General features: G+C 60.1%; 52 protein-coding genes and 2 tRNA genes (2 of these 54 cut by a window edge). 16 read left to right on the forward strand and 38 right to left on the reverse strand.

Annotation, left to right across the window (positions count from 1 at the left end):
• Positions 1–174: the 5' end (the start) of a DnaJ domain-containing protein gene (locus tag ACZ5IL_RS15020; protein ID WP_464592668.1), read on the reverse strand. 549 nt of this gene lie to the left of the window's left edge; the window shows 174 of its 723 coding nt (coding positions 1–174); the start codon lies at positions 172–174; its stop codon lies off the left edge, out of view.
• A gap of 85 nt (positions 175–259) precedes the next feature.
• On the reverse strand, positions 260–955 hold the full coding sequence (locus ACZ5IL_RS15025) for a VWA domain-containing protein (protein WP_464596914.1): 696 nt from the start codon (positions 953–955) through the stop codon (positions 260–262).
• On the opposite strand from ACZ5IL_RS15025, the gene ACZ5IL_RS15030 reads away from it, so the two are divergent.
• Both ACZ5IL_RS15030 and panC read left to right on the forward strand, forming a co-directional pair.
• Entirely contained in the window at positions 903–1,031 is a 129-nt protein-coding gene (locus ACZ5IL_RS15030; protein ID WP_464596982.1) for a hypothetical protein, read from the forward strand. The two genes, ACZ5IL_RS15025 and ACZ5IL_RS15030, sit on opposite strands and share 53 nt — an antisense overlap.
• A 384-nt stretch (positions 1,032–1,415) precedes the next feature.
• Complete coding sequence (gene panC / locus ACZ5IL_RS15035) at positions 1,416–2,267, forward strand: pantoate--beta-alanine ligase (RefSeq protein ID WP_464592670.1); 852 nt, start codon at positions 1,416–1,418, stop codon at positions 2,265–2,267.
• Positions 2,268–2,289: 22 nt separating this feature from the next.
• Here the strand turns inward: panC and ACZ5IL_RS15040 are convergent, their stop codons facing one another.
• The 5 genes from ACZ5IL_RS15040 to ACZ5IL_RS15060 all read right to left on the reverse strand — a co-directional run bounded on the left by ACZ5IL_RS15040 (position 2,290) and on the right by ACZ5IL_RS15060 (position 5,807).
• Positions 2,290–2,727 carry a DUF1489 family protein gene (locus ACZ5IL_RS15040; RefSeq protein WP_464592672.1) on the reverse strand — a complete coding sequence of 146 codons (438 nt, stop codon included), beginning with the start codon at positions 2,725–2,727 and terminating at the stop codon, positions 2,290–2,292.
• A 26-nt stretch (positions 2,728–2,753) separates the two neighbouring features.
• Positions 2,754–3,704, reverse strand: coding sequence for a hypothetical protein (locus ACZ5IL_RS15045; protein ID WP_464592674.1), 951 nt, complete (start codon positions 3,702–3,704; stop codon positions 2,754–2,756).
• 157 nt (positions 3,705–3,861) lie between these two features.
• The gene (locus ACZ5IL_RS15050) at positions 3,862–4,065 is read right to left on the reverse strand and encodes a hypothetical protein (protein ID WP_464592676.1); all 204 of its coding nucleotides are present in this window, start codon (positions 4,063–4,065) and stop codon (positions 3,862–3,864) included.
• A gap of 253 nt (positions 4,066–4,318) precedes the next feature.
• Positions 4,319–4,975, reverse strand: coding sequence for a glutathione S-transferase family protein (locus ACZ5IL_RS15055; RefSeq protein WP_464592678.1), 657 nt, complete (start codon positions 4,973–4,975; stop codon positions 4,319–4,321).
• A 67-nt stretch (positions 4,976–5,042) separates the two neighbouring features.
• Positions 5,043–5,807, reverse strand: a complete 765-nt coding sequence (locus ACZ5IL_RS15060; RefSeq protein WP_464592680.1) for a hypothetical protein — start codon at positions 5,805–5,807, stop codon at positions 5,043–5,045.
• A gap of 145 nt (positions 5,808–5,952) precedes the next feature.
• Between ACZ5IL_RS15060 and ACZ5IL_RS15065 the strand changes: the two genes are divergently transcribed.
• Positions 5,953–6,222: a DUF3253 domain-containing protein gene (locus ACZ5IL_RS15065; RefSeq protein ID WP_425909532.1), complete on the forward strand. Its 270-nt coding sequence runs from the start codon at positions 5,953–5,955 to the stop codon at positions 6,220–6,222.
• 8 nt (positions 6,223–6,230) lie between these two features.
• Here the strand turns inward: ACZ5IL_RS15065 and ACZ5IL_RS15070 are convergent, their stop codons facing one another.
• From ACZ5IL_RS15070 to ACZ5IL_RS15080, 3 genes are all read right to left on the reverse strand, one after another.
• Positions 6,231–7,034 (reverse strand): YdcF family protein, encoded by an 804-nt coding sequence (locus ACZ5IL_RS15070; protein WP_464592682.1) that lies wholly within the window; start codon positions 7,032–7,034, stop codon positions 6,231–6,233.
• 87 nt (positions 7,035–7,121) lie between these two features.
• Positions 7,122–7,940, reverse strand: a complete 819-nt coding sequence (locus ACZ5IL_RS15075) for an aldo/keto reductase (RefSeq protein ID WP_464592684.1) — start codon at positions 7,938–7,940, stop codon at positions 7,122–7,124.
• A 91-nt stretch (positions 7,941–8,031) separates the two neighbouring features.
• On the reverse strand, positions 8,032–8,379 hold the full coding sequence (locus ACZ5IL_RS15080) for a helix-turn-helix domain-containing protein (RefSeq protein WP_464592686.1): 348 nt from the start codon (positions 8,377–8,379) through the stop codon (positions 8,032–8,034).
• Positions 8,380–8,523: 144 nt separating this feature from the next.
• Here ACZ5IL_RS15080 and ACZ5IL_RS15085 point away from each other — a divergent pair, with 144 nt between their 5' ends.
• Positions 8,524–9,288, forward strand: coding sequence for a polysaccharide deacetylase family protein (locus ACZ5IL_RS15085; protein ID WP_464592688.1), 765 nt, complete (start codon positions 8,524–8,526; stop codon positions 9,286–9,288).
• 193 nt (positions 9,289–9,481) lie between these two features.
• A complete protein-coding gene (locus ACZ5IL_RS15090; protein ID WP_464592690.1) occupies positions 9,482–10,771 on the forward strand; it encodes a polysaccharide deacetylase family protein in 1,290 nt (429 codons plus the stop codon).
• A gap of 119 nt (positions 10,772–10,890) precedes the next feature.
• Here ACZ5IL_RS15090 and ACZ5IL_RS15095 read toward each other — a convergent pair whose 3' ends face one another.
• Positions 10,891–11,073: a hypothetical protein gene (locus ACZ5IL_RS15095; RefSeq protein ID WP_464592692.1), complete on the reverse strand. Its 183-nt coding sequence runs from the start codon at positions 11,071–11,073 to the stop codon at positions 10,891–10,893.
• Between the two features lie 293 nt (positions 11,074–11,366).
• Here ACZ5IL_RS15095 and topA point away from each other — a divergent pair, with 293 nt between their 5' ends.
• From topA to ACZ5IL_RS15110, 3 genes are read left to right on the forward strand one after another with little or no spacing between them, the layout of a single operon-like run.
• Positions 11,367–14,102, forward strand: coding sequence for a type I DNA topoisomerase (gene topA, locus ACZ5IL_RS15100; protein ID WP_464592694.1), 2,736 nt, complete (start codon positions 11,367–11,369; stop codon positions 14,100–14,102).
• Between the two features lies 1 nt (position 14,103).
• Positions 14,104–16,452, forward strand: a complete 2,349-nt coding sequence (gene rnr / locus ACZ5IL_RS15105; protein ID WP_464592696.1) for a ribonuclease R — start codon at positions 14,104–14,106, stop codon at positions 16,450–16,452.
• On the forward strand, positions 16,449–16,892 hold the full coding sequence (locus ACZ5IL_RS15110) for a DUF983 domain-containing protein (protein ID WP_464592698.1): 444 nt from the start codon (positions 16,449–16,451) through the stop codon (positions 16,890–16,892). Before rnr ends, ACZ5IL_RS15110 begins: the two co-directional genes overlap by 4 nt.
• Positions 16,893–17,024: 132 nt before the next feature.
• Here ACZ5IL_RS15110 and prfB read toward each other — a convergent pair.
• The 3 genes from prfB to ACZ5IL_RS15125 all read right to left on the reverse strand — a co-directional run bounded on the left by prfB (position 17,025) and on the right by ACZ5IL_RS15125 (position 22,398).
• A protein-coding gene (gene prfB / locus ACZ5IL_RS15115) for a peptide chain release factor 2 (protein WP_464592700.1) occupies positions 17,025–18,156 on the reverse strand; the annotation gives its coding sequence in 2 pieces (ribosomal slippage) (positions 17,025–18,086 and positions 18,088–18,156; 1,131 coding nt in all).
• A 278-nt stretch (positions 18,157–18,434) separates the two neighbouring features.
• Positions 18,435–20,927, reverse strand: a complete 2,493-nt coding sequence (locus ACZ5IL_RS15120) for a penicillin-binding protein 1A (RefSeq protein ID WP_464592702.1) — start codon at positions 20,925–20,927, stop codon at positions 18,435–18,437.
• A 202-nt stretch (positions 20,928–21,129) separates the two neighbouring features.
• Entirely contained in the window at positions 21,130–22,398 is a 1,269-nt protein-coding gene (locus ACZ5IL_RS15125) for an N-acetylmuramoyl-L-alanine amidase (protein ID WP_464596915.1), read from the reverse strand.
• A gap of 705 nt (positions 22,399–23,103) precedes the next feature.
• Between ACZ5IL_RS15125 and ACZ5IL_RS15130 the strand changes: the two genes are divergently transcribed.
• Complete coding sequence (locus tag ACZ5IL_RS15130) at positions 23,104–26,199, forward strand: Rne/Rng family ribonuclease (RefSeq protein ID WP_464592704.1); 3,096 nt, start codon at positions 23,104–23,106, stop codon at positions 26,197–26,199.
• 81 nt (positions 26,200–26,280) lie between these two features.
• Here ACZ5IL_RS15130 and thiL read toward each other — a convergent pair whose 3' ends face one another.
• The 8 genes from thiL to ACZ5IL_RS15170 all read right to left on the reverse strand — a co-directional run bounded on the left by thiL (position 26,281) and on the right by ACZ5IL_RS15170 (position 32,589).
• Positions 26,281–27,249 carry a thiamine-phosphate kinase gene (thiL, locus tag ACZ5IL_RS15135; protein WP_464592706.1) on the reverse strand — a complete coding sequence of 323 codons (969 nt, stop codon included), beginning with the start codon at positions 27,247–27,249 and terminating at the stop codon, positions 26,281–26,283.
• A 45-nt stretch (positions 27,250–27,294) separates the two neighbouring features.
• Positions 27,295–27,777: a transcription antitermination factor NusB gene (nusB, locus tag ACZ5IL_RS15140; RefSeq protein ID WP_464592708.1), complete on the reverse strand. Its 483-nt coding sequence runs from the start codon at positions 27,775–27,777 to the stop codon at positions 27,295–27,297.
• 7 nt (positions 27,778–27,784) lie between these two features.
• A complete protein-coding gene (gene ribH, locus ACZ5IL_RS15145; protein WP_464592710.1) occupies positions 27,785–28,270 on the reverse strand; it encodes a 6,7-dimethyl-8-ribityllumazine synthase in 486 nt (161 codons plus the stop codon).
• A gap of 69 nt (positions 28,271–28,339) precedes the next feature.
• A complete protein-coding gene (locus tag ACZ5IL_RS15150; protein WP_464592712.1) occupies positions 28,340–28,969 on the reverse strand; it encodes a riboflavin synthase in 630 nt (209 codons plus the stop codon).
• A gap of 159 nt (positions 28,970–29,128) precedes the next feature.
• Positions 29,129–30,280, reverse strand: coding sequence for a bifunctional diaminohydroxyphosphoribosylaminopyrimidine deaminase/5-amino-6-(5-phosphoribosylamino)uracil reductase RibD (gene ribD / locus ACZ5IL_RS15155; protein WP_464592714.1), 1,152 nt, complete (start codon positions 30,278–30,280; stop codon positions 29,129–29,131).
• The gene (gene nrdR / locus ACZ5IL_RS15160; protein WP_464592716.1) at positions 30,277–30,759 is read right to left on the reverse strand and encodes a transcriptional regulator NrdR; all 483 of its coding nucleotides are present in this window, start codon (positions 30,757–30,759) and stop codon (positions 30,277–30,279) included. Before nrdR ends, ribD begins: the two co-directional genes overlap by 4 nt.
• A gap of 154 nt (positions 30,760–30,913) precedes the next feature.
• Complete coding sequence (gene glyA / locus ACZ5IL_RS15165) at positions 30,914–32,221, reverse strand: serine hydroxymethyltransferase (RefSeq protein WP_464592718.1); 1,308 nt, start codon at positions 32,219–32,221, stop codon at positions 30,914–30,916.
• A gap of 176 nt (positions 32,222–32,397) precedes the next feature.
• A complete protein-coding gene (locus tag ACZ5IL_RS15170; protein WP_464592720.1) occupies positions 32,398–32,589 on the reverse strand; it encodes a DUF3606 domain-containing protein in 192 nt (63 codons plus the stop codon).
• A gap of 257 nt (positions 32,590–32,846) precedes the next feature.
• Here ACZ5IL_RS15170 and ACZ5IL_RS15175 point away from each other — a divergent pair, with 257 nt between their 5' ends.
• The gene (locus ACZ5IL_RS15175; RefSeq protein WP_464592722.1) at positions 32,847–33,842 is read left to right on the forward strand and encodes a DUF4062 domain-containing protein; all 996 of its coding nucleotides are present in this window, start codon (positions 32,847–32,849) and stop codon (positions 33,840–33,842) included.
• A gap of 359 nt (positions 33,843–34,201) precedes the next feature.
• On the opposite strand, the gene ACZ5IL_RS15180 is transcribed toward ACZ5IL_RS15175, so the two are convergent.
• The 3 genes from ACZ5IL_RS15180 to ACZ5IL_RS15190 all read right to left on the reverse strand — a co-directional run bounded on the left by ACZ5IL_RS15180 (position 34,202) and on the right by ACZ5IL_RS15190 (position 36,607).
• Entirely contained in the window at positions 34,202–35,224 is a 1,023-nt protein-coding gene (locus ACZ5IL_RS15180) for an IS110 family RNA-guided transposase (RefSeq protein WP_464592724.1), read from the reverse strand.
• A gap of 757 nt (positions 35,225–35,981) precedes the next feature.
• Positions 35,982–36,284 carry a HigA family addiction module antitoxin gene (locus ACZ5IL_RS15185; RefSeq protein ID WP_464592726.1) on the reverse strand — a complete coding sequence of 101 codons (303 nt, stop codon included), beginning with the start codon at positions 36,282–36,284 and terminating at the stop codon, positions 35,982–35,984.
• A 41-nt stretch (positions 36,285–36,325) separates the two neighbouring features.
• Positions 36,326–36,607 carry a type II toxin-antitoxin system RelE/ParE family toxin gene (locus ACZ5IL_RS15190; protein ID WP_464592728.1) on the reverse strand — a complete coding sequence of 94 codons (282 nt, stop codon included), beginning with the start codon at positions 36,605–36,607 and terminating at the stop codon, positions 36,326–36,328.
• Positions 36,608–36,784: 177 nt separating this feature from the next.
• On the opposite strand from ACZ5IL_RS15190, the gene ACZ5IL_RS15195 reads away from it, so the two are divergent.
• Together ACZ5IL_RS15195 and ACZ5IL_RS15200 are read left to right on the forward strand one after the other, a co-directional pair.
• On the forward strand, positions 36,785–37,090 hold the full coding sequence (locus ACZ5IL_RS15195; RefSeq protein WP_464592730.1) for a hypothetical protein: 306 nt from the start codon (positions 36,785–36,787) through the stop codon (positions 37,088–37,090).
• 201 nt (positions 37,091–37,291) lie between these two features.
• Positions 37,292–37,780, forward strand: coding sequence for a hypothetical protein (locus tag ACZ5IL_RS15200; protein WP_464592732.1), 489 nt, complete (start codon positions 37,292–37,294; stop codon positions 37,778–37,780).
• A 200-nt stretch (positions 37,781–37,980) separates the two neighbouring features.
• Here ACZ5IL_RS15200 and ACZ5IL_RS15205 read toward each other — a convergent pair whose 3' ends face one another.
• Both ACZ5IL_RS15205 and ACZ5IL_RS15210 read right to left on the reverse strand, forming a co-directional pair.
• On the reverse strand, positions 37,981–38,664 hold the full coding sequence (locus tag ACZ5IL_RS15205) for an outer membrane protein (RefSeq protein WP_464592734.1): 684 nt from the start codon (positions 38,662–38,664) through the stop codon (positions 37,981–37,983).
• 344 nt (positions 38,665–39,008) lie between these two features.
• Positions 39,009–39,081: transfer RNA gene (locus ACZ5IL_RS15210), tRNA-OTHER, on the reverse strand.
• 114 nt (positions 39,082–39,195) lie between these two features.
• Here ACZ5IL_RS15210 and ACZ5IL_RS15215 point away from each other — a divergent pair.
• Positions 39,196–39,271, forward strand: a tRNA-Ala gene (locus ACZ5IL_RS15215).
• Positions 39,272–39,286: 15 nt separating this feature from the next.
• Here ACZ5IL_RS15215 and ACZ5IL_RS15220 read toward each other — a convergent pair.
• Both ACZ5IL_RS15220 and ACZ5IL_RS15225 read right to left on the reverse strand, forming a co-directional pair.
• On the reverse strand, positions 39,287–39,940 hold the full coding sequence (locus ACZ5IL_RS15220) for a hypothetical protein (protein ID WP_464592736.1): 654 nt from the start codon (positions 39,938–39,940) through the stop codon (positions 39,287–39,289).
• 195 nt (positions 39,941–40,135) lie between these two features.
• Complete coding sequence (locus tag ACZ5IL_RS15225; protein ID WP_464592738.1) at positions 40,136–41,206, reverse strand: terminase large subunit domain-containing protein; 1,071 nt, start codon at positions 41,204–41,206, stop codon at positions 40,136–40,138.
• A 42-nt stretch (positions 41,207–41,248) separates the two neighbouring features.
• Between ACZ5IL_RS15225 and ACZ5IL_RS15230 the strand changes: the two genes are divergently transcribed.
• Both ACZ5IL_RS15230 and ACZ5IL_RS15235 read left to right on the forward strand, forming a co-directional pair.
• The gene (locus ACZ5IL_RS15230; RefSeq protein ID WP_464592740.1) at positions 41,249–41,701 is read left to right on the forward strand and encodes a site-specific integrase; all 453 of its coding nucleotides are present in this window, start codon (positions 41,249–41,251) and stop codon (positions 41,699–41,701) included.
• 403 nt (positions 41,702–42,104) lie between these two features.
• Positions 42,105–42,449 (forward strand): hypothetical protein, encoded by a 345-nt coding sequence (locus ACZ5IL_RS15235; RefSeq protein WP_464592742.1) that lies wholly within the window; start codon positions 42,105–42,107, stop codon positions 42,447–42,449.
• Here the strand turns inward: ACZ5IL_RS15235 and ACZ5IL_RS15240 are convergent.
• The 8 genes from ACZ5IL_RS15240 to ACZ5IL_RS15275 form a co-directional block, all read right to left on the reverse strand.
• Entirely contained in the window at positions 42,446–43,207 is a 762-nt protein-coding gene (locus ACZ5IL_RS15240) for a hypothetical protein (RefSeq protein ID WP_464592744.1), read from the reverse strand. The genes ACZ5IL_RS15235 and ACZ5IL_RS15240 overlap by 4 nt on opposite strands.
• A gap of 13 nt (positions 43,208–43,220) precedes the next feature.
• A complete protein-coding gene (locus ACZ5IL_RS15245) occupies positions 43,221–44,474 on the reverse strand; it encodes a hypothetical protein (protein WP_464592746.1) in 1,254 nt (417 codons plus the stop codon).
• Positions 44,475–44,476: 2 nt separating this feature from the next.
• The gene (locus tag ACZ5IL_RS15250; protein WP_464592748.1) at positions 44,477–44,779 is read right to left on the reverse strand and encodes a hypothetical protein; all 303 of its coding nucleotides are present in this window, start codon (positions 44,777–44,779) and stop codon (positions 44,477–44,479) included.
• A 213-nt stretch (positions 44,780–44,992) separates the two neighbouring features.
• A complete protein-coding gene (locus ACZ5IL_RS15255; protein ID WP_464592750.1) occupies positions 44,993–45,556 on the reverse strand; it encodes a hypothetical protein in 564 nt (187 codons plus the stop codon).
• Entirely contained in the window at positions 45,553–45,792 is a 240-nt protein-coding gene (locus ACZ5IL_RS15260) for a hypothetical protein (protein WP_464592752.1), read from the reverse strand. The genes ACZ5IL_RS15255 and ACZ5IL_RS15260 overlap by 4 nt, the downstream gene beginning before the upstream one ends.
• Positions 45,789–46,088, reverse strand: a complete 300-nt coding sequence (locus tag ACZ5IL_RS15265) for a hypothetical protein (RefSeq protein WP_464592754.1) — start codon at positions 46,086–46,088, stop codon at positions 45,789–45,791. Before ACZ5IL_RS15265 ends, ACZ5IL_RS15260 begins: the two co-directional genes overlap by 4 nt.
• On the reverse strand, positions 46,085–46,513 hold the full coding sequence (locus ACZ5IL_RS15270; RefSeq protein WP_464592756.1) for a hypothetical protein: 429 nt from the start codon (positions 46,511–46,513) through the stop codon (positions 46,085–46,087). The genes ACZ5IL_RS15265 and ACZ5IL_RS15270 overlap by 4 nt, the downstream gene beginning before the upstream one ends.
• Positions 46,513–47,262, reverse strand: a complete 750-nt coding sequence (locus ACZ5IL_RS15275; RefSeq protein ID WP_464592758.1) for a M15 family metallopeptidase — start codon at positions 47,260–47,262, stop codon at positions 46,513–46,515. Before ACZ5IL_RS15275 ends, ACZ5IL_RS15270 begins: the two co-directional genes overlap by 1 nt.
• A 206-nt stretch (positions 47,263–47,468) precedes the next feature.
• Between ACZ5IL_RS15275 and ACZ5IL_RS15280 the strand changes: the two genes are divergently transcribed.
• Positions 47,469–47,681 (forward strand): hypothetical protein, encoded by a 213-nt coding sequence (locus tag ACZ5IL_RS15280; protein WP_464592760.1) that lies wholly within the window; start codon positions 47,469–47,471, stop codon positions 47,679–47,681.
• Here ACZ5IL_RS15280 and ACZ5IL_RS15285 read toward each other — a convergent pair whose 3' ends face one another.
• Positions 47,682–57,495 carry the 3' portion of a PLxRFG domain-containing protein gene (locus ACZ5IL_RS15285; RefSeq protein WP_464592762.1) on the reverse strand. 2,969 nt of this gene lie beyond the right edge of the window, so only the last 9,814 of its 12,783 coding nucleotides appear in the window; its start codon lies off the right edge, out of view; the stop codon is at positions 47,682–47,684.

A 57,495-nucleotide genomic window follows, 5' to 3' on the forward strand; every position in this document is an offset into this window, starting at 1 on the left:
CAGCGCAAGCGCCAATTCTCCCTTGATGCCGATGAAAGCCGCCATCGCGAACGCTATGATGCCGCCGGCGAGCCTGATAGCTCGCGCCAATACGGCCGGATTTGCTGCCCGCAACAATTGAAGCAGCAAATACAGAAATAGGAAGGTGAAGAGGCCTGCTATCAGGGTCGGCATGGTGGATAAATAGTAGTTCGGCGCAGTCAAAGAAAGCGATTGTAGGCAGCGGTTACAGAGGCATAGAGACGCTACGAAATCCAGGCTATGGAGCTAATTTCATCTGTCCCAATAGCCGGGTCGCACTTGTTACCGTCGTCGACAGCCGTTGCAAGGCTTCCCGGCCGCCTGCTGCATAAGCCGCTGCTGCACGAAGCAGTTCGCGCAACTGGCTCGCCGCACCGGGATCGAAACGACACCAGGCGCCGCCGGTCAGCCGCGCGATTTCGCGAAAGGCCTGCTCGGCAATCGCATCATGTCCTTCCTGGAACATGAACACAGGGACTTTCAATAATCCCAATTCCCCAGCCTTCGTACAAAGATCGTCGACCGGTTCTTCCATCGCGTCGCCGACAAATACAACGGCCTTGATACCGGAAGCGACCGCTTCGCTGCGGGCGTGCGAGAGAACTTTGCCGATCTGGCTGTTGCCGCCGCGGCAATCGATGGTGCTCATCAACCTTGCGAGCTTTGCACTGTCGGATATCCAGCCGCTGGAGCGACATTCGTTGAGCCCGCGATAGTAGACAAGGCGAATGTCGAGGCTACCGATGCCGACCGCTTCGCGAAACATGTCGGCCTGAAGGGCGCAGGCCATGTCCCACGTCGGCTGCCGGCTCATGGTAGCGTCGAGCGCGAACATCAGCCTGCCATGGCCGCCTGCCGAATGAGGTGACATGGAGCGCGCCTTGGCGACGAATGCGGCGATATCGGACGACGACGAGGACTTTACGTCAGGCAGCGGAACACTTCTGTCGGACAGCTGGCTCCGGCAGGTCGACGGGCTCGGGGGACGTTTCAGCGACTCCGGATCGTAGGACATAGAGACTCGCAAGGATTAAAGGCAGTATGTGGCGCAAACCGCTGACAATTCAAGCGGTGCGCATCTGCTGGAGAGCCGGCTGCCGGATCAAAACCAAGCCCACGTCCGGTTCTTTCCCGCCGGTCAACCGTGAGTGGGAATCGAGCGGTTCAACTGCCAGAACTCTTACGGCTTTTGTCGAGGACTTATGTCATATGGACATGACATATAAGGCTAAAAGCCGTGCCGCCGATCGCGGATTATACCTTGCATCGCCCACCGTCGCCGCTAAATCGCTCGAAATCCGGCTGCGTCTGAATGGCGATGCAGGATCGAGCCTGATAAGGTTCGCTTTTCGCCGCAGCTCAAGCCGCGCCCTAAGATCTATCATCGAACAGCAATGCCAACCGCTCCCATCGTTGTCCGTACGCTTCCCTCGCTGCGCCGCGCCCTGGAGCGCCTGCGGGCTCGGCGAGCAACCATTGCCTTGGTGCCGACCATGGGCGCCCTTCACGAAGGGCATCTGGCGCTGGTGCGTCAGGCAAGGCGGCGCGCGTCAAAGGTTGTCGTTTCGATTTTCGTCAACCCGACCCAGTTCGCGCCGCATGAAGATTTCGGATCGTACCCGCGAACTTGGAAGGCCGACATGGCCAAACTCGCCGAGGCAAAGGTCGACCTGGTATGGCATCCGGACGTCAGCACCATGTACCCGCAAGACTTCGCGACCCGGATATCGACTGAAGGACCAGCCATGGCGGGTCTTGAAGATCGTTTCCGACCGCATTTTTTCGGTGGCGTCACCACGGTGGTCGGCAAGCTGTTCATTCAATGCCGGCCGGATCTCGCCCTGTTTGGTCAGAAGGACTATCAGCAACTCAAGGTCGTGACGCGAATGGCGGCTGATCTCAATCTTGGCGTGAAAATCATTGGAGTTCCGATCGTGCGCGAACGAGACGGGCTCGCGATGTCGTCACGTAACGTCTACCTGTCGATAGAGCAGCGCGCTGTTGCGCCGACGCTCTATCGCGTCATGAAGGATGCGGCTGAACGGTTACGAAAAGGCAATAATCTCGAAGCCGTCTTGGCCGATGGGGCAAGAACGATCGAGGACGCGGGCTTCTCGCTGGATTATTTCGAAGCCCGCCACGCCGAAACGCTGTCACCGGTTCGTTCGATAAAGGATGGTCCGGTCAGGTTCCTGGTCGCGGCGAAAATCGGGGCCACCCGTTTGATCGACAACATCGGCGTTTAGTTCACCGCCCGCTTGTTCCAGCTTACAGCAACCCCAGATCGCGCAATTCGCGGCGCAGGGGCTCGGGCATTGCCGCGACGCTCGCGGCGTTGCTGCCGAGATCGGGAGGGGCGTCCGCAACGGATAGATAACGCCACCCCTGAAACGGGCGCATCGGGCGCGGCCTGACGGCAACCACCTTCGGCTGCATGACCAAACGACATCGACCGACGCCGTCCCCGTCGCGGAACGGCTCGATGCCAATCAGCTTCTCCCGGGCCGCGATTTCACCTTTGATGACCCAATAAAGCGAGCCGCCCGCGAGCAATTCCTCGCCGCGTTTCGGTGTCATCCGGGTGATGTGGACATGATGGCGCGGCAACCCCTTCCGGGTGGCCTGCTTCATGCGCTCCGCTATCCAGCCCTTGAGTTCCTTTACGGATTCGCAGCCTACGGCGAGTTTGACCAGGTTGAGGTGCATGTCAGCGATAGTTGTTGAACGGAGCGTCAGTTCTGCGCTGACGGTGCTGCAGGAGGCGTAAGGCTGACGGGCGGCGGCGCGTGCGGCTTCGGTGCGGGCGGCTTCTTCGCGGCCGAATGCGGTTGACGCGGCTTCGGAGCTGCCTGCGCGGCCGCCGAAGACGAAGCTGGCGGGGCCGTCGCCGTACCCGTCGCCGGCTCGGGCGTCATGATGTTAACCGGTGGAATAGATGCGGCGGTCGGATAGTCGATGGTGGTTGGATGGCCAGTCGGCTCCGATGCGAGCGCCGGCGGCACCGGCTTATCGGGTTCGGCGGCCTGCGTCGCTGTCGCTGGCGCGTTCCAGGACGATGCGTGACGCATCACCATTTTTTCGTAGAGCTGCTCCTCCATGTTCGCTTCAATTCGACTGTGATCAGTCAGCGATTGGAAAGCCGGACATTCTGACGGCTGGCAATGATCGCGCGCAACCAACACATGGGCGACCAGACCATAACGGTCACGTTCGATCGCTCGCCGCAATGCCTCCAACTCCGGCGACATAACGCTATTGGCGGCAGCGACGTCGCCGAATGACCTTAGTCGGCTGATTTCCGAAGCAACATAGGAAACGGCGGCCGCCGCCGTATCGGGCATTCCGAACAGCGCCTTCTCGCAAGCGCTCTCAATTAGTTCGCCAGCCAGCCCGTCGATGCAGAACAGCGCAGGCATCGCAACGTTCATTGGTGCGCCGCGGTTCTTCGAATCCAAAATCCGGCCGCCGTCCGACTCGAAGCCGCGGAGCGTAACAGCCGCCGTAACCCCGATCGCGAGCAACGTGATGATGGCCAAAACACCGTTGGCAACCGACTTCTCGGCACGAATGAGCGTCAGGAATAAAATGAACGCGAAGAAAACTGCCCCAGCAAGCGTCAGCCACATAGGGAATGCTGGCGAACGCCAGAATTGATCGAGTGATGTCACCCAAGCCCAGTTCATGCTCGATGCCCCTCATGCCGAACTGTGAGCCAGCATAAACAATCGGCGAATGCCAATGAAGCCCGGCTATTCAATGATCCGGGAATACGGCAAAATCGGTCCAAACCAGTGCGTTACGGAGAGTTCTGGGCAAAACAGCTCGATCGTGCCGCTGATCCTAGCAGGCGGCGAGCTGACTTTCCTTTGCGACGCGTTCGAAAGCCTCGGCCGAATTCTTGATCCGATACTGAAAGTCGTCGCCATCAGTGGGAAGCTGCCGGACCACCTCGTAAGTGCCGCTCGCAGCCGGGCGCGCCACGTTGCTCGCGGTGAAAAGGACCGTTTCTCCAACGATAAATTTATGCTTCAACGCCTTCTCCATCGACCCCAATACCGGTTTTCGCGCTACAGCGCGTGCGGCCGGTCAGACTTTTAGGCTGCTATAACATGCCGCCGAGGCGTTTGGCGAGTCATAACGACACCATGAAATTGCCAATTTCGCAGGTTTTCCAGTAACGTAAACGCATTGCGGTTGTTGTCGGAGGGAGTCCGCGAGTCAGGGTTGTAGACGTTGTCTGCAGCACGGCAACCGTTGGCTGGCCGACGGTGGCGCCTAACGGCAAGCGGACGTCAGCTCAATCGATTTCGAATTTCTCGATCACCAAGGTTTCCGCGAGACCCTCCTCGGTCCACTGGCGAAAGGCGGGCAGCGCCATCATCGCATCCATGTACTCCTGCACCGGGGGCGTCACTTCGATCGCGTAGGTCCGGAAACGATGGATCACCGGCGCATACATGGCATCCGCTGCGGTGAAGGATCCGAACAGGAACGGCCCCTCTCCCGCCGATCGTCGACGGCAATCGGTCCACAGTTCCTGGATGCGAGCGATGTCGGCACGCGCATTGTTGGAAAGCGCCTTAGCGCCGATCCGCCGATGCAAGTTCATCCCGCATTCGCTGCGTAGCGCCGAAAAACCGGAATGCATTTCCGCCGAGATCGACCGTGCGCGTGCGCGGCTTGCGGGGGTTGCCGGCCACAAACCTGCCTTCGGAAACCGTTCGGCGGCATACTCGATTATCGCGAGCGAATCCCAAACGGTCACGTCGCCATCGATCAGAGCCGGGACTTTGCCGGCGGGGGTTATATCGAGGATGCGCTGTTTGTCGGCCGGGCCGGCGTAGAGGGGAATGAGCTTTTCTTCGAAGGCGATGCCGCCGACCTTGAGCGCCAGCCAGGGCCGCATCGACCACGACGAATAATTCTTATTTCCGATCACGAGCGTCATCGTCATGAATTTCACTCCTGCATCGCAAGCTACGCGCCGGCGACCGCCGCCACAGGCTGCCGACTGTCCTTCGTTAGCTGCCTGAGAAATCGCGCGGCGTGAAGCTGAGATCGAGGACCTTCCACTGGTCGTATTTATCTGGCGGCAGCATCGCGTAAGGCTGACACGCCATTAGTGCTTTAATCGCGCTCTTCATTAAGGCTGGCCCCTTCGCCGACGCACTGGCTTCGATCAAGGCAGGCGGCGCGGCGATTGTCCCATCGATGGCGAACGGCACACGCAGCACGATGCGGATATTGTCGCTGGGCGAGAGGGACGCGGGCATCTTCGAACAGGTCTTGAGGTGACGCCGGAATTGCGCGGTGTCCATCGCCGAAATATCCGCCTTGATGGCTTCCGCAGCGCCGCTATCGTCGTCAATACGACCCGGCGGTAGACCAAGCAGAACCCCATATCTCAAGCTGATATCTGGTTCGGGCGCATTGTAAGACGGCGGCGCGGCATCCGGCTGCGGCGAAGGCTCAACCGCCGCCTGTTGCGAAGCGGGTGGCATGGAAGCGCTTGAAGGCGGAACCGGTGACGATTGCGCCGGATCCTTGGCAGCCTCCGCATCTATCCGCGGTTTGTTGTCTGGCTTATCCAACCTATCAGGCGGGAAGGTTTGCGACGGTTTCGGAAGATCCTCCTTTGTGGGGAAAGGAATTTCCTTCGACGAAACGATATCGACCGTAATCAGCTGCTGCGGGACATTGTCGAATGGGCGCGCCTCGGCCAAAAGGAAGCTGGCTACCAAAGCCAAGTGAGCGGCAATCGACGCAACGGCGGAGCCTATGAACACCTGCGATTCCATCGTTCCGCCAGCCCTGCTATCCGGGCCATCATAACCACCGATCCCGGTTCCGTGTGTAGCGATTTTGAGCTGAGGCCCCCTACTGGACGACCGCTCTTGCAGAGCGTCCGTCATTGCGACATGGCATTGATCCATGACTACGCAAGATTCGCATTCGACGCTCTCCCTCGAAGATGACATTCTGATGGTTCTGACGCGCGACGTCACCAGAACGCTGAGCGCGCCGGAGCTTGCACAAGCCATCGCCGCTGAATCCGACTGGCACAGTCTGCTGATGCCGATCCGGCGCGCGGCTGTGGCGCTGGCTCAATCCGGACGCCTCGTGATCTACCGCAAAGGTAAGCCGGCCGATCCCCTCGACTTTCGCGGCGTGTACCGGGTGGGCTTGCCGCGCCAGGACTGAACGGCTCTCTATTGTCGCCGTGGTCCCGGAAACAACGCGTCGCTGCGACCCGCCATCCAGTATGCCAGCAGACCGACCCATTCGTGGACGGCGGTATCGGCGCACGCGAGACCCCCGCTCAGCCTATCGAATGGCATCGAGGCATCGATCCAGCCCCGCGTGCGCCAGTCAACGGGATAGGGTTCGACGTCGAAGCCCGCCTTGCGGAATACGCCGACAGATCGCGGCATGTGATACGCCGACGTTACCAGTAACCAGCGTTCGCCGGGTTTCGGTGAAACCAGCTTGCGGGTGAACCGCGCGTTCTCATCGGTCGTGCGGGAGCTGCTTTCCAGCACGATACGCTCGGGTGATATTCCGAAGGTCTCCAGCAGCCGCCTGGCGATCGGCGCCTCGGCAACGGAGTCCGCGATCAGATTCCCAGTTCCGCTACTGTAAACGATACGTGCCTTGGCAAATCGCCGCGCCAATTCGAGCGCTGCGATCACCCGCTCCGCTGAACCATTGGTTTCGACGGCGCCGCGAGCAGCCGATATCTCGGCATCGATGGCACCACCGAGGACGATGATGCCGTCCGGATCGCGTCCGTCGTACTGCCATGCCGGAAAACGATCCGACAATGTTAGCAGCAGGACATTCCCGGCCGGTGAATATCCGAACACCAGCAGCGAAACGATGCCAACCGTCAGCAGGCTGGTGCCCGCGCGCCGCCACCTCATGAGCAGCAGACAAAGACCAACGCCACTGACGATCGCAATCGCGTTCGAGGGCAGCGTGATAAATCCGATGATTTTGGAGAGCAGGAAGAACATGCAATCAGCCGGTAAGCAGGGGGACGTCCTGCATGCGCGAGTGGTAGGCCGAAATCAACAACTACGGTTTATCTCACGTCCTGCGAGCTAGTCCCATTTCGGAGCAAATCCGAAATCGGTCAGCCGTCCTTTGACACTGCCCATCGCCGATATCCGCGTCATCTCGTCATCGGTCAGAGCGAAGTCGAAAATCTCGATGTTTTCCGACAGCCTTTCTATTCGCGATGTTCGCGGAATCGCCGCCACGTTCTGCTGAACGAGCCAGCGCAGGCAAACCTGCGCCGCGGTCTTGCCGTAGGAGGCCCCGATCCGCGCCAGCGTTTCATCGTTCTTGATGCGGCCCTTGGCGACGGGACTGTAGGCAACCAGTGCCATGTCGTGGCGCCGGCATGCTTCCAGAACCTTGGCCTGATCGAGATACGGATGATACTCGACCTGATTGCAAACCAGAGGTTCCGGACAGAGCGGGGTCGCCTGCTCGATCAATGCGAGGGTGAAGTTCGACACGCCGATGTGACGCGCCATGCCGAGCCGCCTGACGTTGGCAAGAGCGCTCAAAGTCTCTGACAGCGGAATTCGCGGATTGGGCCAGTGCAACAACACCAGATCGATCTGCGCAACGCGCAGTTGCTTGAGGCTTTCCTTGACGGATCGCTCGAGATCGTTGGGCGCGAAGTGCGTGGTCCAGACCTTGGTCGTGACAAAAACATCGTTACGATCGATGCCGGAGGCGCGCAGGCCTTCACCGACTTCGCGCTCGTTCTCATACATCTGCGCGGTGTCGATATGGCGGTAACCGAACCTGAGCGCCTGCTCCACGAGACGCGCGCAGGTTCGGCCCCGAAGCTCCCATGTGCCCAGTCCGATTGCCGGAATGCGCGCACCATTGGCTTCAATGAACTGCATCGCCCCCCTCCAGTCATCGAGCCGAAAGCAAGCTAAACCTTATGCCGTTGGTGACAACACTGCCAATCAATCCGACGGCGCCCGGGCGCGTTCAGTCGGTATGACCATCGAGGGCGGCGAATACGATTTCGGGCGCATGCGCGACGACTGCAAGAAGTGCGCGTGCGGGTCCGCGCGGCATCCGCTTGCCCTGCTCCCAGTTCCGGATGGTTTCAACCGGAACGCCCAGTCGCGCCGCGAATTCGACCTGTGTCAAACGCGCCCGTCGACGCAGGCTTCTGACTTCAGGCTCTGTCGACGGAGATGCGGCTGCCGGCGCAGACCTTGCAACGCGGTTCGGAGCGGCACTCGCTTCCGGCATGGACGGCGCAAGCGGAAACTCTTTCCCATCGCGGATTTCCACGATTCGGCCGTCCGCTTTCAAACGCAAGCGCTGCATTATCATCCTCCGATTCGCAGGATCGTCGGTGATGTGCGTTAAGTCCGAGTGAACAGCAGGACCATCGCCCCGGCGATCAGCAAAGGCTATAACGAACGTAGATACACGTGCAGACGATGACATACGGTTGGTCGGAACAGCGCCATGAGCATACTGAGGGTTACGCTTCTCGTTTTTGTGGCATGGACCACTTCTGCATGGGCCAGCGACTGCCCGCGCCAGGGAACGCTCGGCACTTCGCGTATTCTCGAGGTCGATGCAGCCAAGTATCCCCGTGTCGGCCTCAAGAGCTTTCCTCAAACGCTTCCGCTCGACGACAAGGAAGTGGTCCTCACCTTCGACGACGGGCCGGCTGCGACAACACCGCGGATTCTGGCTGCGCTCGCTCGCGAATGTGTCCGCGCGACCTTTTTCCAGGTCGGCAGGAATTCGCAGGCGTCGCCGGGCCTCGTGAAGAACGCCGCAACGGGTGGCCATACGCTGGGGCACCACAGCTGGTCGCATCCTCATCTCAATGCGATGGCTTTTGCAGCCGCCAGAGACGACATCGACCGTGGGATATCTGCTGACGAAGCCGCCCTCAACGGCAAGGCGACGAGTGTGCCCGACACGCGGTTTTTCCGCTTTCCGTACTTCGAATCCACCCCCGAGCTGCTCGAAATGCTGCAAGCCAGGGGGATCGTTGTGTTCGGTGCCGATTTTTGGGCCAGCGATTGGCGACCGATGACTCCGAAGGATGAATTGAAGCTGATTACCAGCCGGCTGACGGCCGCGCGGAAAGGCATCATCCTGTTTCACGATACCCGTGCGCAAACCGCTGCCATGCTGCCAGATTTCCTGAAATACATGCGCGACAATGGCTACCGCGTGGTGCATGTTATTCCGAAGCCGAAAGGCCCAAAAACGTGAACGCCGACGGGTGCTTGAAGACCCGCCAGATCACCGACCTCAAGCCGCAGCAGGCTCCGAGCGCGTTGGTACGATTATTGGCGTGAACGTGATAGTTCCCGCCAAATGGTCCGTTCCACCGGCTGATGAGTTAAGGTCGCGTTCATCGGCGGCCCGTAGGTTCGGCCGGAATGGATGCGCGAAGGTGTTCTGGATGGTACGGATATTAAAAGGAGGCCGGCGGAGGCCGCAGTGGATTCTTTGGCTCGGTCTGCTCGCCGCCACCCTCGACCTCACGGCATTTCCGGCTATAGCCGGCGATTGTCCCGGCAATTCCAATGCTCTCGGAACTTTTCGGACCCTGGTGGTGGACCCCCGGGAACATCCCCGTGTCGGCACCATGCAGTATCAGGAAACGTTGCCGCTTCGCGATCACGAGGTGGTGCTGACCTTCGATGACGGCCCATTGCCACCCCACAGCCTCCAGGTGCTTGATATCCTCGCTCGTGAGTGCGTGAAGGCGACCTTCTTCACAGTCGGGCAGATGGCGCGCAACTACCCGCAGTATCTCCGCAGAGTGCTTGCGGCTGGACATTCCATCGGCACGCATTCGCAGAATCATCTGCTCAGCATGAATCGGATGCCGATCGAACGCGCTCGGCAAGAAATCGACGACGGAATCGCTTCCGCTGCAGCCGCACTGAGCGATCCTGCGGCTGTGGCGCCATTCATGCGCATTCCCGGTCTGCTGCGGGCGAAGGGTGTCGAGGATTACCTGGCTTCCAATGGCATTCAGGTCTGGAGTGCTGATTTCCCGGCGGACGACTGGCGGCATATTTCTGCCGAGCGCGTCTATCAACTCGCAATCAGCCGGATCGAAGCCAAGCGTAAAGGCATTCTGCTATTGCACGATATCCAGGCGCGGACGGTAGCTGCGCTGCCCAGAATTCTCCGAACGCTGAAGGAGCGAGGCTACCGCATTGTTCACGTGGTGCCGGCCACGCCGAACCAACAGAAGACGACCACGGAGCCGCAAGATTGGCGGATGCGTCCTGCGCCGGTAACCGTCGCGATCGCGCATAGGCAAGAACCTCCGGCTTTCAGCTTTGCCAACGTAGGCACCCTCCCCGCTTCGGCGATCTGGGATTCTCACCTGAACCAAAAACAGCTTGTTCTTTTGCCAGAGGTTTTCGACCGGTCGCAGCGTTTCGTTCGCGGAGCCGGACCGCTGTTGCAGGAAAGGGCCTTCTGGCCGCGCAAACCGACAGTCGCCACTGACAACGCCACCGACAGACTTTTCGTCCCTGGACAGAATTTTTTCGCGCTTCAGGAAAAATCCGCAGTGCCGTTCCGGACGGCTGTTCCTCTACCCACGCAAGCCCAACCAGTGGTCGGGGCGGGTCGTCCTATCGAGGACAATGTGCAATCGATTTCAATCGATGCAAGCGCTGCGAAGCGCGCCATTCCGGGAAGCCAGCCGGCGTTGCGATCCGCTTTATACTAGGGCATCGTCCGGGTTTCGGGGGCATGCTCGGATCGCTCGTTGTCCCATTTTAGAAAGCTCGGAACTTCAGACCGAGCTTGTGGTACCGGAAAACTTGAGCCGCCCATTAATCGCTTCCTTCAGCGTCCCTCGCGTCCAGCACGGAGGCGAACGATATCTTCGGCCTCCATCTGCGCCATATCGAGGAGGAAGCCGAGGGTATCCAGCCCATGACGCCGGGCAATTAGTCCAAGATCAGCAACCGCAACCGCCAGATAGCGCGCGGCCTCGTCCGGACCGCCGTCACCCGCGGTTTCACCCAAGCGCGACTCGTGATCGCTAGATTTCTCGTTCCGGTTTGGTCGTCCCCTCATCCCCCGAAAACTCCTCTTATCATGCCAGGTGGAAGCTGCATTCAGCGCCATGACCCTTCACGATAAAAACAACTACAGGTTTATATTATAACAAAAATACAATTTATAGGTGCAATCGAGCCGACAGGTTTTCACACAAGTCTATTTGACTTAAGGCCATGCTGCACCCATGTTCGCCCCGAAACAGCCGACGAGCCTCTCGCGAATCGGTTTGAAATTTATCAATAAGATATTGGAAGAACATGAATATCGTCATTGTTGAGTCGCCCGCAAAGGCGAAGACGATCAACAAATATCTGGGAGCTTCCTATGAGGTGTTAGCGTCTTTCGGCCACGTTCGGGACCTTCCAGCCAAAAATGGATCGGTTGATCCCGATGCCAATTTCCAGATGATCTGGGAAGTTGATCCGAAGGCAGCCGGTCGACTCAACGACATCGCCAAATCGCTCAAGGGGGCCGACAAGCTCATTCTCGCCACCGACCCTGATCGTGAGGGCGAAGCGATCTCCTGGCATGTGCTCGAGGTGCTCAAGCAAAAGCGCGCGCTGAAGGACCAGAAGATCGAGCGCGTCGTCTTCAATGCCATCACCAAGCAAGCCGTTACCGACGCCATGAAAAACCCGCGCCAGATCGACGGCGCGCTGGTGGATGCCTACATGGCGCGCCGTGCGCTCGACTATCTGGTCGGCTTCACTCTCTCCCCGGTGCTGTGGCGCAAGCTGCCCGGCGCGCGCTCGGCCGGCCGGGTGCAATCAGTCGCCTTGCGGCTGGTCTGCGACCGCGAGCTCGAGATCGAGAAATTCGTCCCGCGCGAATATTGGTCGTTAATAGCTACCCTGGCGACGCCGCGCGGCGATGCCTTCGAAGCCCGCCTCGTCGGCGCTGACGGCAAGAAAATTCAGCGGCTCGACATCGGCTCGGGCGCCGAGGCCGAAGATTTCAGGAAGGCGATCGAGGCCGCCAATTTCACCGTGTCGACCGTCGAGGCCAAGCCGGCGCGCCGCAATCCGCAGGCGCCCTTCACGACCTCGACGCTACAGCAGGAGGCCAGCCGCAAGCTCGGCTTCGCGCCAGCACATACGATGCGGATCGCGCAACGGCTCTATGAAGGTATCGACATCGGCGGCGAGACCACCGGCCTCATCACTTACATGCGAACCGACGGCGTACAGATCGACGGCTCGGCGATCACGCAGGCGCGCAAGGTGATCGGCGAGGATTATGGCAACGCCTACGTTCCCGACGCACCGCGCCAGTATCAGACCAAGGCCAAGAACGCGCAGGAAGCCCATGAGGCGATCCGGCCAACCGACCTGTCGCGCCGTCCTGCGGACATGAAGCGTCGTCTCGATGCCGATCAGGCAAGGCTTTATGAGCTGATCTGGATCCGGACCATCGCGAGCCAAATGGAATCGGCAGAGCTGGAGCGGACCACAGTCGACATCCCGGCTCGGGCTGGTGCGCGTACGCTGGAGTTGCGAGCCAGCGGCCAGGTCATCAAGTTCGATGGCTTCCTGGCGCTTTATCAGGAAGGCCGCGACGATGAGGAAGACGAGGACGGCCGTCGCCTTCCTGCCATGAGCGAAGGCGAAGCGCTGAAACGCGAGAACCTCAGCGTCACCCAGCATTTCACGGAACCCCCGCCACGCTTCTCGGAAGCCTCGCTGGTCAAGCGCATGGAGGAGCTCGGTATCGGCCGGCCTTCGACCTACGCATCGATTCTGCAGGTGCTCAAGGATCGCGGCTACGTGAAACTCGAGAAAAAACGGCTCTATGGCGAAGACAAGGGCCGCGTTGTCGTTGCATTTTTGGAGAACTTCTTCGCGCGCTATGTCGAGTACGACTTCACAGCGAATCTCGAAGAACAGCTCGATCGCATTTCGAACAACGAAGTATCATGGCAGCAGGTCCTGAAGGATTTCTGGGATGACTTCATCGGCGTGGTCAATGACATTAAGGATGTCCGCGTTTCCGAAGTGCTCGATGTGCTCGACAACATGCTCGGACCGCACATCTATGCACCGCGCGAAGACGGCGGCGATCCGCGCCAGTGCCCCACCTGCGGCACTGGAAAACTGAACCTCAAGGCGGGAAAGTTCGGCGCCTTCGTCGGCTGCTCCAACTATCCGGAGTGCCGCTATACCCGTCCCCTCGCTGCCGATGGCGACGCCGGCGGCGACCGCGTTCTCGGCAAGGATCCGCAGAGCGGTCTCGATGTCGCGGTGAAGTCCGGCCGCTTCGGACCTTACATCCAGCTCGGCGAGGCCAGCGACTACGCCGACGGCGAGAAGCCGAAGCGCGCGGGCATCCCGAAAAACACGTCACCCGCCGACATGGAGCTGGATCTTGCAGTGAAGCTGCTTTCGCTTCCTCGTGAGATCGGCAAGCATCCGGAGACCGGCGCGCCGATCACGGCAGGCATCGGCCGCTTCGGTCCGTTTGTCCGGCATGAAAAGACCTATGCGAGCCTTGAAGCCGGCGACGAGGTGTTCGACATCGGTCTCAACCGCGCGGTGACGCTGATCGCCGAGAAAGTCGCCAAGGGGCCGAGCCGGCGCTTCGGCGCCGATCCCGGTAAGCCCCTCGGCGATCACCCGACGCTCGGCGCTGTCGCGGTAAAGAGCGGACGTTATGGCGCCTATGTTACGGCAGGCGGCATCAACGCCACGATTCCAAACGACAAGACGCAGGACACCATTACGCTGCCGGAGGCCATCGCGTTGATCGACGAACGTGCCGCCAAGGGTGGCGGCAAGCCGAAGCGCGCGGCAAAGAAAGCCAAGCCCGCCGACCCCAAAAAGAACGGCAAGGCCAGCGCTGTGGCAGAAAAGCCAGCCAAAAAGGCAACTTCCAAACAGGCTCCGGCGAAGCCGAAATCTAAGGCTGTGAGCAAAGCACGTGGTTCGATTGCCGCGGCCAAGCAGCCGCCCAACCCTGTGAATACGGCCGCAAAAAAGAGCGCTGGCAAGAACGGCTGACGTGAGCAAACCGCGCGCCAGGGATTTTCCGGACCGCGAGACCATCGTCGCCTTCATCCGTGCACACCCCGGCCGGGCGGGGACGCGCGAGATCGCGCACGAGTTCGGCTTGAAGAATGCCGATCGCGCCGAACTCAAGCAGATCCTGCGCGATCTCGCGGACGACGGCACGATCGTTAAACGGGGCCGCAAGCTGCGTCAGCCGGAAACGCTGCCGCCGACGCTGGTGGCAGATATTACGGGACGCGATAGCGACGGCGAACTGATCGCCACACCTACCGAATGGGACGAGGAAGCGACGCCCGCACCGAAGATCCTCATCCATGTGCCGCGCCGCGCGAAGCCCGGCACGGTGGCTGGTGTCGGCGACCGCGCGCTACTGCGCATCGAAGCGATGGAGCCCACCGAACCCGCACGCTATCGTGCTCGTGTCATCAGGGTGATCGATAACACCCGTACGCGTATACTTGGCGTCTATCGCGCCTTGCCCCAAGGCGGTGGACGCCTCGTGCCGGTCGACAAGAAGCAGGCCGGTCGCGAATTGAACATCGCGGAAGCCGACAGCGCCGGCGCGAAGGACGGCGATCTCGTTAGTGTCGAACTCGTGCGTACTCGCGGTTTCGGACTTGCTTCAGGCAAGGTGAAAGAGCGGCTTGGTTCGCTCGCGACCGAAAAGGCCGTCAGTCTGATCGCGATCCACGCTCATGACATTCCTCAAGCGTTCTCGCCGGCTGCGCTCCGCGAAGCAGATGCTGCGAAGCTCGTAACGCCACGAGGACGCCAAGACTGGCGCCAGCTACCGCTCGTCACCATCGATCCGCCCGATGCGAAAGATCACGACGACGCGGTTCACGCCACGCTAGACGACGATCCAAACAACAAGGGCGGTGCCATCGTCACCGTCGCCATTGCTGACGTTGCTTACTATGTGCGGGTTGAATCGGCGCTGGATCATGATGCGCTGAAGCGCGGGAATTCGGTCTATTTCCCCGATCGCGTGGTCCCGATGCTGCCGGAGCGCATTTCTAATGATCTTTGCTCCCTGATCCCGGGCAAAGAGCGCGGCGCGCTCGCCGTACGCATGGTGATCGGTCCCGACGGCCGCAAACGTTCGCACACCTTTCATCGCGTCCTGATGCGCTCGGCGGCAAAGCTGAATTATGCGCAGGTGCAAGCTGCGATCGACGGCAACCCCGATGACATCACCAGCTCCCTGCTCGAACCGATCCTGAAACCGCTCTATGCTGCCTATGCGCTGGTGAAGCGGGCGCGCGATGAGCGCGATCCGCTCGATCTTGAATTACCCGAGCGCAAGATTTTGCTGAAGACTGACGGAACGGTCGATCGTGTGATCGTACCGGATCGACTCGAGGCGCATCGACTCATCGAGGAGTTCATGATCCTTGCAAATGTCGCCGCAGCCGAGATGCTGGAAAAGAAAGAACTGCCGCTGATTTATCGTGTTCATGACGAGCCGACGGTGGAGAAAGTTCACAACCTTCGTGAATTTCTGAGAACGCTTGATCTGTCCTTCGCCAAGAGCGGCGCGCTGAGACCTGAGCTGTTCAATCGGGTACTCGACCACGTCAAAGGCCATGACTCGGAGTCGCTGGTGAACGAAGTGGTTCTTCGCTCGCAGGCGCAGGCTGAATATTCGGCGGAAAACTACGGCCACTTCGGTCTCAACCTACGGCGCTACGCGCATTTCACATCTCCGATCAGGCGATACGCAGACCTGATCGTGCACCGCGCCCTGATCCGGGCGCTGGGCCTTGGCGACGGCGCATTGCCGGATTCCGAGAACGCCGAGACGCTGGCTGAAATCGCGGCGCGCATTTCCGTTACCGAGCGTCGCGCCATGAAGGCTGAACGCGAGACCGCCGACCGCCTGATCGCGCATTTTCTTGCCGATCGCATCGGTAATATTTTCGAGGCCCGTATTTCCGGTGTGACCCGCGCCGGCCTTTTCGTGAAACTGACCGATACGGGCGCCGATGGGCTGATCCCGATCCGCTCGTTGGGCACCGAATACTTCAAGTACGACGAGACCCGCCATGCACTGGTCGGTTCGCGCAGCGGTTCCATGCACAAGCTGGGTGACGTGGTCGAGGTTCGTTTGGTAGAAGCTGTACCCTTGGCTGGCGCTCTGCGTTTCGAACTCTTGTCCGGAGCTCAGGTAGGGTCGCGCTCCCTCCGCGCGCGCGCTGGACGGAAAACAAAGGCGCAGCGTGGTCGGGACGCGCGTCATCCTGAAGTCCAATTGAAGGGCCATCCAGGCCACAAACCGCGCAAGACGTCGCGCAAGCCGGGCAAGAACAAGGCTGGCAAACCGAAGAAGGGCAAATCATGACGGCGCTTCCTCCAGATCCCGCGAGCACAGCCGCCAAAACCTGGACCCGGGAAGGCGAGAAGCGCGACGCCTGGGCCGCGGTGAGGCGCGGCTTTTTTTGCCGCTGCCCAAGATGCGGCGAAGGCAAACTTTTTCGTGCCTTCCTGAAAACTACCGACAAGTGTTCGGAATGCGGACTTGATTTTACCCCGCAGCGTGCCGACGACCTGCCCGCCTATCTCGTCATTGTCGTCGTCGGCCACATCGTGGTACCGCTTGCGTTGCTGATCGAAAAGGAATTTTCGCCGCCGCTGGCGGTTCAATGGGCGATCTATTTGCCTATGACGCTGCTCATGGCGCTATGGCTGATTCAGCCTATCAAGGGCAGTGTAGTCGGCCTCCAATGGGCCTTTCGTATGCACGGTTTTGACGAGAATTTTGTCGACGACCATGTCGTCTGATCCGGTGGCTTGGCTCAGGTCAGCCGAGGCGCCGAGCTACAAGAGCGAAACGGTGCAGCAATTTCATGGAGCGAGCCAATCTTCACTCCGGCCCGTTTTACGCGAACCAGTTCCATTTCGCTCGAAAGCGCTCTATTCGACGTCTTCAATGGCACCGGGCGTGCTACCAAAAGCTCTCTGGGCCAGCGTCGCTGCCATGAATTCGTCAAGGTCGCCATCGAGCACGCCCGAAGTGTCTGACGTTTGCACTCCCGTTCGGAGATCCTTCACCATCTGGTAGGGCTGCAAGACGTACGATCTGATCTGATGGCCCCAGCCAATGTCGGTCTTGGCGGCCTGATCAGCGGCGGCCTGCTCTTCCCGCTTCTTGAGTTCGATCTCGTAGAGTCTCGCCCGCAGCATGTCCCAGGCCTGCGCGCGATTCTTGTGCTGTGAACGCCCGGCCTGACAAACCACCGCGACCCCGGTCGGGACGTGTGTCAGCCGCACCGCCGATTCAGTCTTGTTGACATGCTGCCCACCCGCTCCGCCGGAGCGCATGGTATCGGTGCGGACGTCCGATTCCTTGATGTCGATCTTGATGCTGTCGTCCACAACCGGGAAGATCGCTATGCTTGAAAACGACGTATGGCGTCTCGCATTGGAATCAAACGGGGAAATTCTCACGAGACGATGCACGCCTGCTTCGGTCTTGAGCCAACCATAAGCGTTGTGCCCGCTAACCTGGATCGTCGCTGATTTGATACCAGCCTCTTCGCCAGGCGTTTCTTCCAGATACTCGATCTTGAAACCGCGCTTCTCCGCCCAGCGTGCATACATGCGCAGAAGCATCTGCGCCCAGTCCTGGCTTTCGGTACCGCCCGCGCCGGCATGAACCTCGAGATAGGTATCGAAGCGATCCGCCTCTCCCGAAAGCAAGGCTTCGAGCTCGCGGCGGGCGACCTCCTTCTTGAGGGTCTTCAGGGCGTTTTCGGATTCGTTGACGACGGCCTGATCATTCTCGGCCTCGCCGAGTTCAATCATGCCGATCTGGTCCTCGAGCTCACGCTCGACGTTGCCGATACCGGTCAGCGAATCCTCCAGGGAGGTTCGTTCCTGCATCAGTTTCTGGGCCTTCTGGGGATCGTTCCAGAGGTCTGGATCCTCGGCGAGCTTGTTCAGCTCCGCCAGACGCGCGGTCGATGTCTCGACGTCAAAGATGCCTCCTCAGCAGCCCGACCGACTGCTTGATCTCTTCGACAAGTCTTTCGATTTCAGCGCGCATGGTTTTCTCTGCGGCTCACACCATCAACGATGGTTGGTGATTTAGCTGCGAAGGTCGCAAAGCGCAATCGTGTAGAGCATGAACAAACCGGAAAGACTGCGCGAGCAAAAGTTGAAACGGGATCGTACTCATCAAAACCATAAGGCTGGAGCCGGTCCAACACAGTTGAACCGGACGCTATAGCGCTATTGAGCGAAGTGGAATCCGGGTTCGCGTGAAGAAACGCGTCAAATCAAAAAGATGGAGTCTTCACCGTTTCCGCGAAGCGGTGAAAGACTCTAGTAAAGTCCTCCGGTGCCGGGCCGGAACAAGCTGCGGTCCGCGTCGGGCAGCGGCTGTGGCTCGCGTCCGTTTGCATCAGCCACACCGATCACAGAGTAATTGTCGGGAGGCGCGGTGCCAGGCTTGAAAGCCTCAAGGATCGTCTTGCCGCTACTACCTGGCCCTGCGCGCATACCCGTCTTGGAATCGACGCGAACCAGTTTGATGCCGGCAGGAATGCGGAACGGAGTAGCGGGCTTGTCGGCAAGCGCAACCTTCATGAAATCATGTGCGATCGGAGCCGCTAGATGTCCGCCCGTCGCTTGACGGCCGAGATTGCGCGGCTTGTCGTACCCGACATAGATGCCGACGACGAGGTCAGGTGAGAATCCAATAAACCAGGCATCCTTCTGGTCGTTGGTGGTGCCGGTTTTACCGGCGATCGGCTTGCCCAGATCCCGCATGACCGTAGCGGTGCCGGCCTGCACCACGCCCTCCATCATTGAGGTGATCTGATAAGCCGTCATTGCATCCAGCACCTGCTCGCGGTGGTCGATCAACTGAGGTTCAGACTGGTTCTTCCAGCCTCCCGGCGCATCACAGCCGCCGCACTCCCGCGTGTCGTGCTTGTACATGGTGTGACCGTAGCGATCCTGAATGCGGTCGATTAGGGTAGGCTTCACCCGCCTGCCGCCATTATCGAACATCGAATACGCCGTCACCATGCGCAGAACCGTGGTCTCGCCTGCTCCCAGTGCGTAGGACAGATAGTTCGGCAGCTCGTCGTAAACCCCGAAGCGCTTTGCATATTCGCCTATCAGCGGCATGCCGATATCCTGCGCCAAACGGACCGTAACGGTGTTGAGCGAGAGCCGCAGCGCATTTCGAAGCGTTTGTGGTCCGTAATATTTTTCTTTCGAGTAGTTTTCTGGACGCCAAACGCCTGAGCCATGCCCCTGATCGATCTCGATCGGCGCATCGACCACGACTGTCGAAGGCGTGTAGCCGTTATCGAGCGCGGAGGAATAGACGAGCGGCTTGAATGAGGATCCAGGCTGCCGGTAGGCCTGCGTGGCGCGATTGAACTGGCTTTGATCGAAGGAAAAGCCGCCGACCATTGCCAGCACACGACCGGTCCGCGGATCCATCGCCACCATCGCGCCGGATACTTCGGGCAATTGGCGCAACCGGTATTCCCCCTCGACGACCTTGCCGTCCTTTGCAATCAGGGGGTCGGCATAGATCACATCACCGGGCGAAAGCACTTGTGACACTTTTGTCGGCGTACGGCCTCGCATCGACCCGGATGCAGCCTTGGCCCACTTTACCCCTTCAAGCGTAATCAGGCCCGTTTGCCGCTTTTTGCTTACGGCGCCACCAAGTTCGCGCCCGGGCTGAAAGCCGATCCGCGCGGACTTGTCGTCGGACTCGAGCACGACCGCCAATCGCCACGGCGAGATATCGGAGAGTGATTTGACCTCGGCGAGCTTCACGCCCCAATCGCCGGAGATGTCGAGCTTGCTTATCGCACCGCGCCAGCCCTGAGCCTCGTCATACGTGACGAGGCCATTTGCCATGGTCTTGCGCGCGATCACCTGCAATTCCGGGTCGAGCGTCGTCCGAACCGACAACCCGCCTTCGTAGAGCTTCTTCTCGCCATAGCGTTCGAACAGGTCGCGCCGTACCTCCTCAGCGAAATATTCGCCAGCGAAGGTATGTGCCAGGTTGGTTCGGCTCGTGACGATCAGCGGCTGCTTGCGAGCTTTTTCCGCGTCGGCCTGGTTGACCCAGCCGTTTTCCAGCAACCGGTCGATGACATAGTCGCGTCGTTCGATCGCGCGGTCTCGGTTCTTGACAGGGTGCAGCGTCGAGGGCGCCTTGGGTAGAGCCGCGAGATATGCAGCTTCGGCAACGGTCAATTCATTGACTGACTTGTCGAAGTACACGAGCGAAGCAGCCGCGATGCCGTAGGCGCCAAGACCGAGGTAAATCTCGTTCAGATACAGCTCGAGGATCTTGTCCTTGGAATAGGCGCGCTCGATGCGCATCGCCAGCAACGCTTCCTTGATCTTGCGGGCAAAGGAAACTTCATTGGTCAGAAGAAAGTTTTTGGCAACCTGTTGGGTGATCGTGGAGGCACCCTGCGGTCTCCTGTTGCTACCGTAATTCTGAGCATAAAGCAGCGCCGCACGCAGCATCCCTTGGTAATCGATGCCGCCATGTTCATAGAAATTCTTGTCCTCCGCAGCCAAAAACGCGTTGATAACCAACTTCGGCACTGCCTGTATCGGCAGGTAGAGCCGCCGTTCCTTCGCGTATTCGCCGAGCAGTGAACCATCGGACGCATGGACACGCGTCATTACCGGTGGCTCATAATTCTGTAGCTGGGAATAGTCCGGCAGATCTTTGGAAAAATGCCAGATCAATCCCGCTACCGCCGCGACCCCGACCAGAAACAGGATGGTTCCCGCTGCAAACAGAAAGCCCGTGAATCGCAGCAGCAAGCGCATTATTGAATGTCCGTTTCGTTGCCGGGGCTTGACGATATCGGCTGCAAGCCTTGTCGCCGGGCGGACCGCTTTCGTTGGCCGAAGCATCCGCCGGATGTGTATGCCGGTTCTGACCGATTCTACGAACTTACGACGACTTTTCTATAGGGCGGCGGCTGTGGCCAAACTAGGGCTTCTAACCTTTAGCCCGCCACTTTTCGCCTCAGTCGGCCGGAGCGACTGACACCATTCTTTTTGCAAGGAACGTCTCGACGGCCTTCGCGACCGAACGGACCGTCCTGGAACGCCACTCTTCGGACGCCATTTGGCGAAGATCTGCCTTGTTCGAAACGTAACCGAGTTCAACCAGCACCGACGGCACATCGGGAGCCTTCAGCACCCTGAATCCGGCTGATTTCAGCGGGTGCTTATGCATCCGCGCGGAGGTTTTCATCTCACTCATCAACAACTGGGCGAAGCGATTGGAAAACGTGCGTGTTTCCCGTTGCGCAAGGTCGATCAGGATATCGGCCACCTCGGTCGGCTCCTCAGTCAGATCGACACCGCCGATGGCATCCGCCTTGTTTTCGGCTTCGGCCAACCGTTCCGCCTCGCGGTCCGACGCCTTGTCCGACAGTGTGTATATCGTTGCGCCTTGTGCATCACCCTCGTGGCGCGGCAAAGCGTCCGCATGAATCGACACGAATAATGCAGCGCGGTTGTTGCGGGCGATGCGCAAGCGCTCGGCCAGTGGGACGAAGATGTCGTTCGTCCGCGTCATGACAACACGGTATTTGCCGCCCTGCTCTATGCGGTCGCGCAACGCTGACGCAAATGCCAGCACCAGATCTTTTTCGGCCTCTCCGGTTGAAGCGTGGGTTCCATTATCAATTCCGCCATGGCCGGGATCGATTACAACCACGAGGCGCCCGTCCGCGAGCCCGGTCAGGCCAGGCGTACCTGGGATGGATCCTGAAGAATCAGCATCCTTCGCCGGTTCCGGGCTGCTCGATCTCGCCAATAGGCCGTTGAATGCAGCACGGTCGACGGCCTCCAGTTCGACGACCAGGCGGGAGGGCTGACCGTTCGCGGCGTCGAGCACGTAAGCTTTTTGGATTTTCGCAGGTCCTGCGAGATCGAAGACAATCCGCGATCCGCCCGGCATAACCAGACCGTAGCGGAACGCCTTTATCAGGCCGCGTCCGATTTCCCCGGCTTTGGGAGCGAGGCGAAAACTGACCTGGGGAATATCGATGACGGCCCGATAAGGATCAGTCAGCAGAAAGGCGTGAATATCGATCTTCTTGTCGAGATCGAGAATGAAGCGGGTCTGATTCAGATCGCCCGCGAGTCGCACTTCGGAGGCGACCGGAAAATCACCAGCGATCTCCGGGCGGACGGGTTCGTTCCCGGCGGCAAACGAAGCCGCGCCGGGAGCAAGTATCGCTATGGCGCATAGCCAGACGATTCGCAGATTTGCGCGGCTCGCCAACGAACCCATGCCTCCGAGCTGCTTTTAATCACAATAGATACAATACGGTTAATCCGGACTTAATCCGATACCCAGTTATTGCTCGGAAGACTTGCCGGATGACGACGCGGTCCCTTGCAAGCGACAGGCAATCCACGTATGTAAGTTAATGCTGACGGTTAAACTCACGGTTGTGTCGCGTTCAGCTTCCCGGTGCAGCGTTAGGGCTTCAGATTGTTCGAAGTTCCGGCGTTTCCTGATCCCTCCACACAGCCAGCGCAGCGCGCGGCCGAATTGAAGAGGTGTTTTTCAGGTTTGGGAGGGATCCGGTCCCAGGTTACCATTTGCACCTGGGGGCAGCTTGGAGAGGTCGTAACCGATTGTCCCGGCCTGTGGCCACGCGGTACGACAACCGACAAGGTGCTTTGGCGCCGCGTCGGTCCGGCAGCGAGATAGATACGCGGCGGTGTTTTTGCCGCCAACCTGTTCAGACGGGCTGACGCCTGATGCGCCATACTGAAAAGCTGATCATTTTTTCCGCAAAGACCGCACCGAGGCGAAGTGAAAACTTCGCGCATGGCGTCTCGTCGGGATCAGGGTCGGCACGGCGTTCCAGATCGCGTCGCAGCCTTCCCCTCACCCCCGAATCAGGTGGACCGTTGCGTTACCCGGCCGCGCGAGATGCGCGCGCCGTGCCATGCGCCCTCCGCCCCCAAGAGCTTCAAAATGTCCAACAAACCCAACAAAATGTTGATCGACGCCACCCACCCGGAAGAAACCCGGGTGGTGGTGGTCCGCGGTAACCGCGTCGAGGAATTTGATTTCGAATCAGCTCAACGCAAACAACTGCGTGGCAACATCTATTTGGCCAAGGTCACCCGGGTTGAGCCTTCGCTGCAAGCCGCGTTTATTGAATACGGAGGAAATCGGCACGGTTTCCTGGCGTTCAGCGAAATCCATCCTGACTATTATCAAATTCCGGTCGCCGACCGGCAGGCGTTGATCGAAGCCGACGAGCGCGCTCATCGCGAGGCAGAGGAAGACCCCGAAGATCGCCCCAACCGCCGCCGTTCGCGGCATCGCAATGCCCGTCGGCGCGATCACGGCGAACGCGTGCAAAGCGCTATCGTCGAGGATGGGGAGGCTGCGGGGATAGACGCGACACAGTCTGACTCGCCGTCTGATGAAACAGCAGTGGGCGATCAACTCGGGCAACATCATGATCATCCCGACGCGGATGACGGAGCCGACGACGCCATACAGCGCGATCGCGCACGCGGGCCTGCGGACGACGTTGGATCAAGCTCTTTAGACAGCGCCGACAACTTACAGGAGTCGCATGACTTCGCCGGCAAGTCAGACTCCGACGATGTGGGCCGCGAGCGTCGCGATGAAGTTCAGGAGCACTCCGGGGGCGATCTGTTCGCGGCTTCGCCGGATGAAGACCCGGTCCCGATAGCACCGGGTCACGCGACCGGCGTCGAGCCGCTTGCTGACGATGGAGCCCAAACCGATCACACCGGGCTGGCCGTCTCCACTGATGAAGCGCACAATGAAGTTCACGATCGTGAGAGCGGTGACTATGCCGGCGGCCATCCTCATGAGGTCGGATTCCATGGGGACGAAGCTCGCGTCGAAGATCGCACGGAAGATGATGATAGTGACGATGACGAAGAAGAGGAGCAGGTTGAATCCGTCGGCGGCGATGATGCTCTCGAGGAGGTGCCGGAGCGGGGTTACCGGCCGCGCCGTCAGTACAAAATCCAGGAAGTCATCAAGCGTCGCCAGGTCATGCTGGTCCAGGTGGTCAAGGAGGAGCGTGGTAACAAGGGCGCCGCACTGACGACCTATCTATCGCTGGCCGGTCGGTATGCGGTGCTGATGCCCAATACGGCCCGCGGCGGCGGCATCAGTCGCAAGATCACCTCGGCGCAAGACCGTTCGCGGCTGAAGGAGGTGGTACAGGATCTCGATGTCCCCGAGGGAATGGGAGTCATCCTGCGCACCGCTGGCGCTTCGCGTACCAAGCCGGAGATCAAGCGCGATTTCGAGTATCTGATCCGCATGTGGGAAACTGTAAGAGATATGACCTTGCGGTCCCAGGCTCCGACACTTGTTTACGAGGAAGGCTCGCTTATCAAGCGCTCCCTCCGCGATCTCTACAGCAAGGAAATCGACGAAATCCAGGTGGCCGGTGAAGCCGGCTATCATGAAGCGCGCGATTTCATGAAGATGCTGATGCCATCCAACGTCCGGGCAGTGAAGCAGTATCGCGACTGCCAGCCCTTGTTTTCGCGGATGGGCGTCGAGAGCCAACTGGACGCGATGTTTCTGCCGACGGTGCAGCTTCGCTCCGGTGGATACATCGTCATCAACCAAACCGAAGCGCTTGTATCGATCGATGTCAACTCAGGTCGCTCGACCCGCGAACATCACATCAAGGATACCGCGCTTAAGACCAATCTGGAAGCTGCCGAGGAAGTCGCCCGACAGTTGCGACTGCGTGATCTTGCCGGCCTGATCGTCATCGATTTCATCGACATGGACGAGAAGCGAAGCAACCGCGCGGTGGAGCGTAAGCTGAGCGAGTGTCTGCGCCACGATCGCGCGCGCATCCAGGTTGGTCGCATTTCGCACTTCGGTCTTCTAGAAATGTCGCGCCAGCGAATCCGCGCCAGTATGCTGGAAAGTTCGACAGAGCCTTGCTCGCACTGCGGCGGCACCGGCCATGTCCGCTCGGTTCCGTCGGTGGCGTTGCAGTTGTTGCGCAGCCTTGAGGAAGTTTTGATAAAAGGAGCGACGCACAACCTTGTCGTGCGGACGCGCATTAACGTTGCGTTGTATGTGCTCAATCAGAAGCGAGGACATCTGCGCGCCCTCGAACACAGCTTCAAAGTTGGTCTCTCCCTGGTCGCCGACCCCTCGCTCGCGGGTCAACAATCCTTCGTCATTGATCGCGGCGAGCAGGTGCATACTCTGGAGGCAGCAAAAGCGCTGCTGGCCACGCAAATCGCCATAGACCCGCCGCAGGCCGAAGAGGTCCATCAAGACGAGCAGCCGGTCGATGTGGAAACGGAGATCGAGGCCGACGCCGCCGAGACTCGCGCCGATGAACCGGCGGGCGGTGAAACCGAGGGTGACGGCCGCAAGCGCAGGCGACGCCGGCCCCGGCGTGAACGCTCTGGCGAAACGAGCGACAATCAGCCTCCGCAAACGGTTGACGGTCCGGACAGCGTCCAGATTGCCGCCGATTTCGCCGCGGCACGCTTTATGACCGAGGACGACGTCGAAAATGATGGAGAGGATTCTTCGGCGCAGGGCAGCGAGGTGCGAGCCGATCAGTCTCCGGACGGAGATGAACGGCGACCGCGTCGTCGTGGGCGTCGCGGTGGTCGTCGGCGCCGGGGTAGCAACGGTGCGAGTCCTGTCGACTCGAACTCCGACGAGTTGAACCCTCCGTCAGCATCTGAAGCCGTCGAGGCCGTTGCGGACTTCGATTCTGTGTCGATAGCGCCAGAAACGCAGACCAGCCCGGCCGAAGCTGAAACTCAGCCGCAACAGCACACCGCAGAACCGACAATCCGCACGGCTGAGGCCAGGAGTGATACCGTTTCGGAATCCGAGAAGGCCGTTTGCCGTCGCTCGACCGTACGGGAAAAGGTGAGCTTCGCCTCGCAAGAAGCATCGCCCGCCGTTCCCGTCATTCAAAGCCATCCGGAAGCAGCGACACCGGAATCGCAACAGTCCCCTCCGGAAGTATCGGACGAAACCCAACCGCGACGTGCGGGGTGGTGGTCTCGTCGGTTCGGCAGCGGAACCTAAACGAGCCTTTCTTTTTCAACGGCAAAACGCCCGGCCTGGCCGGGCGTTTTGGTATGCAGTGGGGCTGGCTGTCGCCACTATTCAGAAGTGGCTGTAGGAAAGCCGTGGAAGCGCGACATCCGCGCCTTTTGTATCGAGCCATTTCGGAGCTGCGTTGCCCGCGATGATTTCTCCGATCGGAGTTACGGCGACGCCAACGTTTCGTGCCGCCCGCGCGAAGTCGCCCCAGCGATCCTTCGCGATCGTACACAAAACCTCGTAATCGTCGCCGCCGCTCACAGCGGAGACGAAACTCGTCTGCCCCTGCTCTATCAGTCCGCGTGCAGATTCAGAGAGCGGAACGGCTGCTGCATCGATGATTGCCGAAACTCCGGACGCGATGCAAAGTTTTGCGAGGTCACCAGCTAGACCATCGGAAACATCCATCGCCGCCCGCGCATAGTGGCGGACAGCCTCTGCGAGAGGGATGCGGGGTTGCGGGACCCGATACCGGTCGATCAACGACTCACGAATCGCGGCGTCGTCGACCGTCACGTTGCCTGAGAGAACGGCGAGCCCGAGTGCAGCGTCGCCGATCGTGCCGGAGACGACGATACGGTCACCGGGCTGCGCGCGGCTACGCAAGATCATTCCACCAACCGGCGCGCGACCGAACGCAGTAATGGACATCGTCAGCGGCCCCGGAGTGGCGACGGTATCGCCGCCGAGCAACGGACAATCAAAGGTGATAGCGTCTTCGGCAAGCCCGCTCGCGAAGGCCGAGAGCCATCTCTCATCCGGCTCACGCAACGCCAGGGTCAGAACGAATCCGGCGGGCGTCGCACCTTTGGCGGTGAGATCTGACAGGTTGACACGCAACGCTTTCTTGGCGACCGTTTTAGGCGGATCGCTGCTCCGAAAATGTACACCTTCGACAATAGCATCGGTGGTGACCACGAGATCGTCGTTGCTGCCTCGCAAGATAGCCGCATCGTCAGTGAGCCCCAACGCACCCGGATCGGTCGCGATCGGCTTGAAGTAGCGCGCGATGAGATCGTCCTCAACCGACATATTTCGACCCGTCAGGGTTCATGCGCAGCCGTAGCGGAATAGGCGTCAGCGAATAAATTCGGCGGTGCGGAAATGGCGTGCGATCTGGTCAAGCACCGCATTGACCATACCAGCTTCATCATTTTCGACGAAAGCGTGTGCGACATCGACATATTCGGATACTACGACCCGCGCCGGAATATCCATGCGATGCTCCAGTTCGTATGAACCGGCGCGGAGCACCGCGCGCAGGATCGCCGCGATCCGCTTCAGCGGCCAACTCTTCGACAGCGCATCGTCGATCAATGGGTCAATCCTGACTTGATCGCGAACCACGCCTGCCACCACGTCTCGAAAAAAGGCAGCCTCCGCGGGAAGATATCTGTCGCCTTCGACTTCGTTGCCGAGCCAGTGGCTATCGAACTCCGCAAAGACATCGTTAATGCCCGCTCCGCCGACCTCCATCTGATACAGCGCCTGCACCGCGGCGAGCCGTGCCGCGCCGCGCCTGTTTGCCTTCCTGTCGATACCTGCCTTGATGTCCGCCATCGCTCCGTTACGCCTTCGCCAATCGGCGTTTAATCCGCAGCATTGTCAACGCCGCCCGCGCCGCATGACCGCCCTTGTTCAATTCGCCTGCACGCGCCCACGCTTGCGCGTCGGTGTTGACCGTGATGATGCCATTGCCGAGAGGTACCCGCCGTTGCATCGACAGATCCATCAGCGCGCGGGAAGATTCCATCGAGACAATCTCGAAATGGATGGTATCGCCCCGCACGACGCACCCGAGTGCGACCACAGCATCGTAAGGCTCGCTGCTCCGCTCGGCCGCATCAAGCGCGAAGACAATGGCCGCAGGAATCTCCAGGGCACCGGGAACTGTGACGACGTCATAACGGACGCCGGCAGATCGCAGCTCGGCGACTGCTCCTTCTAGCAGAGCATCCTGGATATCGTCGTAGAACCGCGCCTCCACGATCAAAACCCGAGCGCCAGAGACGCTTGTTTGATCCTTTAGCGGTGCGTGCCTTGCCTCTGCCATACCTGCTCCGGTTCGCCGTGCCGGGCTTGCCCGGTATCCCTTTTGTTAAAGAGGCCAATAGCCCGCGTATCATACTTCGGTCGAGGAAGCGCACTTCATCTCGCTTAGGCGCGCGGCGTAACGCGCCATCAGGTCGACCTCGATATTGACCTCGCTGTCCGGGCGCCAGTTGCCCAGCGTGGTAAGGTCGAGCGTGCGCGGAATAGTGAGCACCGAGAACGCCTCGTTCCGAACGCTGTTTACCGTCAGCGATACGCCGTCCAATGTCACTGAGCCCTTGGCGGCGATGAAACGTGCTAAATTCGGGGTAGCACAGAATTCAAAACGCGCCATGCCGTGTTGGTCGTCGCGCGTCAGTATGGTCGCGGTTCCGTCGACATGACCTGCGACAATGTGGCCGCCAAGCTCGTCGCCGATCTTCAACGCGCGTTCGAGATTGAGCCGCGTTCCCGCCGCCCAGTGCTTTGCGGTCGTCACGTCGAGCGTCTCCGTCCCGACATCGACGTCGAACCAGGTCCGGCCCCCCGCGACACCGGAGAGAACGACTGTCAGACACGTGCCGTTGCAAGCGATCGAGGCGCCATCTGCGATGGTGGTTTGATCATAGTGGCAGAGGATGCGGACTCGGTGCAGCCGGTTCTGCGCCGTGTGCGTCACACTTTCGATCTCGCCGACGTCGGTCACTATGCCGGTAAACATCAGAACCTTCCGAATCCAGGACTTCCGAGCGTCATGGCAGGACCTCTCGGTTCAAAGAATGGCGTCACTTCGCTCGTCATGCCCCACCATCACATGCGGCGACTGAAAGATGTAGATGCCAGACGCCAGGACGGCGCGACGCTTCGAACGTAACTCCATTTAGACACGCTCGTAAATCGCGAGAGTGTCCTGATCCAACGTCTCGCTCGCACGCATTTTGAACTGCGGTGACCCGGTAATGGTGGTCAGCGGCAAGGCCCCGAGTGCGGCCACACCGTCGTCGCCGATCGGATCGGGACCGCGCAGCAACCACGCTTCGTCAACCAACGCCGCCGCGACAAACGATGCCGCAACACGCGCTCCGCCCTCGACCATCAGCCGGTTGACCCCTCTTTCCGAGAGGGCGCGGAGAATCGCTACGAGATCGAGCCCGGGCGTTCCAGCCGCGACCGGAACACGCATCACGTGCGCGCCGGCCGCGCCGAGTTTCATCGCCCTTGACGTTTCGGCAAAATCCGAGGTCATGATCCAAAGCGGAGTTTCGCGCGCGGACTGAACAAGGCGGCTGCTTTCCGGGATGCGCAGCGCGTGATCCAGGACCACACGCGGCGGCGAGCGTGTTTCCATGCCGGGAAGCCGGCAGGTCAGGAGAGGATCGTCAGCCAGAACGGTGCCGATGCCAACCAAAATCGCGCTGCATTGGGCGCGCAACAGATGCGTCCGCGCCCTCGCGGCCTCGCCCGTGACCGCGACCGGTACGCCTCCGGCGGCAGCGATCCTTCCGTCGCTGGACACTGCGAGTTTAAGAATGACGTGGGGACGTTTGTCCCGGACCCGCCGGAAATGCCCGGCATGATGGTGAGCCGCCTCGGCCGCACAAAGCCCGACATCCACCGATATACCAGCAGCCCGTAACCGCGCATGGCCCTGCCCGGCGACTTCGGGCGTGGGATCCTCGATCGCGGACACAACGCGCGTAATGCCGGCTGCGATCACCGCGTCGGCGCATGGCGGCGTTTTTCCAACGTGAGAACACGGCTCCAGCGTGACGTACAAGGTCGCACCTCGTGCCGCGTCCCCCGCCCGCCGCAGCGCCTCGGCCTCCGCGTGCGGGCGGCCTCCAGGCTGGGTCCAGCCGCGACCGACAATCACCCCGTCCTTCACGATAACGGCGCCCACGGCCGGGTTAGGTGCGCTCGCGCCCAAGCTGCGACGGCCCAGCGCAAGCGCTAGTTGCATGAAATGCAAGTCGGCGACCTTCTCCGTCCGGAGGTTAGCGCCGTTCTGCTCTTCCAGAATGCGGAAGATCATTTGCGCAGCGGTACGCGCCGCGCATCGTCCTCGCTGGAAAGTTCGCCCAGTACCGCCTCGAAATCCTTGGCCTCGCGGAAATTGCGGTAGACCGAGGCAAAGCGCACATAGGCCACATCATCGAGGCTTCGCAGGCGTTCCATTACGATCTCGCCGATGGTTTCGGACGAAATTTCTGCCTCACCGCCACTCTCAAGTTCGCGGACGATGGCCGAGACCATGGTTTCGATCCGCTCGGGTTCAACCGGCCGCTTGCGCAAGCTGATTTGCAGCGAACGCACCAGCTTGTCGCGGTCGAACGGCACCCGCCGGCCGTTGCGCTTAATAACCGTGAGTTCGCGCAGTTGCACCCGCTCAAATGTCGTGAAGCGGAAATTGCAGGCCATACAGACCCGCCTGCGCCGGATAACGGCCGAATCCTCGGTCGGCCGGGAATCCTTGACCTGCGTATCCAAACTGTTGCAGCTCGGGCAGCGCATCTCTCAACTCACCTTACCATCGTCGAAAACGACCGTTCGAAGCCGGATTTCTGAGCGCTCTTGCGTCTTATTAATTTATCATTTTCAAGGAGATGAGTGCGTGAGTTAATTCAGAATATGACTCTTCGAAACGTCACCAAATTCATACGCGAGTTCATCTGTCCTGATAGATCGGAAAGCGATCCGTCAGCGCCTTGACCTTCTCCTTTACGGCCGCCTCGACCAGCGGTGCCTTACCGTCCTCCGACTGTGCAATGGCCTTGAGCACTTCCGCGATCAGGCCGCCGACCTGTTTGAACTCGGTTACCCCGAAGCCGCGCGTGGTGGTGGCCGGCGTACCGAGGCGCAGGCCCGACGTCACGAATGGCTTTTCAGGATCGAAAGGAATGCCGTTCTTGTTGCAGGTCAGCCCAGCGCGAACGAGCGCCTTTTCCGAAATGTTTCCCTTCAATCCCTTGGGCCTGAGGTCCACCAGCATCAGGTGGTTGTCCGTGCCTCCTGAAACAATGTCGAAGCCGTGGCCACGCAGGCTTTCGGCAAGGGCCTTAGCATTTTCGACGACGTTCTTCGCGTAGATCTTGAAGTCCGGACGCAACGCCTCGCCGAACGCCACGGCCTTGGCGGCGATGACATGCATCAGCGGGCCGCCCTGTAGGCCTGGGAAGATTGCCGAATTGAACTTCTTGGCAAGCGCTTCATCATTGCACAGGATCAGGCCGCCGCGTGGACCGCGCAGCGACTTGTGGGTGGTGGTCGTTGTCACATGCGCGTGCGGCACCGGCGAGGCGTGCACGCCACCGGCGACGAGGCCGGCGAAGTGCGCCATATCCACCATCAAATACGCGCCGACGCTGTCAGCGATCTCGCGAAAGCGCTTGAAATCCCATGGCCGCGAATAGGCCGAACCGCCGGCGATGATCAGCTTCGGCTTGACCTCCTCAGCGCGATGAGCCACCTCGTCCATATCGATCAGGTGATCGTCGCGCCGCACGGTGTAGTGCGCGGCCTTGAACCACTTGCCGGACATGTTGACCGGCGCGCCGTGTGTCAGGTGGCCTCCGGCAGCGAGGTCGAGCCCCATGAAAGTATCGCCAGGCTGCAGGAGTGCCAGAAAGACCGCTTGGTTCATCTGGCTGCCTGAGTTCGGCTGGACGTTGGCAAACCGGGCGCCGAACAGCTTTTTGGCGCGTTCGATCGCCAGCGTTTCGGCGACATCGACCCACTCACATCCGCCGTAATAACGCGCGCCCGGATAGCCTTCCGCGTACTTGTTGGTCATCACCGAGCCCTGCGCCTCCAGAACCGCGCGGCTGACGATGTTTTCCGACGCGATTAGTTCGATCTCGTGACGCTGACGCCCCAATTCGCCGTTGATCGCGGCGGCAATTTCCGGGTCGGCCTCGGCAAGGGTGGACGCAAAGAAAGGATCGGGGGCGGAGGCGGTTTTGGCGGAAGAGTCCATGCAGAATACCCTCGGCAGCGCAGCCGTAATGCACGGGTGCGAACAGCAATAGCACGTGATCGAAGCGGCTTCCGCCAGATAGCACATCGAATCAGGGCGGCCAAGGTGTTGCGCCTCAGCTCCGAGGTTCAGGCAATATATGGTGGATACATCGGCGAAATTCCGGCGGAGAGCCTCTATTTTTCGAGGCGGTGCCGCACCGCGGCCAGCGAGGTTCCCACCTCCGAAATGGCTTCCAGCAGCCTCTCGCGGGGTACATTCAGCCGGATCGCCCAAAGATCGGTTTGAGCGCTGTCATTCGGGTCCACCGTGCCCGCCGGTTTCTGGTAGGTGGATATCACGGTGGCGACTGAGACAAGCCGGATCATCCTGCAATTCTAGCACTCGAGCGTCATCCCGCCACTCTGCCGAGCAGCAACGGTTAAAATCCGGTGTTTTATTCGATTAAAAGCAGCGGCCAACCGTGAGCACGAATGCTCTGGTCTGGTAAACAAAGATTAAGACTCACATCGGGTTGGCCGCGACGTGCCCGAAACGCCTTCCACTTGTCCAGCCACATGACAGATGATTGACGAATCCAGGTGCCGGCAGCGAGGGTCAAATCCGGTGATGAGGAAAAGTTTAAGTGGATCGGGTTTTTCAGATTTTCATTACTTCGACGGACGCCGATTTGAAGGACGAACGTCAGGCCGTCAGCAACACGCTGGCAAAAGCAGGATACATGCCCGCCGGCATGGAATCGTTTCCAGTAACTGATCAACAGCAACTGGACTACATCAAGCGGATCATTGATCGCAGCGATTATTATATCATGATCGTCGGCCGCCGTTACGGCTCGCTGTCCGGCGATGAACTGACTTTCACGGAAAATACATTTGAATATGCGCAATCAAAAGGCATTCCGATACTTGCGTTCCTTCCGGAAAACCCGGGCGGCATTGCGTGCGGCACTGAATCAGAAGCGCCGCTAAAAGAAAGACTGGATGCTTTCAAAGCTCGTTTGAAGACCGGTCGTATCGTCGAATCCTGGAGCAACGAAAACGACCTTTGCATGAAAGTTATGATGGCCGTCGCAACGGCTGTGAATTTGAAACCTGGTGTTGGCTGGATACGTGGTGATCAGGCCATCAATCCAAAGCTTCTCCAGGAGCTGGAAAAGCTGCGAATCGAGAATACGGATCTGCGTCAAAAGCTTGCCGGTCTCGATAGTGACAAGTCATCACCTCGTCCGACTCCAGATGGGCTGACCGACCCAGTTGCGGTGGAATTGCTTATCTATCGAACGGAAGAAGGGACACCGGACAAGGTCTCGCACCCGATTTTATTGGGCGACCTTTTTGCCGGGCTCTATGGCCATCTCCTCAAAAGCCCATCAGAAGCATACGTTCGGGAGCTTATTGGATTCTGGTACCGGCAGAAACTTCACATTTCTGATCATTGCGAACTTAGCGACAGGAGCACGATCGTCATCCGGGATAAACTGGAAGCTTTGGGTTTGATCAAGTCCCGGTCGATTATCGCGGGTTTTTCCAATCACATCGCTTGGTCTCTGACTGAAAAAGGAAGACGGTTTCCCGAGTCGGGGCACATACCAATCGGCCACTCAGGCTCCGAAACTTAAAAGAACCTCACATGCCGTTGACCCGGGATGCCCTTCGGCGGGAGTACGCCATCGCGGATCAAAAACGGAAGACTCGCCGCAGGCGCGCATTGGGACACCGCGGCGGTTATTCGATCCATCTTATCATCTATGGACGGCTCTCCCATTGCAAGTCGATTTTGAACTGATCTGCATGGCCCGTTGCAAACATCTATCCGGCGTCACCCGAAGTGATCCAGGGCGCCCAAATGGGGAATCCGCTCGCGCCCGCCTTTACAGCTGGTAGGCCACGAAGGCCTCGATAAAAGTCAGGCTCTTGGCGCGCCGGTCCGACCTGTGCATCTCATTTCTCCGTCGTCTCGCAATCTCCAGGCGGGTCCTCAGAAAGCGGCGCGGTACGGTTCGCCGGTTTGAAGCACAGCCCAGATAATTCGTGCATTCTTGTTGGCGACTGCCACCGTGGCACGGTTGAAGCCGCGCCGCTCCCGAAGCTGATTGACCCATTGGTTATTGAGGTCTGTCTTGGATGGCGCCGTCCGGACCACAGCTCTGGCGCCGTGAACGAGCAAGCTGCGCAGATGCTGGCTCCCGCGCTTGGAAATGCCCATTAACGTGGTGCGATCGCCACTGGAGAATTGCCGCGGCACGAGACCGATCCAGGCGGCAAGATGACGGCCGTTCTTGAATTCCGAGCCGTCCCCGATGGCAGCGACAATTGCCGTGGCGGTCTTAGGTCCAACACCTTTGATCGTCGCGATGCGCTGGCAACGCTCGCTGCCGCGGAAAACCGCATCGATCTTCTTGTCGAAGATCGCGATGCGGCGGTCGAGATCTCGGAACAGGTCATGCAGTTCAGCGATTGCCTCCCGCGCCAGCGGCGTCAGTTCGTTCTCCAGATCTGACAGGATCTCCGGAACCAACCGCCGGGCGCGGGTAATGCTCTTGGCAATGGCGAAGCCTCGATCGAGCAAGGGACCTCGGATTTGGCTGACCACGGCGGTGCGATGATTGACCATGCGCTGGCGAGAGCGATGCAGGGCCTGGATGTCCTGCTGCTCGACCGTCTTCTTTGGGACGAGCGGAATGTGCGGTTGGCGTGCGGCGGTGCAGATGGCTTCGGCATCGTTGCCGTCGTTCTTCTGCCGGCGCACAAAGGGCTTCACATATTGCGGGCTGATGATCTTGACCTGGTGGCCTAGCGCCTCGAACTTGCGCGCCCAGCAGAACGCGCCGGTGCAGGTGCAGGCTTCGACCACGATCGTGCAGCGCTCGACTTGCGCGACAATGTCGAGAAGCTGATCGCGCATCACCCGCCGCTTCAGCACGACGCAGCCATGATGATTGACCCCGTGAAGTTGAAACACGTTCTTGGCGATATCGATACCGAGCGTCTCGACGGTCATTGCAGCTCTCCTTCCCGTTGCAGGCTCTCAGCCTGAATGGTGGAGGGAGAGCCGTCCATCCCATTAGGTGGTACCGATCCGTTTGCGTGAAGCTGGGCGAGTTTGGGTCCAAAGTTGGGTCTAAACCCCTGATGGACTTGGACCAATCGCTTTCGGCCTCAGCCTTCGTAGGTTCGAATCCTCCCTCCGCCGCCAGGAAAAGATCGCCCGCTATCTTGATGCCATTCGGATCACTTTGGCTGATCGCTTTTTGCGGGTCATGCTTTTTGAGGATGTATTCCGCAAGTTTTCTATCAGCTCCTCGGCGATCGCGTTCGCTGCAGCTTGTGCCGAGGGTGCGCTGTCCGTCTCGGATGACCCAGGTTGGCTCTCGGTCTTTTGCTCTTTGGAGGGCAAGACGGGGGCCTTTGCTCGGACGCGGCATCGATCTCTCATTTCCTCGATCGCGGCCAAGGTGATGTAGTACCTGCCAGCGATTTTTTCGTGGTCGATCTTCTGGGCAACGGCGAGCCTACGCAGCGAGCTCGCCGTCATCAATCCGTCAGGGAAGCCGAGTTCCGCCGCGACCTCAAGCCTCAGCGGCGGCGTCGGAGTTATGGTTTCGGGAGGCGGCAACTTCATCGCTGTGAGCCCCAGAAGATCAATGCTTTGGAACGAAAATCACAGACCAACTCATGAGCGAATGCAAGGAAAACCCGCCGGCGTGATCCGCAGCGCCGCGATATAGCCTCGATGAGACTGCCACGCGATATCGCCATTAGGCCGCGCGCTTGGAAACCGGCTCTATCTTGGCGAGATCGTCGGCGATCAGTCTCTCAGCAACGCGCACATCGTACGCATTCTGCAGGTTGAGCCAGAATTCGGCGGTTGTGCCGAATGCCTTTGAGAGGCGCAGCGCCGTATCGGCGGTTATGCTGGTCTCTTCACTGGCGATCCGCTCAATCCGCGTACGTGGAACGCTGCAGGCTTTCGCTAGCGCGCCAGCCGACATGTCGAGCGGCGAAAGGAATTCTTCCCGGAGCACTTCGCCGGGGTGCATCGGTGCAAGTTTCTTGGCCATATTAGGCCCCTCCGGGTCTGAGGCGGCAATCCAGCCGCCCGTCAGTGGTAATCGACAAATTCGACGTCTTTTGCGCCGCCGTCAGTCCAGATAAAGCAAATCCGGTACTGATCATTGACGCGGATGGAATGTTGCCCCTTCCGATCGTCCTTGAGCGCTTCGAGGCGATTCCCGGGAGGAGCCTTCAAGTCCTCGAGAACCACCGCCGCGGCGATCATTTGCAGCTTGCGGCGCGCAACCTTGAGCAAATTGGCCGGAAAGCCTTTCCGGGCTTCACCCTCGAAAGCGGCTTCGGTCTCGGCGTTCTTGAAGCTCTTGATCATTGGCATAAATGTATCACGGCGAGATACATTTCACAATAATGTTTGTATCACGGCGAGATACAATTTGAAGCACGACAACCATGCCAAAACCAACCCGCCGGCGGACCGGCGGGCCTCTCATAGCGGCCAAGTCTATATCCGTACCTCCTCCCGATCGACACGGGGCGCCATGGCCGCGTGCTGGCGATCCGACAGATTGACCAAGCGGCGATCGAAGCCGTAACTCCGCACCGAATCGACACCCCTCTCGCGGCGGTGGGCGCCGTAACGGTCGAACGACTTGTATCGCTGCCGATGGGCTTCGGTGACCGAGCTGCCACCGGCTTCACGATCCATGCCGTCGCTATTCCCTATGGTACCGTCAACGGTCCAGCCCAAGCTGGGCTCACCGTCCACGTCGGGCTCGCAGCCGTCGTGCTCGGCACCTTCGTCCTCGCACACGTCCTCCCGATCATCGGCGCCATCATCGCCTTCGCTATTTGAAAAGATACGAGAGGCTAAGACAACCATCGCCGTGGTCGTTACCGTTCTCGGTAAGAATTTCCACGAAGGCCTGTTCAATTCTCGCGGGATCAAAGAGGCGATTTCTCAACTCATCTCGAGTTGCAAGCTTAGCGATGCGAAGAAATAGCCGAAGCCGCCGGATGCAGGGCGCTGAAGCGTTGATAGGGAGGAAGCCCAGCGATGAAATGGGCATTGGTCATGATGGCGATGGGGACGACGCCAATTCAAACAAATCTGGTCTATGATGACTTACAGGCCTGCTATGCCGCTGAAGAAAAGATCGCTGCTGAGTATGCCGATGTTTTCAATCAGTGGCTCAAGACGAACGGCGACACCAGCCTCGTTCCTCCATACGTAAAACAGCGTGTTATGCGCGGAATATGCACTCCTCATCAAAGTATCGTTTCCGCACAGAGTATGGAAACCCCGCCAGCGCTGCGTTTGGAACCGAGGCAGCCGGACGCAATGGGCCAAAGCGATGGAGGCGACGTCGGCGACCCCGCCATGCAGAAGCAGGTGATCAATCTGGTCGCAGCTCTGAAGAACATCAAGACGCTGGCGCAGGCCGCAAGGGACAGCGAAGATGTAGACGCGCTGCGGAAGAACTTCGAGATGACACTAACGCTCGTGGATAAGGCGCTGCCGCGGACGCGCAAGAGGATGAGATGAGTGACGGCCAACCAGCGGAGCCGAGATCTCTTCACGATCTGCCCGTTGATATCGCGATTAGGCTTCGCTGGGTGCTGCGCGACATTCGAGCTGGTCGCTTATAGGTCCCGCTTTCGTGCATCCAGATCCAAACAAAGCAAAAAGGGCCGGCATCAGATGCCGACCCTTCTCTATTTCAGAACCGAGAGGTTCAGGAGTGATCAGTATCCCGGGGCAAGCGGTGCGACCGGGGCGCCCCAGTTGAAGCGATAATTCAGGCCGACCTTGATGGTGTGCTGGTCGTTGCGGAAGTTGCCGGCGACCAAAGCCGGAGCCGGACCGACGAAGTTCACAGTACCGAAATCGTAGTACTGGTACTCGACCTTGCCCGACCAGTTCTGGGTGAACAGGTATTCGAGACCGCCGCCGACGGTATAGCCGTCACGGCCGCCGTTGCCGCCGAAACCGTTAGTGTAGCGCGAGTCAGCCCAGCCATAGCCGCCCTTGACGTACAGCAGCGCCGGACCAAAGCTGTAGCCGAGCCGGCCGGTGACCGAACCGAGGCCCCGGTTGGCGAAGAAGCTGCCGGTGTCGAGGAAGCTGTAGTTGGCTTCGATGCCGAATACCCAGTTCGGCGAGAACTGCGTATCGTAGCCGACCTGCACACCACCCATGAACCGGCCGTCGTTGTTGTTGTTGATGACAAAGCCCGGCGCAAAGACGTTGTTGTTGCCGCCGAAAGCACCGCCGATGTGACCACCGATGTAGAAGCCGGTCCAGTTGTAGATCGGAGCAGGGGGGGCGTAGGCCGGTGCCTTGGTGTAGGGGCGAGCCGCGAGATCGGCGGCAGAGGCAGCCGACGCGCTGATCAGCACGGCTGCGGTCGCTAGAAGAAACTTTTTCATGAGGAAACCTCTAATTGGAAACGATCGATCGCGTCCATTCTAAAGGTAAGAACTCGGGTGCGGCTGTAGCGGGTCTGCCACATTCGGGTGAATTGTTGACGCCGCGCGCAGTTGCAAAAAAAGCCCCGCTATTCGTCGGCGGGGCTAAGAAGATGATTCTATTCCTGGACCGGACAGTGCCGGCTCAAACAAATAGACACAGCTCACTCCGATTTCCAAGCAAATTTGACGGCAGTGACCGAGGCGCTCACTGATCCCGCGCGCCAACTTCCGCTTTGCCACCATGGCTCTTCTTGCGTTCCGGCAGACAAGCCCGCTCCGGCGGGGTTTTCTATTGATGGGCATGGAGCGGATTCGATGGATCGAACATCGGTCTACGGCTTGGAAGCCGCCGCTCTACCACTGAGCTAAATCAGCGTATCTAACCAGTTAGCACATGAGCGGCCTGGCCCAGGCCCAGGCCGGATGCCGAAATTAACGTTACATTGAACGGCCGCTGGACCCACCGGGAATACCTCGGAATATGTGTGCGGCCCGGTGGCGGAATGGCTACGCGGGGGCGTCGCAAGCGCTTCATATCCTGGTTCGAGTCCAGGCTGGGCCTCCAGTTCGGCGGGGTTTTCTATTCAGGGCTGCCAATCGCCAGGTTTGCTGCTTCCGTTAGGACAAGCTTATCGTCATCCACGGTGACCAAACCGAGCTCTGCAAGCGACTTCAAATCATCGCTCGAGGGCGCGAGCAGCTTTATAAGGCTAACGGAATCCAGCACGGACCCCTTCGCATGATGGGATCCGCGCTTGCCGGCCTTGAGCGCTCCGCGGGCTGCCCGGATCTCGGGCGCGCGGATGCGCTCGCCGGCGATAATGCGGCGCTCCAGCGCGTCCCGCGCGGCAACTGGGAATGACGGTGACGACATGTCGCAAAGCGCCTTCCAGCTCAATCGCCGATAGACTTCAGGCTTGGTACCAAAAGCCCTGACCACTGCCATGAGGTGCCCGGCGCGCTGAGTATCGATGTCAAGCAGCCGGCGGCGTGCTCGACCGAACTCGCGGTGTGATTTGATCTTGGCTCTGAGCTCGAGTAGCTGCAGGCCCAGCGCGATATTTCTTTCGATTTCTGGGATCCGCGTGATCGCCCGCGATGGCTTCGGCTCGGCCTTGACCCTCACCGGTTTCGGCGGTTTCGGTAACACGGACGGTCCGAGAATCTTTTCCAGCTCGACGCAAATCAGCGTTGCGATTCCGACCCTCAGCAGCTCCACTTTCGCAGCTTTCACTTTGCGCCTGAGTTCAATCAGCGCGATCTTGTCGAAGGCGGCCAGCCATTCAAGACCCAGATTCGCCCAGCGCGGATGGTGACGAATGACGTCCGAAACCGCCTCGATGGTGTCAGCGATGAGCGCGCCTTGTTGCCCTCAGACTCGGTAATCGTTCGCAGGGTCAACGTCGTGTGCGGAAGGCCTGTTGGCGGATCATGCGGTCGACGATGTTGACAGCGTGGGTTTCCATGGGCCCGCGTCGGCGCGCTTGGTTGTTAGGAACGAGCCTGATGTCGAGATCTCCAGCTTTGCCAGCTCGTGAGAGTAATACCGATCGCCGATCACGCGCTTGATGCCATAGCTCTTCAGCAGGCTTGAAAACTCTTCGACGACCGCTTCTGGAGAGAACGGAGGCCGAGCCTCGCGTACCGCATCGAGAACTGCCTTCTCGCCCTCTCTATGAACTATGGCCAGCGTCATCGAGTCCGCCGAGCCACCACTCGGATCACAGAAGGCCGCATAGCTGACGTTTTTCATCGGCGGGAGTTCAAAACGGCCTTGCACGACGCAACGCTCGACACTTTCGCGGCTAATCCACGATTCAACATCGGACCTGAACAGGGCCCCGTACTCGGCCATGGCATTTGTCGGATCGTTCGCATAGGCCTCGTCGATGAACGACTGCGGAACGGTCGGGTTCATCGTTCTGGTGTCGGCCTGCCAAACCAGCGTCGAACTATCGTCCTTCCCGAAATGCTTGCGGAAGTCGTTCCACAATGCACCGCGCCGGGCGTAGGATGAACTCGCCTTAATCAGCATCGCCTTAGGGATGGTGGCCATCGCCGGCTTTAGCGCGTTGATGATCTCGACGTCAGGGTTCGAAGAGGTTTCATCCGACCAAAACGCCAGCTCATCTGCCAATGCGGCGACTACGGTTCGTCCCCTGATGGTTCGATAGGAGGCAGTTTGAATTTCAATTGTGATCGAGTTCGAGATTTCTATCGTGTCCAGGGTCTCTCGTTCGATCATCGAGGAGAGCAGCGGAATCCCGATCATCCCACGAAGATACTTGAAGATGACGGTTGCCTGCCGGCGATCCGCGGCAATGATCATGATCACACCGCGCTCGCCGTCGGTAAGGAACGGCTTCCAGTCGAAAAAACAGGCCAGAAAAGCAGCGATCAGCGCCATGATGAGGCTTTTGCCGCCCCGACGGCCGATCACCAGGTGGCATAAAGGTACCCCGCCAATGCCGGCCCGGTGCGGGCGGTGCACCACGTTCACGTCGTCTTCAGCGCCAGTCTCGCGACCGCTACCCGCAAGGGCTTGCTGGTGGCCAACCCAATGCTGCGGGTTGAACAGATTCCTTCGGTCAAGGCGATTCCGACCGAGGTAGTTTCCCAGCCGGACGACACGAACGCGGACGATGAACGTGGCGATATTGGCGAAGGTCTCACGGAGGTCGAGCTGGCCGCGCTGATCAGTGGCTTCAGGTCGTCAACTATCTTCCCCATCGTCGCCGTTGCGGCCGCGACTGGTGCCCGGCGCAACGAGATATTGGCCCTTCGATGGTCCGACCTCGACTCTGGTCGCAAGACTCTGCGCATTGAGAGAGCCTGGGAGCCGACGAAGAAGTTCGGCTTGCGTCTGAAACTGCCGAAAACGGCGCGCGGGCTACGCACAGTGGATTTAGACGACGCCACGGTGTCTTTTGCTGCTCAAGCTGAGGGAAACGCATCAGCGCCTTTCTGCCGGGCTTCCGGATGGGGCTGGCGTTGACCTATCGCTAATCCGGTTGCCCGCTGGTGCGCTGATATTCCCGAACCCGCCCGAGCCTGGCGAGGACTTTTCGTTCACAGCGCCGCGCATTCCCCGGTCGGTGTCACAGGCCTTCGTCCGCCGCGCGGAGAGCATCGGTCTCGGTCGCATCCGATTTCACGACCTGCGGGGTATCCATTCCACGGCGCTGCTCGATGCCGGGATCCCTGTGCACACCGTGGCGCAGAGAATCGGCGACGACCCGGCCACCCTGCTCCGAAATTACACAAAGCGGAAAAGGTCCAAGACGGCGGACGCAAAGCTATCTGATGCAATTGCGGGATTGGCGACCGGGTTTTTGGGGTCTTGAACCCTTCTTGGGTCCAGGTTCCCAATTCGTTCGACAAGGCCAACGGCTAAGCACTTGAATTCACTGGCAGGAGTGGCAGGGCCGCAGAAAGCCTTTAATATCAATCGGTGCGACAAGAAAAATGCGCCGATTCACCCCTCCAAAAGCCCAGCAAACCCGAAGCATTGTCGCACTTTTCGGAAGGCTTTGGCGATCGTCTGGTGCGCCTTCACCTTCATCCAGTGCAGTGACCACTACGGGCTAGAAAGCGGGACGTGGAACGGCGAGAAGCCCCAGGCGACATACAAAGGCGAGGCCAGGCTAAACGGCAAGAAGCCCGGAAAGGTTTTCCGGGTTCCTTATGCAAGTGGCATCGTCGGGAACGACAAGGCGTTTATTAAGGCGAGGCGATCGCCTTAAAGCGGTCTTGGGATCAGATTGCCGGGCACGAGAGCGCCGTTAACGATGGTCGCCTCGCGGACGTTCTCCCAAAGCTCGATCTTGTTCTTATGCCCGCCCGCGTCCTCCATCCTCATTGCGCCGTACATAAACGGACCGACGAAAAAGACATTCTTGAAGCGGAGAATGTTGTCACCGCCCGTGTCGGGATGGATGCGACAGCCGTAGGGACCGCCACAAAAAACGACGTTTTCAAAGTCGATCGCGCCGGTCCAGTTGTCTGCGACAAAGAACCCGGCTGTCGAGTTCTTGTCGGAGGCGCACTTGAACGTCGTATTGCGAACCGTGATTGATCCGCGCTTGCCGGGAGCGTAGGTTTGCAGGCCGTCCGCATGGTCGCCGGCAATGCCCTTGGCCTCGATATAGCTGCTATCGATCACCACAGAGCCACCGCCGCCGACACGGATGCCTTCGCGCGACCGCGAGCGGCAGTTACGGATAGCGCCACCGCCATCCCCGATCCAGAAGGAAACCGAGTCGCTCGAATCAACGATGGTTTTGTTCGCGGTCGTTCCGCCGTTTTCTGTACCGGTCGGTCCCGACTTGGTGTTGCTGGCAAAGCGAGCGTCATCGAATGAAAGCGGGATACTGCCCGATACAACGGGCGGCTCGGGCTGCGTGACTGGCGGCTCAGGCGGCGACTCGGGCACCGCTACGGGCTGCAATAACCCGGCGTAGGAAACGCCACCGACGATCATAGTTACTGGTAGATCAGCCAATTTTAGTCCTCCGTTATGCTGGTTGTGAAATCAAAGCGCCAGGGATCAACACGCCATCAACGATGGTCGCCTCGCACACGTTATCCCATTGCAGGATAGTGTGTGTCCCGCCGCCAACGTCCGAAAAAGAGAATGGACCGCCCTCAGCCCCAAACGGTCCAACGAAGTAGACATTTTGGAGCGACAGGTTGATCTGGCAACCAGCGTCGCTGAACACGAGAAGCCCAAAAGGACCGCCATTAAATATGACGTTCTTCAGTGTGATCGAGCCGCCCCAATCGTCTCCCACCAAGAGTCCTGCTGTCGCAGCGGTTTGGTGCGCAACGATGTGAGTATATTGAATTAGAACGTCGCCATTTCGAGTGCCCGGAGCATAGGCTTGAAGACCATCGGCGTGGTCTTCTCCCGACCCGGTTGCTTCCAGATAGCAGTGATCGATCAGAAGCTGTGCGGCAGTGATGCGGACACATTCACGGCTATCGACCCGACAGTATTTAACGTCGTTGTTGCCCTCGCAAACGATGGTCGAGTCGCCGCTAGATTCAACAATGCTTGTTCGGGATAGATTGTCACCGTTGCCGAGGAAAATAGGTGCAGTAAGCTCGGTCATTCCCGTGAACATCGGATCATCGAAGTTCATGGGGATATTGGTGTTAGTGTCTTCGCCGCCGCCGCCGGTGCCGCCGGTTCGCGTTTCAATCGACGCAATGCAATAATTATATCCGCCGCCCCCTACACTGGTGAAATCCGCGACTACAGCATCATTCCAGTAGCCGTCGGTTGGGTCGGCCTTGAAGTAAGCACTCGCCCCGACGGCAGCAGCATTATATTTTTGTGAGTCTTGTCCTGAACTGCCAGTTCGAAAGATGATAACAATCTCGTCTCCAGCAACCAGCGAAGACAGCGCTCCGCTATCCGTCCAGTCACTTGTTTGAAGTGTAGTAGCTCCTGAGAAGCCGGAAGCCGCCGAAAATAATAGCTCTTGCGGTTTGGCTATAGTGTCAGCCTTGGCCGCATCTGCGGTTCTCTCCCCAGCGCTAAGGTGGCTAATAGTTAGCTGTCCATTGCCGGGCTGGACGGACACTCGAAACTGATCGAGCATGTCTTCCGTCAATGTGCACACGACTCGGAAGCACGCTTCCGAGTTTGCATCGTTTGTGTCCAGGGCGGGATCGGCTGCGAATATCGTAACGGGGTCGCCAGGAGGGACGGCTTCTTGCGCCGCCAGAATTCCCACAAAGCCGAGACCGAGACCGAGACCAAGCATCGTTAGATCCCGACAACCGAAAGGGTGTTGCCAGGCCGCACGACGAATTGCTTGGGGTATTTCGCCGTCAATGGCGTCCCGGCTACGGAAGCATCAGGATCGCTGCCGACGGCATAGAGGCAGTCGGCATCAGCCCAAATCTCGACAAACCGAGTGTCGGCCCCGAAAGCGGCCGATACGACCTCCCCCCCGGAGAAATCGATAGCTGCGCGGCGAACAACGTCGTCTCCCTCACGGGCGATCGGCACCATCATATCGGTGCGTAGTCCGACTTCCCGATATTCAGTGATGTGCAGATTCGCCATGTTGGTGGCTCCCGGAGGTTGAGGAATCATGCCTTTCAGCGCGCTCAACAGCGCAATCGGCAACTTCGCGAACGGAGATCGGCGGGCCACCGCTGCGCACAGCGCAGCCAGCCATGTCAGCCTCGGTCGGCCCGTCCGGGCCGCATCCGCCGAGCAGGCACAGAAGGCCAAAGCCGACCCATACGGAGAGAGCGAGGAGGCACCGATGGCGGTTCATGAATTCGCCCTCGGATCGACGATCGCCCAGCCGGCAATTGAGCGGGGGTGGATGCGCGTGCGATGCCGGCCCGAATTCGCGTCGTAGACAATCCAGATCGAGCCGCGCACATGCTGGCGTAGGATCACGACATGATGCCGGTCACGCCGTACAGCAGCCCGGCCAGGCGCAGGTTCAGCACGCGGAAATTTCAGCCAGTTGGCCGCGAGCCAAAGGGACCGAATGGAGCGCCCAAAACGCTCGACGGAAGCCCCACAGCCGCAAAATGCGCGCGCCGGACAGCCAGGCGGATGGCCGACCACCCTTCCCGCACCTTCGACCATGACGCGGTGAAGGCCGGGGGGGATGCGACGCTGGCGGTAGTTGCGCGATTGCGCAACTCCGCAACTTCCGAAGATCGGAATGGGGCAACCTGCAACAAAACCTTGCAGGTTCGAATCCATTTTCCCGATGTCAGGAATATGGTGCCGATGATGCCGCGGCCGCGCATCGGCATTAGACGTCAGCACGAGAGCCGCGAGCAACAGCATCAGAAGGTGAATGACAAAGCGGCGGATCATGACACTCCTCCGCGCAGCCATGATGCGATCTTGGCAATCGATTCCCCGACCATGACGAAACCGGCGAGGATGCCGATCAGCCCGACGATGACCCACTTGATGAAAGTGCCGACCGTCCGGATCGCAGAAACAAGTCGGATGCCGTCGCTCAAAGTGTCGATCTCGTCATCACGTAGATTGGACAGGAAATCCTTGGTCCGCTCGGGCAAGTCATCGAACCGCTTTGCCTCGCTCATTGTCTTGCCCCCGGCTCGATGACGTTGCCCGCCGCGCGCTCTTGAGCTCCGACGGCATTGAGCTTGTTGCGGCAATCAGCAGCGACGGCGCGCTGCGCGGCCTCATAGCCGCCGGCGGCCGATCCTGCCTTGTCTGCAACCTTGGAAGGATCTGGCGGGACTGCATCGCCCTTGCACGTGAAGGCGGAGGGCGAGAACTTCGGGCCCGAAACGGTAACGTTGACGGGCTCAGGCGCCGGCGCGTGAGCGCACCCGCCTAGCAACGCAACGATGGCGAGAAGCGAGAAGCGCATCATTTCGCCACTCCCAACCGCCTGCGCTCACGCGCCCATGCGTCCCGCAGCACCTTCGGCACCGGGCCGTCATCCGCCGCCGGCGCCGCACTAAGAATTGCGGCTTCACTTTGCTGCCGCTTCTCCGCAGCCGCGTTATCCTTATCGAGTTTTTCTTGAGCCTTTGCCGCTTCGTCCCGCTGGCGCGCGATCTCCTCGCGGTGCGCCTTCTCAGCGTCGAGTTCGCGAGCGACGAGGCACGCCTGCAATTCCCGCTCGGCGGTGATCGGCCGCTTGTCGCAGCCGTATTTCACCTCGAGGGCGCTAACCTCAGCCGAAAGCACGTCGAAATCGCCGGCTTTGTCGTAAAGGTGAGCCACGTAAAGCGATGCACCGATAACGATCGCCAAGACGACAGCGTACGCGATACCTTTTATGGAGAGGCCCATCAGTTCACTTGCCTCCCGACCCAAGCGCGAACCTTGTCTGGCCCCATGAACCAAACGATCAGGATCGCAATGAGCAACGAGAAGCCGCACAAAATGGCGACCACCTGCCAACTCGTCAGATAGCCCAAGAAACCAAGGCCGCCGCCGCTTGAAGAGAGCCCGAACAGCCAATTGCGCGCGCGCTTGGCAAACGATGGCTTGCCGGGCGCATCGATGGCTCCGCCGTCGCTGTCGCCATCGACCTGCGGCATGTCCATCAGCCCGACAGGCCCCGGATAACCGCTCGCGTCGCAAAATTCGAAGTGCATGGGATCGGTGCGGCCGCGGTAATCACCGCCCCAACGCGCGCCCTGGCGCTTGAAAGCATTGATAACTGGCTGCGGCATGGTGCCGTGGCCCTTGCCGAACCCGTTCTCCCCGGCGTTTAGGTCGATCGCCGCACCGTAGGCATGGTTTGACCACTTGGTGGCGCTGCCGCGAACCTTCCTGGGATTGTAGGTGCCTGCGTATTTCGAGATGCCGAGGGCATCGATTTTGCCCTGATCACGGCCGTAGTGGTCCCAAATCTCATTCAGCGCGGCAGTGAGCGCGCTCGCCGCCTTGCGATGAAAGCGAATACGGCTGATCGGCTCGCCGTCGTAATACATCTGGAAAGGCGGCACGACATTAACGAGCTGCCGCTCGACGTCTGAGCCGGGCACGCCATAGAACGCGATCAGATCGGATTGATTGTCTTTTGGCCACTTCATGGCAGGACGGGCTCCGTTCGGAGCCGCGCGTCCTACGCGGTCAGTGCAGTATTAGAGAAAAGCGGGACCGACCCGCCCTCGAAAAGTAGATCGGCCCTCGCGTAGTAGCTGGCGATCCTTTGAAGACCAACCACCTCGATCAGTCAGTTTATAGCCCGCGAATCGCGGTTAGTAAACTCGCGGTTGCCGCAGATCACACACTATGGTTGAATCTCGTATCCACCATTGAGGATAAGGATTTCACCGTGAAGTATTTTGCATTGATTGCCGCCGCCTGTCTGACCGCCCTCTTTGCCAGCCAGGCGAGCGCGCAGTACATCCCGCCCCCGGTAGGCGGCGGAACGATCGTGGTGCAGCCCTCGTCCCCCTCCGCTCCGGCGCCGATCCCGTCGCCGGTGCCGATGGGCCCGAGATACTGATCAATAAACCCGCGGCGGCAGCCGTTCGTTAAGCAGCGTGTTCTGCCGCCTGTTCTGAATGATGATGCCGTTCTCGGCTCGGTTCGATAGCCGATTGCGCGTCCGGATCGAGTCCCGGATGGTCTCTCCGGTGATCCGCTTGGCCGCATGGGTCGGCTCGGCGTTGAATTTCTGGATCTCGGCCAGCGCCGAGGCCGTCGCAGCCTCATCCCCCGCCTTGTGTGCCTTGGCATAGCCATCGAGCAGTTGCTTACGCTGTTGCCCGATGCGCTTGTCCATGTTCGCCTTCTCATCGTTGCGGGTGTACTGCTCCGCGACCGCCGCCGGCGTGAAGCCGATCGCCTGCTTAAGAGCGTCCTTAAGCCCAAGGCTTTCGGGCGACACAACGATATCACCACGCATGTTGACGACACCCTCTTGAGAATAGCGCCATGCCTTCATCAGGTTCTTGGCCGCGGTTGGCATCATCATTTCGACGCCGCGCGCCACGCCCTTGCCGTCCCGGATAACGTTGAAGCCGTTGTAGATGTTGTGGCCCATGCCCCAAACCGGGCCGAGCATTTCATTGGCGAGCGAATTCCACCAATCTTGCGCCGTCTGGACGCGATCTTGCGACTGAAACCACAAATCTCCCATGCCGATGCGCTTGGTTAGCGAGGTGCCGGTGAGGTAGCCCGGCACGCCGTCGAGCGCCATGCCACCAAGCTGCGGGCCGAGCGTGTTGAGCACCGCTCCGCGGAATTCCTCCTCGTCCGACTTATCGTCGTCCGTCCCGAACATCAGTTTCCAGAGCGGGATCAGGGTGTATTTCAGCAGCGGCACGCCGAGGCCGCCAGCCATCAGCGCATACATGCCGACGATCCCGGTGAGTTGGAAACGCGCCTCCTTGCGGGCTTGCGGCGTGTCGCCTGCGAATGCCTGCTGGGTATCCCGGAAGAGGCGGTACATGGAATTAATTTGGAAATTTTTGAACAACAGAATCACCTTCGCGGCGTCGTTCTGCATGACCCGCGGCCGGTTGGTGTTCGAGTAGTCGAAGTGGGTCAGCCACGTCAGTTCGCCGGCCTTATCGACCGCCGCCCCGTGTGACATGCCAGCCTGCCGTGCGAGACGGTAAGCGGCCAGCGCCGTCACCTCGCGGTTGAATCGCTCCGCATGGTGAAAAAGGAACGACATGGCCTGCATCACGCGCTGCCGCGTCGGATTGTAACCGGCCCCGCGATCCGCGATCCCAGCCAGGTCGTGCGACATCGATTTATCGAGGGTGCCGCGCTCGTACAGATCCGCGATCGCCGTTTTCTCGAGGTCGGTGAGTTTGCCGCTTGTCTCGACGCCGCCCTTGCCGCTGACGAAATCATGCGACGCCTTGGTGAGCGCGGCCGTTGCGTTGCCCATGCCGAAGCGGCTGCCGAGGATCGGCACGCCCATGATTGCGGTCTGCGTCAGGTTGACCGCGGCCGATGCTGGCGAGAAGCCAAGGAAATATAGGAAACCGAGCGTCGTGGCGTTGTTCGCCCACGCCGACCCCTTCGGGTTCATCACCCACTCGTGCCGTTTACTGAGTTCGTTGGCGACCTTCATCGCCGAAATCGGGTCTTTGGCCTGCTTCGCCTGGTCAACCGCCTGATTGACGAGCTCGAGCATGTCGCCGCCGAACTTAACCCGACCGATCTGGTGCGCCGAGTGGAACATATGGCTCGCAAAGGCGCGCATCGCGTCGGTGTTGAAGCCGGCCACGCCGCCACGGTGAATCGATCTCTTGCGGATCGACAGGTCGGGCATCGCCTCGAGGTACCGTTGCCAAACCTGATCCATCACGTCGTCAGACACGCCGGCGTTGCCAAGGATGGCTTGAATGTCGGCCAGCACGCGCGGGTCCATCTGCGATCGCAGATTGCCCTTGTCCTCGAGTAGGCCGGTCTCGATATTGCCGTGCGGCAACTGAGCACGGAGGTCGCGCACCACGCGATCAAGCTGGGCTTTGGTCTCCACACGGGAGAACGAAACGATCTTACCGAGGTCATCGCGCACGGCGACGAAATACTGGCCGAAGCGCGCCAGCGGGAAGTATGGCGATGGCACGCGGTTGGACTCGAACGCCGCCCGCAACGCCGCAAGCCGCGCCTTCTTGCCGAATTTCAGCTTTTGCTGGGCGCGCGTGAATTTGTCCTCGGCGGCCTTCACCGCATCTTTCTTCTCGTCGCCGGTCAGCCCCTCGTCCCGGATCTCGGCAAGTTCTCGATCGCGCGTGCGCTCCGCCGTGCGCAGCTCTTGATCCATCGCCTTCGAGACGTTCTCGAGGATGATCTTGTCGCGTTCTTCCGCCTCGTCCACGTAGGCGTCCCGCACCTCCTCATAGACCGCCTGAGCGTTCGGGGTCAGGGCTCGGTAGCGTTTCATCAGCGCGGCCTGGTCGCGATTATGCTCCCACCCATCGGACGGCCTTGCCGGATCAAACCCGAGCAGCGTGGCCTCGTGCATGACATCTGCCAGCGGCTTTGCATCCGCCCCGCCCTTGCCGACCGCCTTGCGCCAGCGTTGCACAATCTCGTCGGCGATGTTCTGCTTCTTGTTGCGGTAGGTGTCCATGCTCCGCTTGGTGTCGATGTACTGCTGTACGGCGACTTGGTTCGGCGCCGCCCAATCGGGCAGTACATTCAGCGGCAGCAGCGCCAGCGCCTTGTCGCGTTGGTCCTCGGCGAGCGCCTTCACGGCGTCGGAGAGCTCGCCGGGCGTGCGCGGCATAGCCCGGTTGGGGTCGCCTAACCCGCTTTCCGAGAATCCCGGACGCTCTCTTCGCGCTTTATCCCCACCCACAACTTCGCCGTCTTCACCAGCGATTGTTTGTTTGGGATCCGATCCGGCAGGGCTTCCATTTTCTTCAAATGTTGCTCCCACGTCTCCAGCGTATCGAACGGCTCCGGGCCGTCCATCATTATCAGTGATTTGTCGTCCATTGAGCACCTTGCTTCTGAGTTTTCTCGCCGCTTGGTCGATGTACTGCCTCATACCGAGCCGGCGAACTATCTCCGCCTCGTCTTGGAAATTTGATTCGACGTCGATCAAGCCTGCCCGCTGAAGGGCAGCAAGTCTGAAATGAGAAAATAGTTCGCCTAATTCCTTTCGTGGCAGCGCGGCAAGCTCACGGTTCTTGATAAAGCCGCCCCACAAGATTGGGTCCACATCGTCCGCGATGATGCTGCGAACCTGCTGAAATTTGGCGTACGGATCGGCAGATGCAAGCGCTTTTTTGGCCTCCGGCGTCGGAGATGCGCGATAGACCGCACCGTCATGTCCATGCGCCCATACCGAAGCCACGCCAGGGAAGGCGAACATAGCGATGTCGCCGCCACTGAGAGCGCTGTTGAGAGGGTGATTGTGGTGGATGACAATCTCCGCATTGGGGTCAAGAGCGGCCGATAGAAGTCGCTCCGGCGGCTGGATATTGTTTCGGATTCCGCGGCCCCACACCATCGCGTTTCCGTCCTTATCAAGAGCGACAAGATGCTCGATCCCGGTTGCACGGCCCCGCTCCAACACGGCCTGCTGCGCTTGGTGGCCGATCGGCTGCCCTTCGCGCCTCGGGAATTGCCCGAGATCGACAAAGCTCGACTGCTCGTCGCCCTCGCCTTCGCTAAATCCGGGCCGATTCTCCGTCTTGTTCGCCTCGATCTGATCGGTAATCCAGTCTTCGGCCGCAACACGGGTATGGAAACCATCTGCCGGCTGATTGGCGAAGCGCTGGCCGTCCTTGTTGACTACGTTGAACCGGCCGCCGTTCTCCGCAATCTCAACATCAGCACGAGCGGTAAGTCGCGGCGCTTGATCCTTCTTCTTCGGCTTGAGCTGGTCGATGACCGCGCGGTGACGCTCCTCTGCCGCCTGTAGCTTCTCTGCGCCATCCCAAGGTTGGACGAGCGCGCGCAGCTTCTCGACGTTGCTCTTGCTGTAGTCGAGGGCCTGCTCCGCCTTCGCTACGCGCTCGGGCAGCTTTCGGACCGTATTCAGCAGCTTCATCGCCACCCCGGTCGCATCGGCTACCTTCGGGTCGCCGATCTTTACCTCCTCGGGCTCAGAGGCTCCGATTTCGATAACGAAGCCGTACTCCTTGTTGTTTTTGTCGCTAATATAGACGACGCCGAGGTTCGAAATCGTGAGCGGGAAGCCGCCGATCTGGCCCAAATCCGCTTGATCTTCATCTTTGGCGATCATCTTGGCAGCGCGGACAAGGATCGCGTCCCCGAACTCCTTCGGCTTCTCGTATTCGGCGGTCCCGACCTTCATGGTCGGCTTCTCGCCCATTGCCGCAACCGTCTCGGCGTCCTGCCGGAGCCTGGGCAGGCTCGATTCATTCGCGGCCGCAGTTTCACCCTCGAACTTAATGCTCCTTTTGATGTCAAATTGCTCGCGGTCGTGCTGGCTACGCGCAGCGTCGAGTTTGCGCACTTTCTGCCGGAGATCCATTTCCTCGAGGATCAGCGGATTGCCACTGGCCGCGGCCTTCATTTCGGCCGCATTCGACGCCTCGCCGGCTACGTCCTCGATCTCGCGGGCCGAAAGATCGCCCTTGCGCAGTTGTTCGATGAATCGCGCCTTGCCCTCGATGGTCTGCCACATGCGCGCGTCGAGCGTGTTCTTGGTCGCGTAGCGATAAACGCCAACCTCGAAATTCTCCGGATCGCGCGCATAGAGGCTGTTGCCTTGCCGGATGATCCGGCCCTCGCGCTGCTCGAGGTCAGACGGGCGCCATGGCGCGTCAATGTGGTGCAGCGCCACAAGCCGCTCTTGCACGTTCATGCCGGCGCCCATCTTGGCGGTGGAGCCGAGCAAAACGCGGATATCGCCGGAGCGCACCCGGCCGAACAACTCGGCCTTCTGCTTGTCGGTGTTGGCGTCGTGGATGAAGGCGATCTCCTTGTCGGGGATGCCGAGTTTCAGGAGCTTGGCGCGAAGGTCGTCATAGACAGAGAATTCACTGGTGAGGGCGTCAAACTCGTCCGGCGACATCGCGTCGAGCTTATGCTGCGCGTCCTCGTCGCCCTCCTCGGCCTTCTTCATCAGATCCCGGATGCGAGCGCCCTCTTTCTCCCGGGCCTTTTTCGGCGTCGAGAGGTCGATAAACACGAGCTGCGCGCCCTTGTCGGCGTGCCACTGATCATAGATCCGCTTGATGCTGACGGCCGCAGTGCCGACCTTGGAGACAGGCTTGTTCTTGCCGGCGTCCGGGTCGGGATAATTGGCGTCGATCAACCGCATGTCGAGCGCGGCCTTGCGGGCGTCCGACATGATCTTGAGCATATTGTCGTCGCCCTTCTTGGGCGGGCCTTTCGGCAAATGCTCGGCGCGATGGATCAGCGACCCCTCGGGGTAGTTCTCGGTGTCGGCGCCGCTGCGGTCCTTGATCGGAACGCCGATGTAATCCGCCTGAAACTCGGTCCGATCGACGATGACGTTCTGAGGCTTGCCGCCGACCATCTTCGGAATGCCCAAGGTCTTGCCCTGGGCGGCGAGCTGGCGCTCGATATCATCGCGCGTGATGACGTCGGCAAAGCCTTTGTACTGGCGCAGCAGCTCCGGCACGTTGACGAATTTCGCAAACCGCGAGTTCATCTTGTACTTGCCGGAGGGCGACAACTCCCAATCGCTCACGATTTCGCCGAATTGCCGAGCCCATGCGTCGAAATGCGCCAGGCCGAGGTCGCGGAGCCGCCGCCCGTCGAGATACCGCTGGACGGTGAACATTTCCGCCATGGTGTTCGAGATCGGGGTGCCAGTGGCAAAGATAATGTTGCGGCCGCCCGTCTTGTCGAGCACGGACTGCGTTTTCATGTAGATGTCGGACGCCTTCTGGCTGCCTTTTTGGTTGCCGAGACCGGCCACGCGCTGCATCGACGAGGAGAACGCGAGGTTCTTGAACTCGTGCGCCTCGTCCACGGCCAGCGCATCGATGCCGATATCTTGGAACGTCAGGCCGATCTCATCCTTGCTGGGTCCGTCGAGGAGCCGTTTCAGCTTCGCGGTCAGGCTGTCGCGCGCCTTCTCCATCTGCGCAACGTTTCGGGTTTTCTTGCCCTCCGCCTCACGAAGCGCGGAGATCGATGCTTCCATGTCATCGACCTGGCTTTCGATGAACTTGCGCTGATAATCCAGATCGACCGGGATCTTGCCGAACGAGGAATGTGCGACAATCACGGCGTCATAGTCGCCGGTGGCGATGCGGGCGAACAGCCGGCGCCGATTGTTGGCGTCAAAGTCCTTCTTGGTCGCGGCCAAGATGTTCGCGCCGGGATACAGCCGCATAAAATCGGCGCCCCATTGCTCAACGAGGTGGTTTGGCACCACCAACATCGGCTTCTTCGCAAGCCCAAGCCGGCGCATTTCCATGATCGAACCGATCACAGCGAAGGTTTTGCCGGCTCCGACAACATGGTCGGCCAGCGCGACGCCCTTCTGGATCACGCGCCAGATGAAGTTCTTCTGATGCGGCCGAAGCTCGATGACGTCGATCGTGCCAGGAAGGCTCAGATGTGAGCCGTCCGGCTCCCAAGGCTGGTCGGTGTTGAACGTGTCGTTATAGAGCCCTGCCAGCGCGTCGCGTCGGGCATCGTCCTGCCATAGCCATCGCTTCCACTCGTCACGGACGCGGGCCACCTTCTCGTTCGCCGCCTCGGTGGCAACATGGTTCACCGAAGAGGAACCATCGCTGTGCCGATCCGAAACCGTGATCGTTCGGCCGTTGATCGCGGCCTCAAGCGTCGCTGTAACGCTGGTGCGCTGTGTGCCCCACTTTGCCTCTGATGCCGGCGTGGAATTGACTTTCGAGAGTATCCACTTCGCTATCTGCGGCGAATAGAACGCCTTGGCGCCGTCGGTCTCAGTGATATGTGCGGCGAACTCCTCCACATACTTCGGCGGCACCCAATGCGCTCCGGGCGCGACACGAATATCAATCGGGTTGAGGTCGGCCGGGATCACCTCTTTCAGGGCGTCCACGTTGCGCTGATAGCTCGGATCAGCCTTTGCCGATTCGACAGCCAGCGCCAGCTTGCGCTTGACGTTGCCGGACAGATAGTCCTCGCGCGCCTGCCACCCAGCTTCCGGGTTCTTGAAAACCAGAGGCCCGAGCTCTTGGACGATCGCCTCGGGCGACTTGCCATAAAGCCGCGCCATATAATCGAGGTCGATCTTGCCGAGCTCGTTCTGCGAGATCGCAAGCGCGTCCTTGGCGCTCGGCGCGCTGGTCGGGGCCTGATACGGGTGTTGCGTACGCTTGGAGAATACCGCGGCCTTCTGCGCGCTCGGCGCGCGAGGTTTCTCGCCGGTCTTGGCCGCAACGGTGCTGCTGATCCCCTTGTCGAACTTATCTTCCAGCGCGGAAAGCTGCGGCCAGGTCGGATCGTCTTGGAATACGCGCCGATTGGCGTCGAGATTGATCGGACCATTCTCCGCGACGAAAGAATCGTAAGTCTTGTTCAGTTTGGCGCGAAGGCCCGCCAGTGCGCCGGCGCCTGCTTCCGGATGAAGCTGCGCCTTTCGCAGCTTCGCGAATGCGTCGCGGATTCCGATCAATCCTTTCACACGCTCGAGCACGCGGCCTTCTTCGATGCTGGCAGGCTCGGCCTGCGGCTTTCCGAGCAAGTCCTGTCCGCGCATCCAGACCTTGCCGTCCTTGTCCATGAACATCGAGCCGACGACGGCGGCTCCCGCCTCTTGGGGCGCCTCGATCGTCGGATCAGCCAACCGCACGCCGGGGGCCTCGATCGGTCGCTCCGGAAGGCTGGCGATGAAATCGCGCACGCGCGCCGCGGTGTCCTGACCTTCGGGCGCGACCACGGCGGAATGCCCCTCCGGACGCATCGTGCCGTACCAGCCGAGCTTGCCCAGCACATTCTCAGGATGGTCTTTGAAATACTCGTTCAGCGGCATTTCGCGGTCTTCGGTGTCGGTGAAGGTCGCTGTATCCACCCACGGGTCGCCGGCCGCGGCTTCGCCGTCCGCCCGCTTGCGCAGGAAGATGATATCGGTGGTGACGCTGGTGCCGGCGTTCTTCTCGAACGCATTGTTCGGCAGCCGCACGGCGCCGACAAGATCGGCGCGCTCGGACAGATAGCGCCGAGCGCCATCGCGCCGCGAGTCCATCAGGCTGTCGCTCACTACCATAGCCAGCAGCCCGCCCGGCCGCAGCGAGTCGAGGCTCTTGGCGAAGAAGAAATTATGGATGCTGAACTTGAGGTTCTTCCGGTTGACGTCGAAGACCCGTTCCGAACCAAACGGCGGGTTGCCGATGGCAAGGTCAAAATAGCCGTCAGGCGTCACGAACTGCTCGAAGCCGGTCCGGTCCTGAATGTTGGCGTCGGGATACAGATGCTTGGCGATGCCGCCGGTAACCCAATCCTTCTCCACGCCGGTCAACTGCGAATGCTCGCGCATTTCGCCCGGCATCAGGCCGAAGAAGTTGCCAACGCCAACGGAGGGCTCGAGCACGCGGCCGCCACCGAAGCCAAGCCGGCGCACCGCATCCCACATCGCCTTGACGATCTCGGGCGCGGTGTAGTGGGCATTCTGCGTTGAACTGGCCGAGGCCTTGTATTCCTCGGGGCCGAGGAGATCGCGCAATTCAGCGCCGATCTTGTCCCATCCTTTCGAAAAGCTGCCATCCTCGCGCGGGAACGCGGCCTTGAGCCCGCCCCAGCCGACATACTTAGCAAGGATCGCTTGCTCGGCCCGGGTCGCCTTCCGATCGCCGAGTTGCTTAAGAAGGCGGATAGCCTCGAGGTTCTGCTGAACCTTCTGGCGCTGACTGCCTTCGCCGATCGCATCCTCGTCACCGATGACGAAATTGCCGGAGATCTGCGGCGCCGGAGTGGCCGCCGTTTCCGGCGGAGCCGCGTCCTTCTTTACCTGGCTTTCGATCCGCTTGGCTGCGGAATCGCTATCTCCCGCGCCCCGCTTTTCATCGCGGCGTGAAGCATTTCGGTCGCCGTCGCCGGCTCGCTGCCCTTCCACATCGGGCTGTCTTGCCTTGTCATCGCGTACAGGCTGTCCGGCTCGGGCGGGAACAGGTAGCTCTCCCGCACCATCTCCCACGCGCCCTGCGGGTCGTGCCCCGCCTCCTCGAGCGCCACCAACTCCCGATACGTCAGCTCCGCCGCCTCTTTCAGAGCCGCTTCCAGCTTCCCGCTCGCTTCCAGTTGGTGATACAGCTTCGGAAGGTGCTCCTTCCAATGCGCTCGAGCTTGCCTGATCCAGTTTTGGAAGTCCGCCATCGGGCTCCTCCTTTGCATCCGAGAGCATGGCCACTTGGGCGCGTACTGTCTCGGGAGTATCCATCCCGACGATATCGAAACCGGAATCCTCGAGCATGTCACGGGCGCCATTGTACCACGCCCGCAGGTATTTACGAATGGTCGATACATCGGTGTCGAGGTCTTTGGCGACCGCCCGGGCAACATCGGCGAACTTGCGTGCGCCGGCTTCCAGATGGAAGGCCGCCAGCTCGGCGCCGAGGGCGAGAACTTCGGGATCGATGCCGGAGTTCAACTGGCCTTTCAGCTTGGCCTTGAGTTTGGCACGCACCTCTGCGGCGCGGTCGGCCGACACCAGCTTGTTCGAGGCGCCATAGACCGGCTTATCGGCCGGCGGCTTGGTGCCCTTCGGCTGGATGACGGTCTCCTTGCCGGTCTGCAACGACTTGACGACAAGTCCGGGATGTTCCTCGGCCGCCCGATTAACCTCGCGCAGCTCTTTCGCTTCGGCCGGCGAAAGCGCCTCCTTGCCGAGCAGTTCGAGGCGCCGAGCGTCGGCAGACTTCTGT

The sequence above is a fragment of the Nitrobacter sp. CN101 genome (assembly GCF_055390255.1).

Coding starts and splice junctions, on each gene's coding strand:
- panC (WP_464592670.1), top strand. CDS start 1,416: ATGCCAACCGCTCCCATCGTTGTCCGTACGCTTCCCTCGCTGCGCCGC.
- ACZ5IL_RS15065 (WP_425909532.1), top strand. CDS start 5,953: ATGACTACGCAAGATTCGCATTCGACGCTCTCCCTCGAAGATGACATT.
- ACZ5IL_RS15070 (WP_464592682.1), bottom strand. CDS start 7,034: ATGTTCTTCCTGCTCTCCAAAATCATCGGATTTATCACGCTGCCCTCG.
- ACZ5IL_RS15245 (WP_464592746.1), bottom strand. CDS start 44,474: ATGCTTGGTCTCGGTCTCGGTCTCGGCTTTGTGGGAATTCTGGCGGCG.
- ACZ5IL_RS15055 (WP_464592678.1), bottom strand. CDS start 4,975: ATGACGATGACGCTCGTGATCGGAAATAAGAATTATTCGTCGTGGTCG.
- thiL (WP_464592706.1), bottom strand. CDS start 27,249: ATGTCGGTTGAGGACGATCTCATCGCGCGCTACTTCAAGCCGATCGCG.
- glyA (WP_464592718.1), bottom strand. CDS start 32,221: ATGGACTCTTCCGCCAAAACCGCCTCCGCCCCCGATCCTTTCTTTGCG.
- ACZ5IL_RS15080 (WP_464592686.1), bottom strand. CDS start 8,379: ATGCAGCGCTTGCGTTTGAAAGCGGACGGCCGAATCGTGGAAATCCGC.
- ACZ5IL_RS15130 (WP_464592704.1), top strand. CDS start 23,104: ATGTCCAACAAACCCAACAAAATGTTGATCGACGCCACCCACCCGGAA.
- ACZ5IL_RS15150 (WP_464592712.1), bottom strand. CDS start 28,969: ATGTTTACCGGCATAGTGACCGACGTCGGCGAGATCGAAAGTGTGACG.
- ribD (WP_464592714.1), bottom strand. CDS start 30,280: ATGATCTTCCGCATTCTGGAAGAGCAGAACGGCGCTAACCTCCGGACG.
- ACZ5IL_RS15190 (WP_464592728.1), bottom strand. CDS start 36,607: ATGATCAAGAGCTTCAAGAACGCCGAGACCGAAGCCGCTTTCGAGGGT.
- ACZ5IL_RS15090 (WP_464592690.1), top strand. CDS start 9,482: ATGGTACGGATATTAAAAGGAGGCCGGCGGAGGCCGCAGTGGATTCTT.
- ACZ5IL_RS15200 (WP_464592732.1), top strand. CDS start 37,292: ATGAAATGGGCATTGGTCATGATGGCGATGGGGACGACGCCAATTCAA.
- nusB (WP_464592708.1), bottom strand. CDS start 27,777: ATGGCGGACATCAAGGCAGGTATCGACAGGAAGGCAAACAGGCGCGGC.
- ACZ5IL_RS15170 (WP_464592720.1), bottom strand. CDS start 32,589: ATGATCCGGCTTGTCTCAGTCGCCACCGTGATATCCACCTACCAGAAA.
- ACZ5IL_RS15045 (WP_464592674.1), bottom strand. CDS start 3,704: ATGAACTGGGCTTGGGTGACATCACTCGATCAATTCTGGCGTTCGCCA.
- ACZ5IL_RS15205 (WP_464592734.1), bottom strand. CDS start 38,664: ATGAAAAAGTTTCTTCTAGCGACCGCAGCCGTGCTGATCAGCGCGTCG.
- ribH (WP_464592710.1), bottom strand. CDS start 28,270: ATGGCAGAGGCAAGGCACGCACCGCTAAAGGATCAAACAAGCGTCTCT.
- ACZ5IL_RS15085 (WP_464592688.1), top strand. CDS start 8,524: ATGAGCATACTGAGGGTTACGCTTCTCGTTTTTGTGGCATGGACCACT.
- ACZ5IL_RS15040 (WP_464592672.1), bottom strand. CDS start 2,727: ATGCACCTCAACCTGGTCAAACTCGCCGTAGGCTGCGAATCCGTAAAG.
- topA (WP_464592694.1), top strand. CDS start 11,367: ATGAATATCGTCATTGTTGAGTCGCCCGCAAAGGCGAAGACGATCAAC.
- ACZ5IL_RS15260 (WP_464592752.1), bottom strand. CDS start 45,792: ATGAGCGAGGCAAAGCGGTTCGATGACTTGCCCGAGCGGACCAAGGAT.
- ACZ5IL_RS15255 (WP_464592750.1), bottom strand. CDS start 45,556: ATGATCCGCCGCTTTGTCATTCACCTTCTGATGCTGTTGCTCGCGGCT.
- ACZ5IL_RS15185 (WP_464592726.1), bottom strand. CDS start 36,284: ATGGCCAAGAAACTTGCACCGATGCACCCCGGCGAAGTGCTCCGGGAA.
- ACZ5IL_RS15050 (WP_464592676.1), bottom strand. CDS start 4,065: ATGGAGAAGGCGTTGAAGCATAAATTTATCGTTGGAGAAACGGTCCTT.
- ACZ5IL_RS15075 (WP_464592684.1), bottom strand. CDS start 7,940: ATGCAGTTCATTGAAGCCAATGGTGCGCGCATTCCGGCAATCGGACTG.
- nrdR (WP_464592716.1), bottom strand. CDS start 30,759: ATGCGCTGCCCGAGCTGCAACAGTTTGGATACGCAGGTCAAGGATTCC.
- ACZ5IL_RS15275 (WP_464592758.1), bottom strand. CDS start 47,262: ATGAAGTGGCCAAAAGACAATCAATCCGATCTGATCGCGTTCTATGGC.
- ACZ5IL_RS15180 (WP_464592724.1), bottom strand. CDS start 35,224: ATGACCGTCGAGACGCTCGGTATCGATATCGCCAAGAACGTGTTTCAA.
- ACZ5IL_RS15120 (WP_464592702.1), bottom strand. CDS start 20,927: ATGCGCTTGCTGCTGCGATTCACGGGCTTTCTGTTTGCAGCGGGAACC.
- ACZ5IL_RS15270 (WP_464592756.1), bottom strand. CDS start 46,513: ATGGGCCTCTCCATAAAAGGTATCGCGTACGCTGTCGTCTTGGCGATC.
- ACZ5IL_RS15265 (WP_464592754.1), bottom strand. CDS start 46,088: ATGATGCGCTTCTCGCTTCTCGCCATCGTTGCGTTGCTAGGCGGGTGC.
- ACZ5IL_RS15250 (WP_464592748.1), bottom strand. CDS start 44,779: ATGGCGAATCTGCACATCACTGAATATCGGGAAGTCGGACTACGCACC.
- ACZ5IL_RS15110 (WP_464592698.1), top strand. CDS start 16,449: ATGACGGCGCTTCCTCCAGATCCCGCGAGCACAGCCGCCAAAACCTGG.